The organism is Nocardioides szechwanensis (genome assembly GCF_900103935.1).
Lineage (GTDB): Bacteria > Actinomycetota > Actinomycetes > Propionibacteriales > Nocardioidaceae > Nocardioides > Nocardioides szechwanensis.
This window is the reverse complement of record NZ_FNIC01000006.1, coordinates 55,794-112,166: the sequence shown is the minus strand read 5'-3', so window position 1 is coordinate 112,166 and position 56,373 is coordinate 55,794. Positions and strand designations below refer to the sequence as shown.

General features: G+C 70.2%; 58 protein-coding genes and 4 tRNA genes (2 of these 62 running past the window's edge). 54 read left to right on the top strand and 8 right to left on the bottom strand.

Annotated features, from left to right (window positions below):
- Positions 1-208, top strand: the 3' end of a protein-coding gene (locus tag BLR90_RS14780) for a DNA/RNA helicase domain-containing protein (protein ID WP_091025994.1). Its footprint begins 314 nt before the window's first position; the window shows 208 of its 522 coding nt (coding positions 315-522); its start codon lies off the left edge, out of view; it ends in the stop codon at positions 206-208.
- A 60-nt stretch (positions 209-268) separates the two neighbouring features.
- Here BLR90_RS14780 and BLR90_RS14775 read toward each other — a convergent pair.
- From BLR90_RS14775 to BLR90_RS14755, 4 genes are all read right to left on the bottom strand, one after another.
- Positions 269-1,743, bottom strand: a protein-coding gene (locus tag BLR90_RS14775; RefSeq protein WP_371863156.1) for an IS3 family transposase whose coding sequence is annotated in 2 segments (ribosomal slippage) — positions 269-1,392 and positions 1,392-1,743 — 1,476 coding nt in all. Because the reading frame shifts where the segments join, the coding sequence is not laid out codon by codon here.
- 96 nt (positions 1,744-1,839) lie between these two features.
- Positions 1,840-1,914: transfer RNA gene (locus BLR90_RS14765), tRNA-Val, on the bottom strand.
- Positions 1,915-1,931: 17 nt separating this feature from the next.
- Positions 1,932-2,005, bottom strand: a tRNA-Cys gene (locus tag BLR90_RS14760).
- Positions 2,006-2,036: 31 nt separating this feature from the next.
- Positions 2,037-2,109 (bottom strand) — tRNA-Gly (locus BLR90_RS14755).
- Positions 2,110-2,227: 118 nt separating this feature from the next.
- Here BLR90_RS14755 and BLR90_RS14750 point away from each other — a divergent pair.
- The gene (locus BLR90_RS14750; protein ID WP_091025993.1) at positions 2,228-3,049 is read left to right on the top strand and encodes an aminotransferase class IV; all 822 of its coding nucleotides are present in this window, start codon (positions 2,228-2,230) and stop codon (positions 3,047-3,049) included.
- Here the strand turns inward: BLR90_RS14750 and BLR90_RS14745 are convergent.
- Positions 3,035-3,472: an SsgA family sporulation/cell division regulator gene (locus BLR90_RS14745; RefSeq protein WP_091025992.1), complete on the bottom strand. Its 438-nt coding sequence runs from the start codon at positions 3,470-3,472 to the stop codon at positions 3,035-3,037. The genes BLR90_RS14750 and BLR90_RS14745 overlap by 15 nt on opposite strands.
- A 156-nt stretch (positions 3,473-3,628) precedes the next feature.
- On the opposite strand from BLR90_RS14745, the gene BLR90_RS14740 reads away from it, so the two are divergent.
- The 7 genes from BLR90_RS14740 (at position 3,629) to BLR90_RS14710 (ending at position 9,452) form a co-directional block, all read left to right on the top strand.
- A tRNA-Val gene (locus tag BLR90_RS14740) sits at positions 3,629-3,700 on the top strand.
- Positions 3,701-3,832: 132 nt separating this feature from the next.
- Positions 3,833-4,252 carry a helix-turn-helix domain-containing transcriptional regulator gene (locus BLR90_RS14735; RefSeq protein ID WP_170254291.1) on the top strand — a complete coding sequence of 140 codons (420 nt, stop codon included), beginning with the start codon at positions 3,833-3,835 and terminating at the stop codon, positions 4,250-4,252.
- 375 nt (positions 4,253-4,627) lie between these two features.
- Complete coding sequence (locus BLR90_RS14730; protein ID WP_091025991.1) at positions 4,628-5,323, top strand: carboxypeptidase-like regulatory domain-containing protein; 696 nt, start codon at positions 4,628-4,630, stop codon at positions 5,321-5,323.
- Between the two features lie 109 nt (positions 5,324-5,432).
- The gene (gene thrS / locus BLR90_RS14725) at positions 5,433-7,421 is read left to right on the top strand and encodes a threonine--tRNA ligase (RefSeq protein ID WP_091025990.1); all 1,989 of its coding nucleotides are present in this window, start codon (positions 5,433-5,435) and stop codon (positions 7,419-7,421) included.
- 40 nt (positions 7,422-7,461) lie between these two features.
- On the top strand, positions 7,462-7,926 hold the full coding sequence (locus BLR90_RS14720) for a PPOX class F420-dependent oxidoreductase (RefSeq protein WP_091025989.1): 465 nt from the start codon (positions 7,462-7,464) through the stop codon (positions 7,924-7,926).
- Position 7,927: 1 nt separating this feature from the next.
- Positions 7,928-8,893, top strand: a complete 966-nt coding sequence (locus tag BLR90_RS14715) for a hypothetical protein (protein WP_091025988.1) — start codon at positions 7,928-7,930, stop codon at positions 8,891-8,893.
- A 16-nt stretch (positions 8,894-8,909) separates the two neighbouring features.
- On the top strand, positions 8,910-9,452 hold the full coding sequence (locus BLR90_RS14710; RefSeq protein WP_245715330.1) for an HIT family protein: 543 nt from the start codon (positions 8,910-8,912) through the stop codon (positions 9,450-9,452).
- Here the strand turns inward: BLR90_RS14710 and BLR90_RS14705 are convergent.
- Positions 9,449-10,567 (bottom strand): N(5)-(carboxyethyl)ornithine synthase, encoded by a 1,119-nt coding sequence (locus BLR90_RS14705; protein WP_245715329.1) that lies wholly within the window; start codon positions 10,565-10,567, stop codon positions 9,449-9,451. The genes BLR90_RS14710 and BLR90_RS14705 overlap by 4 nt on opposite strands.
- A gap of 41 nt (positions 10,568-10,608) precedes the next feature.
- Positions 10,609-10,749, bottom strand: a complete 141-nt coding sequence (locus BLR90_RS21510; RefSeq protein WP_091026166.1) for a hypothetical protein — start codon at positions 10,747-10,749, stop codon at positions 10,609-10,611.
- A 62-nt stretch (positions 10,750-10,811) separates the two neighbouring features.
- Between BLR90_RS21510 and pgsA the strand changes: the two genes are divergently transcribed.
- From pgsA to BLR90_RS14605, 19 genes are all read left to right on the top strand, one after another.
- Positions 10,812-11,456, top strand: coding sequence for a phosphatidylinositol phosphate synthase (gene pgsA, locus BLR90_RS14695; RefSeq protein WP_091025987.1), 645 nt, complete (start codon positions 10,812-10,814; stop codon positions 11,454-11,456).
- Between the two features lie 18 nt (positions 11,457-11,474).
- Entirely contained in the window at positions 11,475-12,383 is a 909-nt protein-coding gene (gene pdxS / locus BLR90_RS14690) for a pyridoxal 5'-phosphate synthase lyase subunit PdxS (RefSeq protein ID WP_091025986.1), read from the top strand.
- Positions 12,384-12,573: 190 nt separating this feature from the next.
- The gene (locus BLR90_RS14685) at positions 12,574-13,125 is read left to right on the top strand and encodes an alternate-type signal peptide domain-containing protein (RefSeq protein ID WP_170254290.1); all 552 of its coding nucleotides are present in this window, start codon (positions 12,574-12,576) and stop codon (positions 13,123-13,125) included.
- 31 nt (positions 13,126-13,156) lie between these two features.
- Positions 13,157-13,768, top strand: a complete 612-nt coding sequence (locus BLR90_RS14680) for a signal peptidase I (protein ID WP_091025984.1) — start codon at positions 13,157-13,159, stop codon at positions 13,766-13,768.
- A complete protein-coding gene (locus BLR90_RS14675) occupies positions 13,765-14,268 on the top strand; it encodes a hypothetical protein (protein ID WP_143016227.1) in 504 nt (167 codons plus the stop codon). Before BLR90_RS14680 ends, BLR90_RS14675 begins: the two co-directional genes overlap by 4 nt.
- Positions 14,268-14,900 (top strand): SipW-dependent-type signal peptide-containing protein, encoded by a 633-nt coding sequence (locus BLR90_RS14670; protein WP_091025982.1) that lies wholly within the window; start codon positions 14,268-14,270, stop codon positions 14,898-14,900. The genes BLR90_RS14675 and BLR90_RS14670 overlap by 1 nt, the downstream gene beginning before the upstream one ends.
- Positions 14,897-16,273: a signal peptidase I gene (locus tag BLR90_RS14665; RefSeq protein WP_091025981.1), complete on the top strand. Its 1,377-nt coding sequence runs from the start codon at positions 14,897-14,899 to the stop codon at positions 16,271-16,273. Before BLR90_RS14670 ends, BLR90_RS14665 begins: the two co-directional genes overlap by 4 nt.
- A gap of 18 nt (positions 16,274-16,291) precedes the next feature.
- Positions 16,292-17,752: a carboxylesterase/lipase family protein gene (locus BLR90_RS14660; RefSeq protein ID WP_091025980.1), complete on the top strand. Its 1,461-nt coding sequence runs from the start codon at positions 16,292-16,294 to the stop codon at positions 17,750-17,752.
- Between the two features lie 9 nt (positions 17,753-17,761).
- A complete protein-coding gene (locus BLR90_RS14655; protein WP_143016226.1) occupies positions 17,762-19,285 on the top strand; it encodes a carboxylesterase/lipase family protein in 1,524 nt (507 codons plus the stop codon).
- Between the two features lie 9 nt (positions 19,286-19,294).
- Positions 19,295-19,921, top strand: coding sequence for a pyridoxal 5'-phosphate synthase glutaminase subunit PdxT (gene pdxT / locus BLR90_RS14650; protein ID WP_218029392.1), 627 nt, complete (start codon positions 19,295-19,297; stop codon positions 19,919-19,921).
- Positions 19,922-19,932: 11 nt separating this feature from the next.
- Positions 19,933-20,700: a YebC/PmpR family DNA-binding transcriptional regulator gene (locus BLR90_RS14645; protein ID WP_091025978.1), complete on the top strand. Its 768-nt coding sequence runs from the start codon at positions 19,933-19,935 to the stop codon at positions 20,698-20,700.
- A gap of 142 nt (positions 20,701-20,842) precedes the next feature.
- Entirely contained in the window at positions 20,843-21,364 is a 522-nt protein-coding gene (gene ruvC, locus BLR90_RS14640; protein WP_091025977.1) for a crossover junction endodeoxyribonuclease RuvC, read from the top strand.
- The gene (gene ruvA, locus BLR90_RS14635) at positions 21,361-21,957 is read left to right on the top strand and encodes a Holliday junction branch migration protein RuvA (protein WP_091025976.1); all 597 of its coding nucleotides are present in this window, start codon (positions 21,361-21,363) and stop codon (positions 21,955-21,957) included. The genes ruvC and ruvA overlap by 4 nt, the downstream gene beginning before the upstream one ends.
- 49 nt (positions 21,958-22,006) lie before the next feature.
- The gene (ruvB, locus tag BLR90_RS14630; RefSeq protein WP_245715350.1) at positions 22,007-23,035 is read left to right on the top strand and encodes a Holliday junction branch migration DNA helicase RuvB; all 1,029 of its coding nucleotides are present in this window, start codon (positions 22,007-22,009) and stop codon (positions 23,033-23,035) included.
- 103 nt (positions 23,036-23,138) lie between these two features.
- Positions 23,139-23,435: a preprotein translocase subunit YajC gene (gene yajC, locus BLR90_RS14625; protein WP_091025974.1), complete on the top strand. Its 297-nt coding sequence runs from the start codon at positions 23,139-23,141 to the stop codon at positions 23,433-23,435.
- Entirely contained in the window at positions 23,435-25,267 is a 1,833-nt protein-coding gene (gene secD, locus BLR90_RS14620) for a protein translocase subunit SecD (protein WP_091025973.1), read from the top strand. The genes yajC and secD overlap by 1 nt, the downstream gene beginning before the upstream one ends.
- On the top strand, positions 25,267-26,502 hold the full coding sequence (secF, locus tag BLR90_RS14615) for a protein translocase subunit SecF (protein WP_091025972.1): 1,236 nt from the start codon (positions 25,267-25,269) through the stop codon (positions 26,500-26,502). The genes secD and secF overlap by 1 nt, the downstream gene beginning before the upstream one ends.
- A complete protein-coding gene (locus BLR90_RS14610; protein WP_091025971.1) occupies positions 26,502-27,065 on the top strand; it encodes an adenine phosphoribosyltransferase in 564 nt (187 codons plus the stop codon). The genes secF and BLR90_RS14610 overlap by 1 nt, the downstream gene beginning before the upstream one ends.
- 103 nt (positions 27,066-27,168) lie before the next feature.
- Positions 27,169-29,400: a RelA/SpoT family protein gene (locus tag BLR90_RS14605; RefSeq protein ID WP_091025970.1), complete on the top strand. Its 2,232-nt coding sequence runs from the start codon at positions 27,169-27,171 to the stop codon at positions 29,398-29,400.
- 93 nt (positions 29,401-29,493) lie between these two features.
- On the opposite strand, the gene BLR90_RS14600 is transcribed toward BLR90_RS14605, so the two are convergent.
- On the bottom strand, positions 29,494-30,723 hold the full coding sequence (locus tag BLR90_RS14600; protein WP_091025969.1) for a DUF349 domain-containing protein: 1,230 nt from the start codon (positions 30,721-30,723) through the stop codon (positions 29,494-29,496).
- A 97-nt stretch (positions 30,724-30,820) separates the two neighbouring features.
- Here BLR90_RS14600 and BLR90_RS14595 point away from each other — a divergent pair, with 97 nt between their 5' ends.
- The 26 genes from BLR90_RS14595 to BLR90_RS14470 all read left to right on the top strand — a co-directional run.
- Entirely contained in the window at positions 30,821-31,501 is a 681-nt protein-coding gene (locus BLR90_RS14595; RefSeq protein ID WP_091025968.1) for an MBL fold metallo-hydrolase, read from the top strand.
- The gene (gene hisS, locus BLR90_RS14590; protein ID WP_091025967.1) at positions 31,498-32,841 is read left to right on the top strand and encodes a histidine--tRNA ligase; all 1,344 of its coding nucleotides are present in this window, start codon (positions 31,498-31,500) and stop codon (positions 32,839-32,841) included. Before BLR90_RS14595 ends, hisS begins: the two co-directional genes overlap by 4 nt.
- Positions 32,838-34,619, top strand: a complete 1,782-nt coding sequence (gene aspS / locus BLR90_RS14585) for an aspartate--tRNA ligase (RefSeq protein ID WP_091025966.1) — start codon at positions 32,838-32,840, stop codon at positions 34,617-34,619. The genes hisS and aspS overlap by 4 nt, the downstream gene beginning before the upstream one ends.
- Before the next feature lie 204 nt (positions 34,620-34,823).
- Entirely contained in the window at positions 34,824-35,810 is a 987-nt protein-coding gene (locus tag BLR90_RS14580) for an ABC transporter permease (RefSeq protein WP_170254289.1), read from the top strand.
- Positions 35,811-35,882: 72 nt separating this feature from the next.
- On the top strand, positions 35,883-37,628 hold the full coding sequence (locus BLR90_RS14575) for an ABC transporter substrate-binding protein (protein WP_170254288.1): 1,746 nt from the start codon (positions 35,883-35,885) through the stop codon (positions 37,626-37,628).
- Positions 37,629-37,755: 127 nt separating this feature from the next.
- A complete protein-coding gene (locus BLR90_RS14570) occupies positions 37,756-38,763 on the top strand; it encodes an ABC transporter permease (protein ID WP_091025963.1) in 1,008 nt (335 codons plus the stop codon).
- Entirely contained in the window at positions 38,760-39,818 is a 1,059-nt protein-coding gene (locus tag BLR90_RS14565; protein WP_091025962.1) for an ABC transporter ATP-binding protein, read from the top strand. The genes BLR90_RS14570 and BLR90_RS14565 overlap by 4 nt, the downstream gene beginning before the upstream one ends.
- Positions 39,818-41,101, top strand: a complete 1,284-nt coding sequence (locus BLR90_RS14560) for an ABC transporter ATP-binding protein (RefSeq protein WP_091025961.1) — start codon at positions 39,818-39,820, stop codon at positions 41,099-41,101. The genes BLR90_RS14565 and BLR90_RS14560 overlap by 1 nt, the downstream gene beginning before the upstream one ends.
- Positions 41,076-42,470 carry a replication-associated recombination protein A gene (locus BLR90_RS14555; RefSeq protein WP_091025960.1) on the top strand — a complete coding sequence of 465 codons (1,395 nt, stop codon included), beginning with the start codon at positions 41,076-41,078 and terminating at the stop codon, positions 42,468-42,470. Before BLR90_RS14560 ends, BLR90_RS14555 begins: the two co-directional genes overlap by 26 nt.
- Positions 42,471-42,481: 11 nt before the next feature.
- Positions 42,482-42,994, top strand: coding sequence for a hypothetical protein (locus BLR90_RS14550; RefSeq protein WP_091025959.1), 513 nt, complete (start codon positions 42,482-42,484; stop codon positions 42,992-42,994).
- On the top strand, positions 42,991-43,278 hold the full coding sequence (locus tag BLR90_RS14545; protein ID WP_091025958.1) for a DUF6167 family protein: 288 nt from the start codon (positions 42,991-42,993) through the stop codon (positions 43,276-43,278). Before BLR90_RS14550 ends, BLR90_RS14545 begins: the two co-directional genes overlap by 4 nt.
- The gene (gene alaS, locus BLR90_RS14540) at positions 43,278-45,983 is read left to right on the top strand and encodes an alanine--tRNA ligase (protein WP_091025957.1); all 2,706 of its coding nucleotides are present in this window, start codon (positions 43,278-43,280) and stop codon (positions 45,981-45,983) included. The genes BLR90_RS14545 and alaS overlap by 1 nt, the downstream gene beginning before the upstream one ends.
- Entirely contained in the window at positions 45,983-46,444 is a 462-nt protein-coding gene (gene ruvX, locus BLR90_RS14535; RefSeq protein WP_091025956.1) for a Holliday junction resolvase RuvX, read from the top strand. The genes alaS and ruvX overlap by 1 nt, the downstream gene beginning before the upstream one ends.
- Entirely contained in the window at positions 46,437-47,633 is a 1,197-nt protein-coding gene (gene mltG, locus BLR90_RS14530) for an endolytic transglycosylase MltG (RefSeq protein WP_091025955.1), read from the top strand. Before ruvX ends, mltG begins: the two co-directional genes overlap by 8 nt.
- 4 nt (positions 47,634-47,637) lie before the next feature.
- On the top strand, positions 47,638-48,447 hold the full coding sequence (locus tag BLR90_RS14525) for a shikimate dehydrogenase (protein WP_091025954.1): 810 nt from the start codon (positions 47,638-47,640) through the stop codon (positions 48,445-48,447).
- Positions 48,444-49,172 (top strand): prepilin peptidase, encoded by a 729-nt coding sequence (locus BLR90_RS14520; protein ID WP_091025953.1) that lies wholly within the window; start codon positions 48,444-48,446, stop codon positions 49,170-49,172. Before BLR90_RS14525 ends, BLR90_RS14520 begins: the two co-directional genes overlap by 4 nt.
- Positions 49,173-49,212: 40 nt before the next feature.
- Entirely contained in the window at positions 49,213-50,391 is a 1,179-nt protein-coding gene (gene aroC, locus BLR90_RS14515; RefSeq protein ID WP_091025952.1) for a chorismate synthase, read from the top strand.
- The gene (locus tag BLR90_RS14510) at positions 50,388-50,891 is read left to right on the top strand and encodes a shikimate kinase (RefSeq protein WP_218029391.1); all 504 of its coding nucleotides are present in this window, start codon (positions 50,388-50,390) and stop codon (positions 50,889-50,891) included. The genes aroC and BLR90_RS14510 overlap by 4 nt, the downstream gene beginning before the upstream one ends.
- Positions 50,888-52,006: a 3-dehydroquinate synthase gene (gene aroB, locus BLR90_RS14505; RefSeq protein ID WP_091025951.1), complete on the top strand. Its 1,119-nt coding sequence runs from the start codon at positions 50,888-50,890 to the stop codon at positions 52,004-52,006. Before BLR90_RS14510 ends, aroB begins: the two co-directional genes overlap by 4 nt.
- Positions 52,003-52,431 carry a type II 3-dehydroquinate dehydratase gene (locus BLR90_RS14500; RefSeq protein ID WP_091025950.1) on the top strand — a complete coding sequence of 143 codons (429 nt, stop codon included), beginning with the start codon at positions 52,003-52,005 and terminating at the stop codon, positions 52,429-52,431. The genes aroB and BLR90_RS14500 overlap by 4 nt, the downstream gene beginning before the upstream one ends.
- 35 nt (positions 52,432-52,466) lie before the next feature.
- The gene (locus BLR90_RS14495) at positions 52,467-53,048 is read left to right on the top strand and encodes a hypothetical protein (protein WP_091025949.1); all 582 of its coding nucleotides are present in this window, start codon (positions 52,467-52,469) and stop codon (positions 53,046-53,048) included.
- Between the two features lie 70 nt (positions 53,049-53,118).
- A complete protein-coding gene (locus tag BLR90_RS14490) occupies positions 53,119-53,916 on the top strand; it encodes an SIMPL domain-containing protein (RefSeq protein WP_091025948.1) in 798 nt (265 codons plus the stop codon).
- Positions 53,917-54,036: 120 nt separating this feature from the next.
- Entirely contained in the window at positions 54,037-54,600 is a 564-nt protein-coding gene (efp, locus tag BLR90_RS14485; RefSeq protein WP_091025947.1) for an elongation factor P, read from the top strand.
- Positions 54,600-55,007, top strand: a complete 408-nt coding sequence (gene nusB / locus BLR90_RS14480) for a transcription antitermination factor NusB (protein ID WP_091025946.1) — start codon at positions 54,600-54,602, stop codon at positions 55,005-55,007. The genes efp and nusB overlap by 1 nt, the downstream gene beginning before the upstream one ends.
- 11 nt (positions 55,008-55,018) lie before the next feature.
- Positions 55,019-55,813, top strand: a complete 795-nt coding sequence (locus BLR90_RS14475; protein ID WP_091025945.1) for a DUF1206 domain-containing protein — start codon at positions 55,019-55,021, stop codon at positions 55,811-55,813.
- Positions 55,814-55,841: 28 nt separating this feature from the next.
- A protein-coding gene (locus BLR90_RS14470; protein ID WP_091025944.1) for a dihydrolipoyl dehydrogenase family protein crosses the window boundary here: on the top strand, positions 55,842-56,373 show its 5' portion. The gene runs 842 nt beyond the window's last position; 532 of the gene's 1,374 nt are visible here — the first part of the coding sequence; it begins with the start codon at positions 55,842-55,844; its stop codon lies beyond the right edge, outside the window.

Below are 56,373 nucleotides of genomic sequence, written 5' to 3'. Positions count from 1 at the left end.
CCGTTTCGACCGGGCGAACTACTTCGACCCGACGGCGGCGAACAACATGCCGCGTCGAGGGATCACCTTCACCGAGGACGACATTCTTCGTCTGGTCCAGAACATCTACGTCGTGCTGCTCACTCGCGGGATGCTCGGCACCTACGTCTACGTCTGTGACACGCCGTTGCGCGAGCGCCTCCGAAGGTACTTCCACAAATCGGCCTGAAGTGAAGAACAGGAGCGACCGCGACGGCGGAAGATGTCAAGGCTGGTGAGACAGTCAAGTTCAGGCGGTCTGTATGAGGGCCTCCCTCGAGGGGTCGTTGACCCACGCCGCGGTCGGTAGTTTCGGCGCCTCGGGCCGGCTGCGGGTGAACCTCTCGGGGTTCGCGGCGTAGGCCGCATCGAGGGTCACCTGGCGTTGGGCGCGGACCTGGATCGCGGTGCCGTGGTGGACCGATGCCGGGGTGTGCAGCCCGATCCCGGAATGACGGTGTTCGTGGATGTAGTAGGTGAAGAAGGTCTCGCAGAACGACCTGGCGTCCTGCAGCGACCCGAAGTTGGTCGGGAAGACCGGGGCGTACTTCAGCGTCTTGAACGCGGCCTCGGAGTAGGGGTTGTCGTTCGACACGTGGGGTCGTGAGTGGGACCGATAGACGCCGAGGTCCAGCAGCAGCTGCGCGACGGGTTTGGAGGTCATCGAGGTCCCTCGATCGGCGTGGATCGCATCAGGGATGCCGTGCACCCCCATGGCTTCTTCGAGCATCGTCTTGGCGATCTCGGAGTCCTCACGGGCCGCGACGGTCCAGGCCACGATGTAGCGGGAGTAGATGTCGATCACGACGTAGAGGTCGTAGTAGACCCCCCGCACCGGCGACCTCAGTTTCGTGATGTCCCACGACCAAACCTGCCCTGGTTTCGTGGCGAGGAGTTCGGGCTTCTTCCGGGGTGGGTGCGTCGCCTGGCGGCGTCGTTCGCCGGCGAGGTGGTTGGCGCGCAGAACCCTGTGCATGGTGGACATCGAGCACAGGTAGATCCCCTCGTCGAGCAGGACCGCCCAGGCCTGTGCGACGGCCTTGTCCGCGAACCGCGGCTCGGTCAACACCTCCAGCACCCGCTGGCGTTCAGCGTCGGTGAGCGCGTTCGGCGGCGTCGGCCGCGGTCCACGCACGGGTGCGGGTTCGGGCCCGAACGGCAACCCCGCACGCCGCAGAGCTTCGGCCTCGGCGCGGTAGTGACTGGCCCGCGAGCGACCCAGCAACGCACACGCTGTCGCGATGCTCATCAACGCGGCGAGCTCGGCGACCAGCGGCACGATCACCGCTTCGACCGCCTCTCGTCCACCTTGGCCACCGGGCCGGCCAGGTCCGCACTCTCGGAGAGCGTCTCCAAGAGCGCGTGTGCTTTTCCCATCAGGTCCAGCGCCGCCTTGTGCTTGGCGAGCTCAGCCTCAGCCTTCTCCGCGCGCGCCCGCAGCTGGGCGACCTCCCGGTCGCGTTCACGCTCACGCCGGTCCCGGGCCGCCGGGGCGAGCCCGGCGGCGGCACCCGCCTGGGCGGCCCTGCGCCACTCGATGATGTGCGAGGAGTACAGGCCTTCGCGACGCAGGATGCTCCCGCGCACACCACGATCAGCTGCCTCGTACTCGGCGAGAATCTGCGCCTTGTACTCCGCGGAGAAGCTACGCCGTTTCGGTCGATTAGCCCTGGGTCCCATGACCCCATCATCGCTACTGCTGCCAGCCACATCGGCCGTCGTCATCGTGCTCGTCTCGCTTCTCACCCCGTGCAAGGGAACGAACTCAGCGGAGGTGTCTCACTCAACTCTGACGCACAGGGCGGCCGCTCCTGCTGAATCTGGTGGGCGATACTGGGTTTGAACCAGTGACCTCTTCCGTGTCAGGGAAGCGCGCTACCACTGCGCCAATCGCCCTCTGTGGAGTTGTTGTGTGGAGGTGGGTACGGGATTTGAACCCGTGTACACGGATTTGCAGTCCGTTGCCTCGCCTCTCGGCCAACCCACCGTGACGGCCAGGCCTTCCAACGACCTCTCCGAGCGGACAACGAGACTCGAACTCGCGACCTCAACCTTGGCAAGGTTGCGCTCTACCAACTGAGCTATGTCCGCACACTCATCTGGTCTCGCCGGGGCTCGACCTGATGTGCGTGAGAACCGTACCCGATGGGTTCGGGCGGTCCAAAACCGGCTCGCCGGGAGCCCTGGGGTGCGCCCTAGAGTGGCGGCCATGCGCGCCTGGATCGATGGGGATCTCTTGTCCGACCCGACGGGGGCGGCCATCTCGGTGGTCGACCACGGGTTCACCGTGGGGGACGGGGTGTTCGAGGCGATCAAGGTCGTCGGGGGGCTGCCGTTCGCCCTGGACCGCCACCTGGCACGGCTCGAGCGGTCCGCCGCCGGGCTGGGGCTGCCCGACGTCGACCTGGACGCCGTACGGCGTGGGGTGCGGGCCGTGGTCGAGGGACAGGACCTGCCGCTCGGGCGGGTACGGATCACCTACACGGCCGGGCCGTCGCCGCTGGGGTCCGGGCGGGGCGACCACCCGCCGACGCTGGTGGTGGTCGCAGCGCCGATGGACCCGATGCCGGAGACGACGTCGGTGGCGACGGTGCCGTGGCCGCGCAACGAGCGCGGGGCGACGGCCGGCCTCAAGACCACGTCGTACGCCGAGAACGTGATCGCGCTGGCCGAGGCGAAGAAGCGCGGGGCGAGCGAGGCGGTGTTCGCCAACCTGGCCGGCCACCTGTGCGAGGGCACCGGCTCCAACGCCTTCTACGTCGTCGACGGCGAGCTGCGGACTCCCACGCTGGCGAGTGGCTGCCTGGCCGGGGTGACGCGGGCGCTGATCCTGGAGTGGTACGGCGGCCGGGAGGTCGACGAGCCGATCGAGGTCGTGGCGGGGGCGAGCGAGGTGTTCCTGGCCTCGACGACACGCGACGTGCAGGGCGTGCACGCGTGGGACGCGCTGGAGCTGCCGGCGCCGGGGCCGGTCAGCAAGGACGCCCTGGAGACGTGGCGGAGCCGGGAGCCGGAGCTACTCGGCTTCTGAACCGCCCAGCAAGGCACCCACGAGGGCATCGAGGTCGAGCCGCTCGGACTCGTCACCAGCAGGTACGGCGACCCAGGTGCGCGCGAGGAACGTGTGCAGCTCCGCGGTGCGGGCCTGGGTAGTCAGGCGTCCCGTGGGGGAGTGAAAGTCGAAGATGACGCAGGCGTGACCGTCCTCGTCGATCACCGGCCGCAGCCGGATGTCGCCGTCGCCGGCCGGCTCGGTCAGGCCGCGGAGCAGCAGGGAGCGGGCCACCGCCCAGCTCACGTCGCCGCCGGGGATGTGGAAGGTCAGCCACACGGCGTACGGGTCGCCGGGGTCGTAGCCGAACGAGGCGATGAAGGCGATGTCGATCCCGCGGTCGTCCAGGCACTTCAGGGTGATGTCCTGGCTCACCGCGGGGGAGAGGGGCTGGTGCGTCATGACGGTCCTTGTCCGAGATCCTGCTGTTGACGACGAGACGGGGGTCTCGACAAGGTCTGACGCGGTTGCGGGCAGTTTGGTTGCCTGGCACTTTCACCCGGACCGCGGATGTGGCCGGCCCCGGAGCATGCGTTAGAGTCTGCGACCGCAGTTGAAGGGCGATTGGCGCAGTGGTAGCGCGCTTCGTTCACACCGAAGAGGTCACTGGTTCGAACCCAGTATCGCCCACAGATTTTCCCGGAACCTGCGCTCGATGGGTGGTAGCGCGGCTCTGCCGTTTGCACCGAAGAGGTCAGTGGTTCGAACCCAGTATCGCCCACCCTTTCGTAACATTTATGATACGCTCCTTGCGAGGAGTTGATGACGTTGACAAGGCGTAACGCGTTCTGGGACGACCTTGCTCGCGACCTGGAGGACCCTGAGTTCCTGCGCGAGTACGTCGTCGAGTCGATGCGCATCGCGACGATCGACTCCATCGTCAACGCCCTGGACGAAGCTCGTCAGGCCGCCGCGCTCACGAAGGCCGAGCTTGCGCGGGCGATTCAGGTCGAGCCGGCGACCATCAGGCGACTGTTCGCTTCGGACAAGTCCAACCCGACGCTGGGCACCCTCGCCGAAGTTGCCACGGCGTTGGGACTTCGCATCACGCTCGAGCCGATGGCAGCGGGGGAGCGCGCGCAGGTCACGGCACCGCTCCTGGACGGACGCACGGCAGACCCACAGGGACTCGCACGCCACCTTGACTCACTCCGCACGAGCAAGGCGAAGCAGCCCGTGTAGGTCTCAGGCCAGCGAACGCGGGTTGCCCCCGGCGAAGCGCTTCGGTGGTGCAGCAGCGACCGCGACCAAGACCGCGCGCATCGTTGCGCGGACTTTCGTTGGCCAAGAGTTCAGAACCTCGCGACCTGGCGCGGCGGTGTCATCGTCGTCGTCGCGATGGCTTCGGAAGTAGACGACCTCGTGGGGGTCGTCCGGGGAAGGACCAGTCCGGACCGCAGGCATCTTCGGCGGCGACTTCTTTCGCTTGCGGCGGTCACGCGGATCGGGACTCATCGCATTGTTGCGGATGGGACCGACCATGCTTACGGGCCTTTTTCGTGCCCGATGGGCCTAACCTGAGGCGATCATCCGCATCTCGTCCCCCGGTGGTGTGCCATGCCTCGTGCCCTCGCTCTCCTCGTCACTGCCTGCCTGGCGCTGCTGACCCTCGCGGTGGTCGCCGGCCCGCCGGCCGCGGTCGCCGCCGACCCGATCACCGGGCGGCTCGTCGACGCCACCGGCAGCCATCCCGCCGTACAAGGCGCGACGGTGCGGCTGCGGACCGTGACCGGCTCCGGCCCGGGCACCGTGGTCGACACCGACGTGACCGACAGCGACGGCAAGTTCTCGCTCGACGCGGGGGCGACGCCCGACGACGAGTACTACGTGCAGGTGCTCGCCGGCACCTACCAGGGCGTCTATGTCGGCGGCGGCTACGTCCAGCCGACCCCGGCGTACGCCGTGACCTACGGCCCGCACGCGACGATCGGCAAGATCCTGGCCAACCCCGCGTTCATCCGGGGTGTGCTCGTCAACAGCGAGACCGGTAACCCCGTGCGAGACGTACGGGTCACGGCGCGCAGTGCCAACGACCTCAGCCAGATCGAGGGCAGCGACTTCACCGGCCGCGGCGGCGTGTTCCGGATCAACGGGCTCGAGTGCGAGGACGACTGCTACCTCAAGGTCAACGGTGCGCCCAAGGGCTACGAGGTCGGGTTCCGCGCCTGCAACGCCGGTGTGGTGCCGACCTGGGGCGCCGCCTGCGCCTCGCCGATCGGCCGCATCGGCAAGGTCTTCCTCGACAAGGACTGAGCGGGCGAGCGGATACTCACGCGCGGTGCACCCGGCGTCGTCGTTACGATCGGGTGTCGGCTCGTCCTGAGCCGACGCCACGTCGTCATCAGTCACCGAGGAGCTCCCCGTGCCCGAGATCAAGGTCGTCCGCATCCACGCTGGTCAGCGTGAGGACCGGACCGCCACGACCAGCACCAAGGCGTGGGAGCTGTTCGCCGATGACACCGAGGTGATCGCCGCCCGGGTGGGCGCGGACCTCAAGGACCTGTCCTACGAGCTCCAGGACGGCGACGAGGTCGCCGGTGTGGCCATCGGCAGCCAGGACGGGCTCGACATCCTGCGCCACTCGGCCGCCCACGTGATGGCGCAGGCCGTGCAGGAGCTGTTCCCGGACGCCAAGCTCGGCATCGGCCCGCCGATCGAGAACGGCTTCTACTACGACTTCGACGTCGCGACCCCGTTCAACCCTGCGGACCTCGAGAAGATCGAGACGCGGATGCGCAAGATCATCAAGGAGGGGCAGCGCTTCTCGCGCCGCGTCACCACCGACGCCGACGCGATCGACGAGCTGCAGGACGAGCCCTACAAGATCGAGCTGATCGGCCTGAAGGGCTCCGGCAACTCCGACGATGCCGCTGAGGGCGCGAGCGTCGAGGTCGGCGCCGGCGAGCTCACCATCTACGACAACGTACGACGCAACGGCGACGTCGCCTGGAGCGACCTGTGCCGCGGCCCGCACCTGCCGACCACCAAGCGGATCCCCGCCTTCAAGCTGATGCGGTCGGCGGCGGCGTACTGGCGCGGAGACGAGAAAAACAAGCAGCTCCAGCGCATCTACGGCACCGCGTGGCCGAGCAAGGAGGAGCTCGAGGGCCACCTCCACCGGATCGAGGAGGCCGAGCGCCGCGACCACCGCCGGCTCGGGCGCGAGCTCGACCTGTTCAGCTTCCCCGACGAGATCGGCTCCGGCCTGGCGGTCTTCCACCCCAAGGGCGGTGTCATCAAGCGGGTGCTGGAGGACTACGTCCGCCAGCGCCACATCGAGGAGGGCTTCGAGTACGTCGGCACCCCGCACATCTCGAAGGAGGGGCTGTTCCACCTCTCCGGGCACCTGCCCTACTACGCCGACGGTATGTTCCCGCCGATGGAGTTCGAAGGCGCCAACTACTACCTGAAGGCAATGAACTGCCCCATGCACAACCTGATCTTCAGGTCGCGCGGGCGTTCCTACCGCGAGCTGCCGCTGCGGCTCTTCGAGTTCGGCTCGGTCTACCGCTACGAGAAGTCAGGCGTCGTGCACGGCCTGACCCGCGTGCGCGGCATGACCCAGGACGACTCGCACTCCTACGTCACCCCCGAGCAGGCGCCGGGAGAGATCACCCACCTGCTCGACTTCGTGCTCGGGCTGCTCAAGGACTTCGGGCTCGACGACTACTACCTCGAGCTGTCGACCCGCGACGAATCCAAGCCCGACAAGTTCGTCGGCTCCGACGAGGACTGGGCGATCGCGACCTCGGTGCTCGAGCAGGCCGCCGTCGACAGCGGGCTCGAGCTCGTGCCCGACCCGGGCGGGGCGGCGTACTACGGCCCCAAGATCTCGGTCCAGTGCCGCGACGCGATCGGCCGCACCTGGCAGATGTCGACCATCCAGTACGACTTCAACCAGCCCAAGGGCTTCGACCTCCACTTCACCGCCGCCGACGGCTCGCGCCAGCAGCCGGTGATGATCCACTCCGCGAAGTTCGGCTCCCTGGAGCGCTTCTTCGGCGTGCTCGTCGAGCACTACGCCGGTGCCTTCCCGCCGTGGCTCGCGCCGGTCCAGGTGCAGGGCATCCCGATCGCGGAGCGGCACGCCGACTACCTGTACGACGTGGCGCGGCGGATGAAGGCGGCCGGGCTGCGGGTCGAGGTCGACGACAGCGACGACCGGATGCAGAAGAAGATCCGCAACGCCCAGCTCCAGAAGGTCCCGTTCATGGTGATCGCCGGCGACGACGACCTCGCCGCCGGCGCGGTCTCCTTCCGCTACCGCGACGGCCGCCAGGACAACGGCGTACCCATCGACGAGGCGATCGAGCGCGTCGCCGCCGCCGTCGCCACCCGCGAACAGGTCTGACTTTCCGGCCGCGCCACCACTCGTGTGGTGAGGTGGGGGCATGGCACGGACGATCGCAACCAACACCCAGGTCGAGCTCGAGGGACTGCTGGAGTTCGTGCGGCCGCGGCACAAGATGGTGCTGATCACGACCCGCGAGGACCAGCACCCGCAGTCGTCGCCGGTCACCGGCGGGGTGGACGACGAGGGGCGGATCGTGATCTCGACCTACCCCGAGCGGGCCAAGACGGCCAACGCGCGGCGGCAGGGTGAGGCCACGGTGCTGGTGCTCTCCGACGACTTCAACGGCGCCTGGGTGCAGGTGGAGGGACCCTGCGAGGTGATCGACCCGCCCGACTCCGTCGAGCCGCTGGTCGACTACTACCGCAGCATCGCAGGGGAGCACCCCGACTGGGACGAGTACCGCCAGGCGATGCGCGACCAGGGCAAGTCCCTGCTCCGGATCACGCCCGCGCGCTGGTCGCCGGTCGCGACCGGCGGCTTCCCGCCGAGGCTCGCGGACTGACGTGCGCCGAGCCGTCGCGGCGTACGCGCTCCCGCTGATCCTGCTCGCGGGCTGCGGCGGCGCGTCCGGCACGGACTCACCCGACGCGACGCCGCCGGAGCCCTCCTCCCAGGGAGCCGCCCCGACCCAGCCGGCCGACACCGCCCTCCCGTCCCCGACCGCGCGCGACGAGCTCGCGGACCTGGCCGAGCGGGCCGCCTCCCAGGTGCCCGACCAGCCGGAGGACGCCATCCCGCGCGCAGCGGCGCCGGTGCTGGGCGCCGACATCAGCTGGCCGCAGTGCCCGCGCGGCCTGGGCATCCCGGAGAAGCGCACGCTGGGTGCGCCGATGCCCATCCCCGAGGCGCGGTTCGTGGTGATCGGTCTGACCAACGGCCCCGGCTTCTACCCCAATCCCTGCCTGGCCGAGCAGACCGCGTGGGTCCGCGAACGGCGCCTGATGGCGGCGGCGTACGCCGTGGCGAGCTACCCCGACGACACGACCGTCGCGCAGCACGGCGCCACCGGCCCGTACGACGGCAGCAGTCGCCTGGGCGCACTGCAGAACACCGGCTACCAGCAGGCGCTCTTCAACGTCGCCTCGATGCGCAACGCCGGGTTGGCGACCCCGATCGTGTGGATCGACGTCGAGCCGGTGCCCGACTTCGAGTGGAGCGCCGACCCGGTGGCCAACTCGGCGGTCGTCGACGGGCTGGCCCGCGGCTACGTCGACGCGGGCTACGCGATCGGCGTCTACTCCACGCCCGCGCTGTGGGACGGCGTCGTCGGTGGCTTCGAGCTGGGCGTGCCCGAGTGGCGCGCCGCCGGGCAGACCTCGCGTGCCGAGGCCGAGTCGCGCTGCGGCGCCGACTGGGTGATCCAGGGCGGGGCCGGCGTGCTCGGCCAGTGGGTGGAGGCCGGGCGCGACCAGAACATCACCTGCGCCGACGTCCACCTCGACCTCGGCTCGTGGTTCCACCAGTACTGACCACTACTCTTCACCCGTGGACGAGGAGCTCCGTCAGGACGGCATCGGCGAGGCCGATCAGCTCGACCGGCTGTGGACCCCGCACCGGATGGCCTACATCCGCGGCGAGAACAAGCCCGCCGACGCCACCAGCGGCGAGTGCCCCTTCTGCCGCGTCCCGCACCTCGCCGACGCCGACGGTCTCGTCGTACGCCGTGGCGCCCTGGCCTACGTCGTGCTCAACCTCTACCCCTACGCGCCCGGGCACCTCATGGTCTGCCCCTACCGCCACGTCGCCGACTACTCCGACACCACCGACGAGGAGGTCGTCGAGATCGCCGCGCTCACCCGCCAGGCGATGCGGGTGATCCGCTCCGTGTCGGGCGCCGGCGGCTTCAACATCGGCATGAACCAGGGCGCGATCGCGGGTGCCGGGATCGCTGCTCACCTGCACCAGCACGTCGTACCCCGCTGGGCCGGCGACCAAAACTTCATGCCGATCATCGGGCGCACCAAGGTGTTGCCCGAGCTGCTCACCGACACGCGCACCCTGCTGGCCGAGGCCTGGGACCGCGTCTAGGTCACCGGGTGCGGGTAGTCCGCGTCGCGCCCCTGGAAGGCCAGGATCGCCGGGTTGACGACGACACCCTCACGGATCTCGATCGCCCGCCGGATCGTCTCGTCGGCGTCCCACGAGCCGCCGCCCTCGAGCATCGTCCGCAGGAACGGGATGGTGGCCGAGCTGTTGTCCCAGGTCGCGGAGCCCCAGAGGTAGGACGGGCTGTGGTCGACGGCGTAGTAGAGGACGTGGTCGCCGACCTCGAACGCCGGGTCGTCGAAACCGGTCGGCCGTGCCCACTCGAAGCCCATGCCCTCGTCGCACGAGACGTCGACGATCAGGCTGCCCCTGCGGAAGCCGCCGAGGTCGTCGTTGCGCAGGTAGGTCACCGGCGCCGCGGTGTCCTGGAGCGTGCAGTTGACGACGATGTCGTTCTCCGCGAGGTACGCCGGCAGCGGCTCGCGCCCCCGCTCGGTGATGACGCTCAGCGCACCCGACGAGTCGGCGTCCGGGTCGAGGTGCCGGATCAGCGCCGAGTGGATCGGGGAGGCGACGGCAGTGACGCCCCGGCCGGTGAGCACCGCGATGTCGTGGACGCCGTGGGCGTTGAGCGCGGTGACCGCGCCGCGGGCCGTGGCGCCGAAGCCGATCACGATCGCGCTGAGACGCCTGCCGTAGTCGCCGGTGATCCCGGCGAGCTGCATCGCATGGATCACCGAGCAGTAGCCGGCCAGCTCGTTGTTCTTGTGGAACACGTGGAGCCCGACGGAGTCGTCGCTGGTCCAGTGGTTCATCGTCTCGAACGCGATCAGCGTCAGCCGACGGTCGATCGCGGCCTGCGTGAGCGGGGTGTCCTGGACGCAGTGCGGCCAGCCCCACAGCGTCTGGCCAGGTGAGAGCGCCTCGACGTCGGCGAGCTGCGGCTTGGGCAGCAGCACGACGTCGGAGCTCGCGATCAGCTCGGCCCGGGGCAGCAGCCCTGCGACGACAGGCTCGAGGTCGGCGTCGGAGTAGCCGAACCGCTCGCCGTACCCCTGCTCGAGGCTGATCCGCGCGCGCAGGTCGGCGTCGAGGCCGGCCAGGTGCTCGGGGTGGAGGGGGAGCCGGTGCTCGTTCTCCTTGGCGGAGGTGGCCACCACTCCCAGGCTGAGGAGCGCGGAGGAGGGCGAGTCGGTGCTCAGCGCTTCTTCTTCTCGGTGAGGCTCTCCATCGAACCAGAGCCGGAGGCGCCGGACTTGTCGCGCTTCTCGGCGCGCTTCTCCTTGATGGACTTCCCGGTCTTCTTGGTCATGCCCTGTCGCGGCGACTTGTCGCTCATGCGGGTATCTCTCGATGGTGGGTTGCCTGAGTGGCCCCTGCTCGTGACTGTAGCCTCCCCCCATGCTGGACAGGTTCAAGGCGTTCTGGGGTGGCGTGGTGCTCGCGCCGTTCGTCAACCTCTTCATCAGGCTCGGGATCAGCCCCGACACCGTGACGCTGGTCGGCACGCTCGGAGTGGCCGCCGGCGCGCTGGTCTTCTTACCGCAGGGCGAGCTGCTCATCGGCGTGCTCGTGATCACGGCGTTCGTGTTCAGCGACCTGATCGACGGCCAGATGGCGCGCAAGACCGGACGGACGTCCAAGTTCGGCGCGTTCTGGGACTCCACGCTCGACCGCCTCGGTGACGGCGCGGTCTTCGGCGGCCTGGTGCTCTACTTCGCCGGCCCCGGCGACTACTACCTCTACGTCTGCGTGACGCTCTACTGCCTGGTCCTGGGCTCGGTGACGTCGTATGCCCGGGCCCGCGCGGAGTCGCTCGGCATGGACGCCAAGGGGGGCATCGCCGAGCGCGCCGACCGTCTCGTCGCGATCCTGGTGATGACCGGGCTCAGCGCGATCTTCGACCTGCCGGTGCTCATGTACGTCACCCTGTGGGCGCTCGCCGCCGCCAACACCTACACGGTGGTCTTCCGGATCCTGAAGGTACGGCGCCAGGCCTTGGCCGAGGACGCGATGGCCCATCCCGAGGCACCTCCCGCGACCTGACCGCCGTACGATGGGGGGATGGTTGACAGCACCCCCGAAAGCGGCTCCGGCACCGGTACGACGCGCGTCAAGCGCGGCATGGCAGAGATGCTCAAGGGCGGCGTGATCATGGACGTCGTCACTGCCGAGCAGGCCAAGATCGCCGAGGACGCCGGAGCCGTCGCGGTAATGGCGCTCGAGCGGGTGCCCGCCGACATCCGGGCGCAGGGCGGCGTCAGCCGGATGAGCGACCCCGACATGATCGACTCGATCATCGCGTCGGTCTCGATCCCCGTGATGGCCAAGGCCCGGATCGGTCACTTCGCCGAGGCGCAGATCCTCCAGAGCCTGGGCGTCGACTACATCGACGAGTCCGAGGTGCTGACCCCGGCCGACTACGCCCACCACATCGACAAGTGGAAGTTCACCGTGCCGTTCGTGTGCGGTGCCACCAACCTCGGCGAGGCGCTGCGCCGGATCACCGAGGGCGCGGCGATGATCCGCTCCAAGGGCGAGGCCGGCACTGGCGACGTCTCCAACGCGGTCATGCACATGCGCACCATCGGTGGTGAGCTGCGCCGGCTGTCCTCGATGGCCGACGACGAGCTCTACGTCGCCGCCAAGGAGCTCCAGGCGCCCTACGACCTGGTCAAGGAGGTCGCCGGGGCAGGCAAGCTGCCCGTGGTGATGTTCACCGCCGGCGGCATCGCCACCCCCGCCGACGCCGCGATGATGATGCAGCTCGGCGCCGAGGGCGTCTTCGTCGGCTCCGGCATCTTCAAGTCCGGCAACCCCGCCGAGCGCGCCGAGGCGATCGTCAAGGCCACCACCTTCTACGACGACCCCGACGTCGTCGCCAAGGTCTCGCGTGGCCTGGGCGAGGCCATGGTCGGCATCAACGTCGAGGACATCCCACAGCCGCACCGGCTCGCCGAGCGCGGCTGGTGACTGGTCTAGACATTCTGCTCTGTTGGTCCACAATCGAGTAAAGGACTCAACTCTTCTCGGACACAAGTGATTCGCGCTGAGGCAACTTGGAGTAACAGTTGCTGTGGGTCACGCGTGTGGGGTGATTTCTCTGTCAGCGTTCGTGTCTAGCAGGCCTGTCTGGATGGCCTCTCCCCACGCAGGAGCTGACATGAACAAAGCAACCAAGGGCGCACTCGCAGCGGTCGCTGGAGGCTCGCTGCTGCTCGGCGGCGCCGGCACCCTGGCGTACTGGACCGGGACGGCGGACGTCGACGGCGGCTCGATCAACTCCGGCAAGCTCACCCTCAGTGCACCTGTGTGCAACGTCGTCACCGATGCCGAAACGCACAACTGGCAGTACGACGGCGGCTCCGCGTTCACGATCGGCACCTCCAAGGTGGTCCCCGGCGACACGATCAACAAGGTCTGCAAGATGACGCTTGTCATCGAGGGCGACCACGTCGGCGCGACGCTCGGGCTCGAGACGCCGACCATCACCACCGACGCGGGCCACACGTTGGACACCGAGCTCACGAAGACCGCGACCTTCACGGTCGCGGGCGCCGCCTACGCACCGATCACCGCTCCGGGCACCTATGACGTCCTGGCGACCGTCAGCGTTTCGCTGCCGAGCAGCGTCACGTCGACGACCACGCAAGACGTTGCCGCGGTCCTCGAGGCGATGACTCTCACCGCGACGCAGACGCACGACGCGGCCTGACGCTGCCGACCTAGTCCTAGGAGGTGTGTCGATGTCCGCGACCTCGAAAATGACTCTGCCGGCACCTCTGCGGTGGGCGGGGCTCGTGCTCGCCTGGGTGGTGATGATCTCGATGGTCGTCATCCTCCTCGCGGCCCTCATCATTCCGCGCGTCGCCGGCGCGACCCCGTACGTCATCGAGACCGGGTCGATGAAGCCGGGCATGCCTCCGGGCACGCTCATCGTCGTTCGGCCGGTCGACCCTGAGGCCATCGCTGCGGGTGACGTGATCACCTACCAGATCAAGTCCGGGGATCCCACGGTCGTCACCCACCGCGTGGTCGCGGTGGGGTTCGACGGCACAGGCGAGGTTCGCTGGCAGACCCAGGGAGACGCCAACGAAGCGGTTGACCAGAACTGGGTGCTGCCGGTCCAGGTCCAGGGCGAGCAGTGGTACACCATCCCGTACGTCGGCTACCTGACGTCGTTCGTCACCGGCCAGCAGCGCGAGGCGCTCACGCTCCTCGTCGGGGTGTCCCTGCTCGGCTACGCGCTGGCGATGTTCCGCGGGGCGCGGCGCGACCGGCGGGCCCGGCCCGAGGCCGAGCCCCAGCCCCAGTCCCAGCCCGAATCCGTACCCGCCTCGGTGGACGTGATGTCATGACCAGGTGGCCGGCGAGCATCCTTGCCGGGTTGCTCTGCGCCCTCACGGTCCTCACGGCAGCGCCCGCCTCCGCCGCCAAGAGCTGGCCCCCGCTGGTGGTCAGCCGCAGCGGCGAGGTCTGGACGCCGAACCTGACCCGTCCGTTGTTCCGCGAGAGCGTGCGGTGGGTCCCGGGCGACAGCTCGAGCCGGACCTTCTATGCCCGCAACCAGAGCGGCCAGAAGGCCCGGCTCGGCATCGTGGTCGACGTGACCGACGGGTCCCGCTGGCTGTGCTGCGGCCACCTGCGCCTGGCCATCGCGATCGACGGGCGTTGGAGGCCGATCGCCTTCGCCCAGTCCACAGGCGTCGGCCGGCTGGTGCTGAACCCCGGTGACGTCGTACCGGTCACGGTCCAGTTCCGCCTGCTGGGGCCGGCCGCCGCTGCCGCGATGGCCCGGTCGCTCACGTTCTCGTTGAACCTGCGCCTCACCGAGCTGCCCGCCCCGAGGGCCGCCTGATGGCCAGCGGGAGCCACCGGGCCGAGGAGGCCACCCGGCGGATCGGGACGTTGCGGCGAGTCGCGTCGTCGGTGCGACTGCGCGCAGCCCTGTCCCTGGGTGTGTTCGTGCTGCCCCTCGGCATGGGCACCATGGCCTTCTGGACCGACAGCGTCACCGTCACCGGCGCCAGCTTCACCGGCGGGACCCTCGACCTGTCGGTCACCGGGGGTGACCCCTACGCGTCGACCACCCTCGCGATGGCCACGGCCGTCCCGGGCGCCACCTCGGCGGAGGTCCTGACGGTCCAGAACGTCGGCGACGTACCGCTGAAGTACTCCCTCACCGGGGGAGTCGCCGGCGGCGACGCCGCCGCCATGGCGCCCCACCTCACCCTGACCATCCGCGCCGGGGGCACCAAGTCCGGAACCACCTGCATCAACGGCTCCGTGATCTTCAACGCGCCCTTGACCACCACCACGACAACCAGCCTGTTCACATCAGGACCGTCCCCACGCGGGCCGGTGGCCGCGACGGTGGGCACCGACGCGCTGTGTTTCCAGGTCACGTTCTCGGCGGGCGCGCCCACCGGGCTCCAGGGCCTGACGACCACCGCCGTCATTACCTTCCTCGCGACCTCTGACCTGACATGAGCGAGGGATCGACCGGGGCCCACCGGACGCGCGAGGTGCTCCTCAACGTCGGGGCGATGGTCGGCGTGATGAGCATGCTGATGGCTGCGACTGCGCTGGTCTTCGGGATCACGCCGCTGATCTTCCGCTCCGGCTCGATGGCCCCCGCGGTGCACACCGGCGACCTGGGCATCGCCCAGACGGTGCCCGCCGCGGACCTGCGAGCCGGTGACATCGTGACGGTGTTCACCAGCGGCGGAGTGCGCGTCACGCACCGCATCGTCGAGCTCGACCAGACCGACTCCGGCGTCCTGCTCGTGCTCAAGGGCGACGCCAACGACGACCCCGATCCCGAGCAGTACGCCGTGACCGAGGCCGAGCGCCTGCTCTTCGCGGTCCCGCGCGCCGGGTACGTCGCCTCCTGGCTCTCCGGTCCCGGGGGAGTCTTCCTGGGTGGCCTGCTCGTCGGGTTGGTGCTCCTGGCGATCTTCCGCCGGCCGTCGGCCACGCCGCCCTCGGGCCGCCGCCGTGCCGACACGGCGGCGCGCACCGGGACGCTCACCCTCGGTGCCGTGCTGGTGGCGTTGCCGCTGGTCGCGCACCCACCCCAGGCGGTGGGCACCCTCGCTGCCTGGAACGACTCGGTCGACGTCACCGGCGCCACCACGACCGGCTACACGGTCCCGGCGCCGGCGTACAACCAGACATGCACGCTCGGCGGCAGCGGCTCCAGCCGGACCGTTCGATACTCCTGGCCGGCGAACGTCGCGCCACTGCCGCTGCTCTCCTACGACATCGTCGCGTCCGGCATCACCTCCACCTCGTCTGTCAGCACCGGGGGCAGCACCACCAGCGTCACGATCAGCTACACCACTGGCGGCGCCAACAACAATCAGATCGTGACACTGACAGCAGTGGGTTGGCCCACAGGCGCATCCGCGTGGAAGTCGGCGGCCACGACAAAATGGAAGTTCCGGACCAACGGAAACAACGCCGCCGCTACATGCGGGGAGATCGACCCGCCGGACGTGACGTTCACGCAACCTGTGGATGGGAGCACGTCCCCTCGGAATGCGCAGATCTCGGGTCTCGTCACCCCGTGCGCCTCCACGCCGGCTTGCGGAACCATTTCCGACAGCTCGACGGTCACGCCGAGGGAGTACCGATTCGAGCGCACCATCGCTGGGACGGTCACCTGCTGGAACGGCAGCGGCTGGTCGACCCAGAACTGCACCACGACATGGCGCGCCGTGACAGGGACCGCCCCCGCGTGGCGCGTCGGCGGCACGGCCGCCCTTGCCTACACCTCTGCCGGCGTCTACTCGTTGACCATCCGGGCAACCGATGCATACCTGAATGTCGGCACCGAAACCATCACCTTTACGCTCACGTGATCGAGTAACCTCCGCAGCGTGCAGCGACGAGGGGTGGGGGCGCTGGCGCTGCTGTTGCTGCTGCCGCTCGCGGCGGCCTGTACCGATGACCCGGAGCCCGGCGCGACCCCGGTCGTCGAGACGTCCGCAGGCACTCTGCGCGGCCTCGCCCACGACGGCATCCGCTCCTTCCGGGGCATCCCGTACGCCGCCGCGCCGGTCGGCGACCTGCGGTGGGCCGAGCCGCAGCCGGCCGAGCCGTGGGACGGCGAGCGCGACGCCACGGCGTACGGCAGCGCCTGTCTCCAGAGCACCTACTCAGCCCTCGGACCGGTGCCGACGACGGTGAAGGACGCCAGCGAGGACTGCCTGTTCCTCAACGTCAACCGGCCCCAGGACGACTCCGAGGACCTGCCGGTGATGGTCTACCTGCACGGCGGCGGGTTCATGATCGGCACCGGCGGCGACGACCTCTCCAACGCGCCGCCGCTGGTCCGCCGCGGCGTGGTGCTGGTGACCCTCAACTACCGGCTCGGTCGGCTCGGCTTCTTCGCGCACCCCGCGCTGAGGGGGGACGTGGCCAACTTCGGGCTGCTCGACCAGGTCGCGGCGCTGGAGTGGGTGCGCGACAACATCGCGGAGTTCGGGGGAGACCCCGACAACGTCACGCTCTTCGGGAGCTCGGCCGGCGGGATGTCGGTCAACGCGCTGATGGCGTCGCCGCGCGCGGAGGGGCTCTTCCATCGGGCGATCTCCCAGTCCGGGCTCGGTCGTGAGCCGTCGCAGACCCTGGCCGCGGCGCGCAGGGCCTCCGGGCTTCGCGGCGCGACCCTTGCCGACCTGCGCGGCCTCGACGCCGAGACCGTGATGGAGGCCCCGCTCAACGTCTTCACCGGAGACGTCCCGCTGGTCGACGGCGGGGTGCTCCCGGCCTCGGTTGCCGCCGTCTTCGCCGCCGGCGACGAGGCCGAGGTGCCCTACCTGGTCGGCACCACAGACCTCGAGTTCCCTGACTCCGTCCTCGAGGGTCGCGGCTCCGAACCCGCACAGCTGCGGGCGGACCTCGCCGGCGCGGCCGAGCGGGCGCTGGTGGCGGCCTACGGCAGCGCCGAGGCCTACGAGAAGCACTTCTTCTCCGACGCGGTCTTCACCGAGCCCGCACGTTTCCTGGCCGCCGCTCACGCCGAGCGGGCACCGACCTACCTCTACCGCTTCTCGATCGCCTCGCCGGCGACCCTCGAGTCCGTGGGCGGCGCCGTGCACTCCAGCGACATCGCCTACGCGTTCGGCACGACCTCCGACGCGCGGGCCGAGACGATCGGCGACTACCTGGTGGCCTTCGCGACCACCGGCGACCCCAACCACGACGGTGCTCCTGAGTGGCCGACGCCCGACGGGGGAGCACTGCTCGGCCTCACCGTCGACGGTCCGGTCGCCGTGGCCGTCGACCCGTGGCGGCGGCGACTGGACGCCGTACAACGCCTGAGCGAGGCGCGCTAGCCTCCCTGCGTGCGCTGCCGACGACCCCACCTCCTCGTTGGGGCGTTGCTGCTCGCACTGGGAGCCACCGCGTGCACCGAGGACGAGCCGGTCCGGGAGTCCAGCCCGATGGTCGTCGAGATCGCAGACGGGGTCCTGCACGGCACCACCCACGACGGGATCTTGTCCTGGGGCGGCATCCCGTACGCCGCCCCGCCCGTCGGCGACCTGCGGTGGGCCGAGCCGCAGCCGCCCGAGCCCTGGGAGGGCGAGCGCGACGCGACCCGCTTCGGCGACGCGTGCCTGCAGGGGCCAGAGTCCGCGCTCGGGGAGTCGCTGATCAAGATCACCGAGGACACCGACGAGGACTGCCTGTTCCTCAACGTGCACCGGCCGCTCGGTGACGTCGAGGACCTCCCGGTCATGGTGTGGATCCACGGCGGCTCGTTCCTGCACGGCGCCGGCAGCCAGCCGACCTACAACTCACCGGACCTCGTCCAGCGCGGCGTCGTCCTGGTGACGATCAACTACCGGCTCGGGCGGCTGGGCTTCTTCGCCCACCCCGCGCTCGAGGGCGACGTCGCCAACTTCGGGCTGCTCGACCAGGTCGCCGCGCTGGAGTGGGTGCGCGACAACGTCGCCGACTTCGGGGGAGACCCCGACAACGTGACGATCTTCGGGGAGTCCGCCGGCGGCGCGTCGGTCAACGCCCTGATGGCGTCGCCGCGAACCGATGGCCTCTACGCCCGAGCCATCTCGCAGTCGGGCCTCGGGCGCGAGCGCTCGCAGTCGCTCGACGACGCGCGCGCAACCGGCGAGAAGGTCGCGGCCGGGTGGGGGGCCAAGAACGCCGACGCCGCCGACCTGCGCGCCCTCGACGCCGCCGAGGTCATGGACACCGGGCTCAACCTGCTGCGGGGCGAGGTCCCGATCGTCGACGGCGGGGTCCTCCCGGCCCCGGTCTCCGAGGTGTTCGCCGCCGGCGACGAGGCCGACGTGCCCTACCTCGTGGGGACGACCGACCTCGAGATCCCCGACACCGCGCTGGTCACCTCCGGCCAGGACCCCGACGCGCTGCGGCGCGAGATCGCCGCCGACGGCTACGACGAGGCGGTCGCGGCCTACGGGGGCGAGGAGGAGTTCGGCCTGCACTTCTTCTCCGACGTGATCTTCACCGAGCCCGCCCGCTTCCTGGCCACCGCCCACGCCGAGCGGGCGCCGACGTACCTCTATCGCTTCTCGATCGCCGCGCCCGCGATCGTGGACGCCCTGGGCGGCGCGTTCCACGCCTCCGAGATCCCGTACGTCTTCGACGCGACCGAGGGCCAGCGGTTCTCGTTCGACGAGAGCCCGGCGCTGGCCGACACGATCAGTGACTACTGGGTGTCGTTCGCGACCGGGAGCGACCCGAGCCACGACGGGGCGCCCGCGTGGCCCACCGCCGCCGACGGCACGTTCCTCGAGCTCACCGTCGACGGGCCGGTCGCGGTCACCGACGACCCGTGGCGCGCGCGCCTGGATGCCGTGCAGAAGGGCTACGAGTCGCGCTCCTAGACTGCCGGGGTGAAGCCACCGACGATCGGCGTGTTCGCCCTCCAGGGCGACGTGCGTGAGCACCTGCGCGTGCTGGCGTCGCTCGGCGTCGACACCATCGCCGTACGCCGTCCCTCGGAGCTCGACGCCTGCGACGGGCTGGTGATCCCCGGTGGCGAGTCGACCACGATGGCCAAGCTGGCCCGCACGTTCGAGCTCTTCGAGCCGCTGCGCGACCGGATCAAGCGCGGCATGCCGACGTTCGGCACCTGCGCCGGGATGATCATGCTGGCCGACCGGATCGAGGGCGGCACCTCTGACCAGGAGACGCTCGGCGGCCTCGACATCACCGTGCGCCGCAACGTCTTCGGTCGCCAGGTCGACTCCTTCGAGGACGACCTGACCATCGACGGGATCGACGGGCCGGTGCACGCGATCTTCATCCGGGCGCCCTGGGTCGAGCAGGTCGGGCCCGGCGTCGAGGTGCTCGGCCGGGTCGAGGTCCCGGGTGCCGTGGGTAGGATCGTCGCGGTCCGGCAGGGCCCGCTGATGGCGACGTCGTTCCACCCGGAGGTGGGCGGCGACTCACGGTTCCACCAGTTGTTCGTCGATCTCGTGCGCAGCGTGACGACCACCGACCCAGTGACACAGAAGTAGAAGAGGGACGCATGTCTGGCCACTCCAAATGGGCGACCACCAAGCACAAGAAGGCGGTCGTCGACGCCAAGCGCAGCAAGATGAACACCAAGCTGATCAAGAACATCGAGGTCGCGGCCCGGATGGGCGGCGGTGACCCCACCGGCAACCCGACGCTCTTCGACGCCATCCAGAAGGCCAAGAAGTCCTCGGTCACCAAGGACAACATCGAGCGGGCCGTGCAGCGCGGCTCCGGTGCCGAGACCGGCGGCGCCGACTACCAGACGATTATGTACGAGGGCTACGGCCCCGGCGGCGTCGCGATCCTCATCGAGTGCCTCACCGACAACAAGAACCGCGCCGCCATGGAGGTCCGCACCGCCATGACCCGCAACGGCGGGTCCCTGGCCGACCCGGGTTCGGTGTCGTTCCTGTTCAACCGCAAGGGCGTCGTGATCGTCCCCGCGGACCAGGAGGGCAAGACGGTCAGCGAGGACGACGTCCTCGAGGCCACGCTCGAGGCCGGTGCCGACGACGTCAACGACCTCGGCGACGCGTTCGAGGTCGTCTCCGAGTCGACCGACCTGGTCGCGGTCCGCACCGCCCTGCAAGCGGCCGGCATCGACTACGACTCGGCCGAGGCGTCCTTCGTCCCCGACAACAAGATCGAGCTCGACGCCGACTCCGCGCCCAAGGTGTTCCGGCTCATCGACGTGCTCGAGGACCTCGACGACGTACAGAACGTCTACGCCAACCTCGACGTCTCCGACGAGGTCATGGCCGAGCTCGAGGACGACTGACCGGACCTTCACGCGGACCCGTCGCAAACTTTGCGACGGTCGGCGGTCCGAGCGCGTGTCGCGACCCGGCTGTGGGGGAGTGGCGGGCTAGCGTAGGTCTCCGAACAGGTGTTCGGACGAGAGGCGCGACATGACCAGGCCGATGCGAGTGCTCGGGATCGACCCCGGGTTGACCCGCATGGGCATGGGCGTGGTCGAGGGCAGCGTCGGCCGCCCGCTCACGCTGGTCGACGTCAACGTCCTACGCACCTCCAGCCAGCTCCCGGTCGCCGAGCGGCTGGTCAGCATCGAGATCGGCATCGACGCCTGGCTCGACGAGCACCGGCCAGACGCCGTCGCGGTGGAGCGGGTCTTCGCGCGCTCCGACAGCAGCACGATCATGGGCACCGCCCAGGCCAGTGCGATCGCGCTCGTGTGCGCCGCCCGGCGCGGGCTCCCGGTCGCGCTCCACACACCCAGCGAGGTCAAGGCCGCCGTGTCCGGCAATGGCCGGGCCGACAAGGCCCAGGTGGGCGCGATGGTCACCCGGATCCTGCGCCTCGATGCGCCGCCCAAGCCCGCCGACGCCGCCGACGCCCTGGCGCTGGCCATCACCCACATCTGGCGCGGCGGCGCCCAGTCGCGCCTCGACGCCGCCGTGGCCGCAGCGAGGAGCAGAGCATGATCGCGTTCGTCCGCGGCCAGGTGGCCGCCCTGACCCTGTCCAGCGCCGTGATCGAGGTCGGCGGGGTCGGCCTCGAGCTGATGTGTACGCCGGGCACGCTCGCCACCCTGCGTCCCGGGCACCTGGCCACGCTGCCCACCAGCATGGTCGTCCGCGAAGACTCGCTCACGCTCTTCGGGTTCGTCGACGACGACGAGAAGTCGACGTTCGAGCTCGTGCAGACCGCCTCCGGGGTCGGGCCCAAGCTCGCCCAGGCGATGGTTGCTGTGCTCTCGCCCGACGACCTCCGCCGCGCGATCGCCAGCGACGACGTCAAGACCCTGACCCGGGTGCCCGGCGTGGGCCAGAAGGGCGCGCAGAGGATCATCCTCGAGCTCAAGGACCGGATCGGCAGCCCCACCTCAGGGCGCTCCTCGAGCCCCGCCTCCGCGGTGCCGCAGTGGCGCGACCAGGTCGAGCAGGGCCTGGTCGGGCTCGGCTGGTCCACCAAGGACGCCGAGGCCGCGGTCGAGAGCGTGGCCCCCGAGGCCGGCGACACCCCCGACATCGGCGCGCTGCTGCGCTCCGCGCTCCGCTCCCTGAGCAAGGCCTGACGTGCACGAGGACGAGCTTGACGTCGTCGAGGAGCAGCACCTCCGGTCGCTGACCGCCGCGGAGGCCGAGGGCGACGAGCGCGCGATCGAGGCGGCGCTGCGGCCCAAGTCGCTCGACGAGGTCGTCGGCCAGCACCGCGTGCGTGAGCAGCTAGGGCTGGTGCTCGAGGCGGCTCGTCGCCGCGAGCGCGCCCCCGACCACGTGCTGCTGTCCGGGCCTCCAGGGCTCGGGAAGACCACGCTGGCGATGATCATCGCCCACGAGATGTCCACGCCGCTGCGCCTCACCAGCGGTCCGGCGATCACCCACGCCGGAGACCTCGCCGCGATCCTCTCCGGCATGAACGACGGCGACGTGCTCTTCGTCGACGAGATCCACCGGATGTCGCGGCCCGCCGAGGAGATGCTCTACATGGCGATGGAGGACTTCCGGGTCGACGTCGTCATCGGCAAGGGCCCCGGCGCCACCGCGATCCCGCTCGAAATCCCACCCTTCACCCTCGTCGGCGCCACCACCCGCGCCGGGCTGCTGCCCGGCCCGCTGCGCGACCGGTTCGGATTCACCGCCCACCTCGAGTACTACGAGGCCTCCGAGCTCGACCTGATCGTCCATCGCTCCGCCGGCCTGCTCGGCGTCGAGCTCACCGAGGAGGGCTCCGCCGAGATCGCCTCGCGCTCGCGAGGCACGCCGCGCATCGCCAACCGCCTGCTGCGTCGTGTCCGCGACTACGCCCAGGTCCGCGCCGACGGCGTCGTCACCCTCGACATCGCCCACGCGGCGCTGGCGCTCTACGAGGTCGACGAGCTCGGCCTCGACCGGCTCGACCGCGCGGTCCTCGACGTACTCTGCCGGCGCTTCGGCGGCGGACCGGTCGGCATCTCCACCCTCGCGGTCGCAGTCGGGGAGGAGCGCGAGACGGTCGAGGAGGTCGCCGAGCCGTTCCTCGTGCGCAACGGCTTCCTGGCCCGTACGCCGCGCGGCCGGGTCGCCACCGCGGGCGCCTGGCGCCACCTCGGGCTAGCCGTCCCCACGTCGGCTGCGATGCTGGACGCCGAGGTAGCCCTCTTCGAGGACTGATTCGTCACCGGGAGGGGCCTCACGGTTAGACTCTCCCGTCGGTCGGTCTGCCCCTCTCGGCGCGCAGGCCGCGCACCCCCCATCGGTATTGGAAGGTCTTGTCGTGCCAGAGCTAGTCCAGCTCTTGCCCCTCGTGGGCATCGCTCTCCTCTTCTGGCTCCTGGTCATCAGGCCGGCCTCTCGTCGCCAGCGGGAACTCACGCGTATGCAGTCCGCGTTGTCCGTAGGGGACGAGGTGATGCTCACCTCCGGTGTGTTCGGCACGCTGGTCGAGCTGGCCGAGGACCGAGTGGGCGTCGAGATCGCCCCCGGCGTGGTCATCCACGTCGCCCGCGGCGCCGTCGGCACCGTCGTACAACGCGAAGAAGTGCTCGGCGAGCCCGAGCCTGAGGAGAACTGATGGCCCGCAAGACCGCTCGCCCCGGGCGCACCCTCCTGGTGTTCCTCCTGGGCGTGGCCATCTCCTACGGCCTGGTGGCACTGGCCGGCACGTGGAAGCCCGAGCTCGGCCTCGACCTGCAGGGCGGCACCCGCATCACGATGACCGCGGAGGGCGACCCCAGCTCCGAGAGCTTCGACGAGGCGCGCAAGATCATCGACCAGCGCGTCAATAGCACCGGTGTGCGCGAGGCCGAGGTCACTACGCAGGACAACCGGTTCATCGTGGTCGAGATCCCCGGCCGCAACGCGCGCGACCTGGTCGACACCGTCAAGCGACAGGCCCAGCTGCGCTTCCGCCTGGTCGCCTGCGCGGCCGACTCCGCGACCGCGTGCACCGCGGCGCCCCAGGTCGACCCCACCGTGCCCGAACCCGGCACCGAGCCCAGCAACACGCCCAGCAACACGCCCAGTGGCACTCCCAGCGACTCCGTGACCCAGTCCGGCAACCCGTCAGACGGAGCCACGAGCGGCAGCGCCAACCGTGCCACGCCCGGCTTCCTCCACAAGCGTGGCCAGGGCAACGGCCCGGCCGAGGCGCTGGCCAGCAACACCGCCAGCCCGACCGCCTCTCCGAGCGACGCCCCGTCCGAGAGCCCGTCCGACACGGCGTCGAGCGACCCGTCGAGCTCCCCGAGCCCGACCGAGTCCGTCGCCATCCCTCAGGGCGACCCGGAGAAGGAGGCGGCCCGTGTCGCCGAGGAGCTCGCCTGGAGCACCAGCCCCGACGCCGCCTGGGTCAAGCGCTACAACGAGTTCCAGTGCCCGACCGACGGCAACCCGCCGCAGGTCGTGGACAACCCCGACCTGCCGCTGATCACCTGCGAGCCAGGCGACGACGGCGGCCCGGCGGTCAAGTACCTGCTGTCCAAGGCCGTGATCGAGGGCACCGACCTCGAGTCCGCCAGCGCCGGCATCCCGCAGGGCCAGGTCGGCTGGGTGGTCAACCTCGAGATCGGCGGCGTCGGCCAGGACGCCTTCTCCGAGGTCTCGACCGCGCTCGTCACCAACGGCGGTCGGTTCGCGATCGTCCTGGACGGCCAGGTCATCTCCGCCCCGACCATGAACGGCCGGATCACCAACGGCCAGGCCGAGATCAGCGGCAACTTCACCGAGGCTTCTGCCGGCAGCCTGGCGACCAGCCTCAAGTTCGGCGCGCTGCCGATCTCGTTCCAGGACGACGTGTCCTCCGAGACCATCGGGCCCTCCCTGGCCGGTGACCAGCTCTCCGCGGGCCTCTGGGCCGGCGGCTTCGGCCTCGGCCTCGTGATGCTCTACTGCCTGCTCTACTACCGCGGCCTCGGCCTCGTGGTGCTGGGCTCGCTCGCGGTCGCGGCGCTGATCACCTACTCCATGGTGCTGCTGCTCGGGGTGTCGGCCGGCTTCACCCTGACCCTGCCGGGCATCGCGGGCCTGATCATCGCGGTCGGCATCACCGCCGACTCCTTCATCATCTTCTTCGAGCGCATCCGTGACGAGATGCGCGAGGGCAAGACGATGCGGGTCGCGGTCGAGAGCGGCTGGAAGCGCGCCAAGGTCACCCGGCTCGCGGCCAACGTGGTCTCGCTGCTGTCCGCCTCGGTGCTCTACTTCTTCGCCACCGGCGCGGTGAAGGGCTTCGGCTTCGCGCTGGGCCTGTCCACGCTGATCGACCTCGCGGTCCTGTTCTGGTTCACCAAGCCGCTGGTGTCCTACCTCGGTCGCTACCGCTTCTTCAACGGCGGGGGCCGGTTCTCCGGTCTCAGCAAGGAGACGCTCGGCATGGATATCGCACGCGCGGAGGGGAGGGCCTGATGGGCAAGTTCTCGAGGATCGGCAACGACCTCTACGGAGGCCGCCGCTCGATCGACTTCGTCGGGCGCAAGGCGCTCTGGTACGCCGTGTCCGGCACCCTCGTCGCCGGGGCCATCGCGATCATCGTGCTCAAGGGCCTCAACTTCGGCATCGAGTTCACCGGCGGCACGCAGTACCGCGTCCCGGTCAGCTCGTCGCAGGCCTCGCAGGCCACGGCTGACGACCTCCGTGAGGTGGTCGCCAACGCCGGCATCGACGGTGCCGCCAACCCCACGGCCACCACGGCCGGTGGCAACGCCATCCTGGTGCAGGTCGAGGAGCTCACCCAGGACGAGAGCGACGAGGTCGTCGCGGCGATCCAGACGGTCGTCGACGTCGAGACCGCCGACATCTCCCAGAACGAGATCGGCGCCAGCTGGGGCCAGGAGGTCGCGCAGCGCGCCATCATCGGCGTGATCGTCTTCCTGATCCTGGTCATGCTCTTCATCTGGGCCTACTTCCGCGAGTGGAAGATGTCGATCGCCGCGCTCGTCGCGCTGGCCCACGACATCATGATCACGATCGGGATCTACGCGCTGTCGGGCTTCCAGGTCACGCCGTCCGCGGTGACCGGTCTGCTCGCGATCCTCGGGTTCTCCCTCTACGACACCGTCGTCGTCTTCGACAAGGTCCGGGAGAACACCCACGAGCGGCTCAAGCCGGGGCAGAGCTACAGCGACGCCGCCAACCTGGCCGTCAACCAGACCCTGGTGCGCTCGGTCAACACCGGCATCGTGGCCCTGATCCCGATCGGCGCGATCCTCTACGTCAGTGCGGTGCAGCTGGGTGCCAGCTCGCTGCAGGACCTCGCGCTCGCGCAGTTCGTCGGTATGGCGGTCGGCGTCTACTCGTCGGTCTTCCTGGCGCCGCGCGTGCTGGTCCACCTCAAGTCCACCGAGAGCGCGATCGTGCTGCAGGAGCGCCGGGCCAAGGCCCGTGCGCGAGCGCAGGCCGACCGCTACGCCTCGGTCCCGGCGTTCGTCGAGGACATGCCCGTCGTCGACGAGCCCGAGGACGACGCCGACCTCGACGACGAGGGACAGCCCGAGAGCCGCCCGACCGCACCGCCGCGTGGCGTCGAGGCGAGCGGCCGAGGGCGCGTCGTACCTCCTTCCCGTGGGCCGGTGAAGCAGAGCAACTCCGCTGGTCGCGTCCAGCCCGTACGGCAGACGAAGTCGAAGCGCGGCAAGAAGTAGTGACCACCCCGGGTGGGTCGGTCGGCGCCGCGGCACGCGAGGCGCTCGCGCGCCTGGTCCTCGACGTCCCCGACTTCCCCGAGCCGGGCATCCTCTTCAAGGACATCACGCCGCTCCTGGGCGACCCCGCCGGCTTCGCGGCCGTGATCGCCGCGCTCGCCGACGTCGGCCGTGACGGCGACGGCACCGTCGTGGTCGACAAGGTGGTCGGCATGGAGGCGCGCGGGTTCATCCTCGCCGCGCCCGTGGCCCTGGCCCTCGGCGTGGGCTTCGTGCCCGTGCGCAAGGTCGGTCGCCTCCCTCGCGCCACGCACGCGGTCTCCTACGCGCTCGAGTACGCCGTGGCGACGCTCGAGGTGCACCAGGACGGCATCGCTCCCGGTGAGCGGGTGCTGCTGGTCGACGACGTGCTCGCCACCGGTGGCACGCTGCAGGCCACCGTCGACCTCGTCGAGGCGTGCGGTGGCACGGCCACGGCCGCGGCGATGCTCATGGAACTGTCGTTCCTGCCCGGCCGTCAGGCGATCGGGGACCTTCCCCTGACCGCCCTGATGACTGTCTGACACGCCGTAGACTCGCAGGGTGACCGAGGAACGCACCGCCCCGCCCGCGCGGGACCGTGCGCCGGAAACCCCCTCGGACGCCGCCCCGCCGTCGGCGCGCAGCATGCGCGCGCGGCTGGCCCGGATGGGCACCCGCACCCAGACCGGCAACCCCGTGCTCGAGCCGCTGTTCCGCGCCGTACGCGCCAACCACCCGAAGGCCGACCTGGCGCTGATCGAGCGCGCCTACGTCACGGCCGAGAAGATGCACGGCACCCAGATGCGCAAGAGCGGTGACCCCTACATCACCCATCCGCTCGCCGTCACCACGATCCTCGCCGACATCGGCATGACCGAGTCGACCCTGGTCGCGGCGCTGCTGCACGACACGGTCGAGGACACGCCCTACACCCTCGACCAGTGTCGCGAGGACTTCGGTGACGAGGTCGCCCGCCTCGTCGACGGCGTGACCAAGCTCGACAAGGTCCAGTACGGCGACTCGGCGCAGGCCGAGACCATCCGCAAGATGATCGTCGCGATGTCGCGCGACATCCGCGTCCTGGTCATCAAGCTCGCCGACCGTCTCCACAACATGCGCACGCTGCGCTACGTGCCGCAAAAGAGCCAGGAGCGCACGGCCCGCGAGACGCTCGACATCTACGCGCCGCTGGCCCACCGGCTCGGCATGAACACCATCAAGTGGGAACTCGAGGACCTCGCGTTCGCGACCCTGCACCCCAAGATCTACGACGAGATCGTGCGGATGGTCGCCGAGCGGGCGCCGTCGCGCGACTCGTTCCTGGCCGAGGTGATCAGCCAGGTCGAGCAGGACCTGCGCGACGCCAAGGTCAAGGCCACCGTGACCGGCCGGCCCAAGCACTACTACTCGATCTACCAGAAGATGATCGTCGGCGGCCGCGACTTCTCCGACATCTACGACCTGGTCGGCATCCGGATCCTGGTCGACGACGACCGCGACTGCTACTCGGTCCTCGGCGTCCTGCACTCGCGCTGGAACCCCGTGCTCGGGCGGTTCAAGGACTACGTCGCGATGCCGAAGTTCAACATGTACCAGTCGCTCCACACCACGGTGATCGGGCCGCAGGGCAAGCCCGTGGAGATGCAGGTCCGGACCTTCGCCCAGCACCGTCGCGCCGAGTACGGCGTCGCCGCGCACTGGAAGTACAAGGAGGACGGCCGCACCGGCGCCGACACCGAGCGCCGCGGCGACATGGACGACATGTCGTGGGTCCGCCAGCTGCTCGACTGGCAGAGCGAGGTCGAGGACCCGGGCGAGTTCCTGGAGTCGCTGCGCTTCGAGATCAACCGCGCCGAGACCTACGTCTTCACGCCCCGGGGCGACGTCATCGCCCTGCCCGCCGGCGCGACCCCCGTCGACTTCGCCTACGCCGTCCACACCGAGGTCGGGCACCACACCATCGGCGCCCGGGTCAACGGCCGGCTGGTCCCGCTCGAGTCGACGCTCGAGAACGGCGACGTCATCGAGGTGTTCACCTCGAAGGCCGCCACGGCCGCGCCCTCCCAGGACTGGCTGACCTTCGTCAAGTCGCCCCGCGCCCGCGCCAAGATCCGCCAGTGGTTCACCAAGGAGCGGCGCGAGGAGGCGATCGAGCGGGGCAAGGACGAGATCGCCAAGCTCATGCGCAAGGAGGGCCTGCCGCTCAAGCGCCTCCTCTCCCACGAGTCGCTGACGCTGGCGGCCGCCCACTACAAAATCGCCGACGTCTCCGCGCTCTACGCGGCGGTGGGCGAGGGCAACCTCAGCGCCCAGGCCGTCGTACGCCGGGTGATCGAGCTGCACGGCGGCAACGAGGGCGCGCAGGAGGACCTCGCCGAGGCGGTGACGATCACCGGTCGCCGCGGCCGCTCCAAGGTCTCCACCGGCAGCGACGCCGGCGTGATCGTCAAGGGCTCACCCGACGTATGGGTCAAGCTGGCCAAGTGCTGCACCCCGGTGCCGCCCGACGACATCCTCGGCTTCGTGACCAAGGGCGGCGGAGTCTCGGTCCACCGCCGCGACTGCACCAACGCCGCCTCGCTGCTCAAGCAGCCCGAGAAGGTGCTCGAGGTCGAGTGGGCCCCGACCGGCAACTCGACGTTCCTGGTCAACATCCAGGTCGAGGCGATCGACCGGGCCCGGCTGCTCTCCGACATCACGATGGTGCTCTCCGACGCCCACGTGAACATCCTCAGCGCCAACCTCTCCACCACCCGCGACCGCGTCGCCAAGAGCCGCTTCACCTTCGAGATGGCCGAGGCCAAGCACCTCGACACCGTCCTCAAGGCCGTCCGCGGCGTCCCCGGTGTCTTCGACGCCTACCGCATCACCCAGTAGCCGGTTGACCCGTCAGAAACTGACACAAAATCACGTTGACCCGCCCGAAAGTTTCGGGCGGGTCAACGTGTATCTCGGTGAGCTTGTGACGGGTCAGCCGGAAAACTCCTGCGAGGCGCGCTTGGCCATCTCGAGGAAGGCCTGACGGGACTCGAGGTTATCCGTGAGCTCCTTGACCTTCTTCTCGTTGCCGGCGGCGCGGGCCTTCTCGAGGTCGGCCTCGACCCCGGCGATGGCGGCCTGGAGCTTGGCGACCATGTCGTCGGCACGCGCGGACTTCTCGGGGTCGGACTTGCGCCACTGCTCGTCCTCGAGCCCGCGGATGGTCTGCTCGACCTTGCGGATGCGCGCCTCGAGGTCCTTGATCTTCTCGCGTGGCACCTTGCCGGCGGCGTCCCACTTCTCGGCGATGTCGCGGAACGCGCGCTTGGCGGCCTCGACGTCGGTCACGGGGAGCAGCGCCTCGGCCTCGACCAGGAGCTTCTCCTTGACCTCGGCGTTGACGGCGAACTCGGCGTCGAGCGCCGCGTTGGCGGCGTCACGGGCACCGAAGAACGTATCCTGGGCGCCGCGGAAGCGGGTCCACAGGGCGTCGTCGACGTCCTTGGGCGCCGGGCCGGCGGCCTTCCAGTCGCGCATCAGGTCGCGGTAGCGGCCCGCGGTCGGGCCCCACTCGGTCGACGACGCGAGCTCCTCGGCCTGCTTGGCCAGCCGCTCCTTGACCACCTGGGCGGACGCGCGCTTCTCGTCCTGCTCGGCGAAGTGCGACTTGCGCCGCCTCGTGTACGACGTCCGCGCACCCGAGAAGCGCTTCCACAGCGCGTCGTCGGAGGCCCGGTCGATGCGGGGGAGCGCCTTCCACTCGTCGAGCAGCTCGCGGAGCTTGTTGGCGCCGTGACGCCAGTCGTTGCCCTCCGCGATCTTCTCCGCGGCGGCGACGATCTTCTCCTTCTGCTCCTTCGACTCGGCGGCCTTCTGGGCCTTCTCCGCCTTGCGCGCGGCGCGCTGCTGGGCGATGACCGGGCCGAGCGAGTCGAGCCGGGCCGCCAGAGCAGCCAGGTCGCCCACGGCGTTGGCCTCGACCACCTGGGCCCGCACGAGCTTGATCGTCTCAGCCGCCTCCTCGGGTGCGAGGACCCCGGAGCGCACCCGCTGGTCGAGCAGGGAGACCTCGGTCTCGAGCGCGAGATAGCGGTCGGTGTAGAACTTCAGCGCCTCTTCCGGCGTCCCGACGGGGTACTGACCGACGGCTCGTTCGCCGTCGGAGGTCCTCACGTAGACGGTGCCGTCGTTGCCGACGCGACCCCATTCGGTGCTCGTCACTGCAGTCCCTCGCTTGTTGCCCGGCAGAAGCAGTGGCCCACACTAGTGTGCAGATACCGGGGGGACGACCGATGGCTCGTCTCGATAGTGTTGCGGAGTGTTGATCGCCGGTTTCCCTGCAGGACCCTGGGGCACGAACTGCTACGTCGCCGCCACCGGCCCGGGCAGCGAGTGCGTCGTCGTCGACCCCGGGAAGGACGCCGCCGACGGCGTGGCCGAGGTGGTGCGCGAGCACCGGCTCAAGCCCGTCGCCGTCCTGGTCACTCACGGCCACGTCGACCACATGTGGTGCGTGGCGCCCGTGGCCGGCACCTACGACGCCACCGCGTGGATCCACCCCAGCGACCGGCACCTGCTCTCCGACCCGATGGCGGGCATGTCCCCCGAGAGCTCCGCGATGCTGCTCGGCGGCAACTACACCTGGGCCGAGCCCGACGACGTACAGGAGCTGGGCGACCTCCAGGAGCTCGAGCTGGCCGGCCTGCGGTTCGTGGTCGACCACACGCCCGGCCACACCGAGGGCTCGGTGACCTTCCGTACGCCGTACGACGCCCAGGACATCTCCGAGGTGATGTTCTCCGGAGACCTGCTGTTCGCCGGCTCGATCGGGCGCACCGACCTCCCGGGCGGCGACCACCCCACGATGCTGCGCAGCCTGGCCACCAAGGTGCTGCCACTCGCCGACGACATCGTGGTGCTGCCCGGCCACGGCGAGCAGACCTCCATCGGCCGCGAGCGCGCGACCAACCCGTTCCTCCAGGACCTCGTGACCCGATGACCGCCAAGCCCACACCCCTCAGCGGGTTCCCCGAGCTGCTGCCCGCGCAGCGCGCCGTCGAGCGCGACGTGATCGGGTCGCTGTCGCGCAGCTTCGAGCTGCACGGCTTCGCCAACATCGAGACCCGCGTCGTCGAGCCCCTCGACCGCCTGGCCAAGGGGGGCGAGGTCGACAAGGAGATCTACGTCCTGCGCCGCCTGCAGGCCGAGGACACCGCCGACGACACCGGTCTGGGCCTCCACTTCGACCTCACCGTGCCGTTCGCCCGCTACGTCCTGGAGCACGCCGGTCACCTCGAGTTCCCGTTCCGCCGCTACCAGGTGCAGCCCGCCTGGCGCGGCGAGCGCCCCCAGGAGGGGCGCTACCGCCAGTTCACGCAGGCCGACGTCGACATCGTCGGCAAGGACGAGCTGCCGTTCCACCACGACATCGAGGTGATGCGGGTGATGGTGGAGGCGCTGGACGCGCTGCCCCTGCCGCCGCTGAGCTTCCAGTTCAACAACCGCAAGCTGATCCAGGGCTTCTACCGCGGCCTCGGCCTGGCCGACGTCACCGCGGCCATCCGCACCATCGACAAGCTCGACAAGCTCCCCGCCGAGCAGGTCGCGGCGCTGCTGGTCAGCGACGCCGGCGCGACGCCGGAGCAGGCGCAGCGCTGCCTCGAGCTCGCGACCATCCGGGTGCCCGACACGTCCTTCGTCGAGCGCGTGCGCGCGCTCGGGGTCGAGGACCCGCTGCTCGAGGAGGGCCTCGCCGAGCTCGCGGCCGTGGTGGCCGGGTGCGGCGCCGGGGAGCGACGCCGCGTGACGGTCGAGGCCAACCTGCGCATCGCGCGCGGCCTCGACTACTACACCGGCACCGTCGTCGAGATCTTCATGGAGGGCTACGAGCGCCTCAAGTCCGTCGGCGGCGGCGGTCGTTACGACGCCCTGGCCACTGACGGCCGTACGACGTACCCCGGCGTGGGCGTCTCCTTCGGCGTCTCCCGCACCCTCATCCCGTTGCTGGCCGACGGCGTGCTCGCCGGCAGCCGCGCCGTGCCGAGCGCCGTGCTCGTGGCCGTCACCGATGAGGACACCCGGGCCGAGAGCGAGGCCGTCGCCGCGCAGCTGCGTGCGCGTGGCGTCAACACCGAGGTCTCCGCGTCCGCCCAGAAGTTCGGCAAGCAGATCCGCTACGCCGACCGCCGCGGCATCCCCTTCGTCTGGTTCCGTCAGGACGACGGCAGCCACGAGGTCAAGGACATCCGTACCGGCGACCAGGTCACCGCCGACCCGGCGACCTGGACACCACCCACCGACGACCTGCGACCGCAGGTCCTCTTGAAGGAGCAGCAGTGATCCGCACCCATGACGCCGGCGCCCTCCGCGCCGAGCACGTCGGCCAGACCGTCACCCTCGCCGGGTGGGTGGCCAAGCGGCGCGATCACGGCGGGGTCGCCTTCCTCGACCTGCGCGAGGCCAGTGGCGTCGTCCAGGTCGTCGTGCGCGACGAGGCCGTCGCCCACTCCCTGCGCAGCGAGTTCTGCATCTCGGTCACCGGCCAGGTCAGCGCCCGCCCCGAGGGCAACGCCAACCCCAACCTGCCGTCGGGCGAGATCGAGGTCATCGCCGACCACCTTGAGGTGCTCAGCGCCGCGGCACCGCTGCCGTTCCCCATCGACGACCACGTCGACGTGGGGGAGGAGGCCCGGCTCAAGCACCGCTACCTCGACCTGCGCCGCAGCGGCCCCAACGCCGCCCTGCGCCTGCGCAGCAAGGTCAACAAGGCGGCGCGCGACGTCCTCGACGCCCACGAGTTCGTGGAGATCGAGACGCCCACGCTGACCCGCTCCACCCCCGAGGGCGCCCGCGACTTCCTGGTCCCGGCCCGGCTCCAGCCCGGCAGCTGGTACGCCCTGCCCCAGAGCCCGCAGCTGTTCAAGCAGCTGCTGATGGTCGCGGGTATGGAGCGCTACTTCCAGATCGCGCGCTGCTACCGCGACGAGGACTTCCGCGCCGACCGGCAGCCGGAGTTCACCCAGCTCGACATCGAGATGAGCTTCGTCGAGCAGGACGACGTCCTCGCCCTCGCCGAGGAGATCCTGGTCGCGCTCTGGAAGCTGATCGGGCACGACGTCCCCACGCCGCTGCCGCGGATGACCTACGCCGAGTCGATGGCCCGCTTCGGCACCGACAAGCCCGACCTGCGCATGGGCCTCGAGCTGGTCGACTGCACCGACTACTTCCGCGACACCCCGTTCCGCGTCTTCTCCCCGGAGAACGCCGAGTACGTCGGTGCCGTGGTCATGCCCGGCGGGGCCGGCCAGCCGCGCAAGAAGCTCGACGCCTGGCAGGAGTGGGCCAAGCAGCGTGGCGCCAGGGGACTGGCCTACGTGCTGGTCCAGGAGGGAGGCGAGCTCGGGGGACCGGTCGCCAAGAACCTCTCCGAGGAGGAGCGCTCCGGCCTGGCCGCGCACGTCGGCGCCGAGCCCGGTGACTGCATCTTCTTCGCCGCCGGCGCCATCAAGTCCAGCCGTGCCCTGCTGGGCGCCGCGCGGCTCGAGATCGGCCGCCGCGGCGAGCTGATCGACGAGAGCGCCTGGAGCTTCCTCTGGGTCCTCGACGCGCCTCTCTTCGAGCCCACCGCCGACGCGAAGGCCTCCGGCGACGTCGCCCTGGGCTACAGCGCCTGGACGGCCGTCCACCACGCCTTCACGTCCCCGCAGGACCTCGAGAGCTTCGACTCCGACCCGGGCAACGCCCTGGCCTGGGCCTACGACATCGTCTGCAACGGCAACGAGATCGGCGGCGGCTCGATCCGTATCCACCGCGAGGACATCCAGAAGCGGGTCTTCGCGATCATGGGGATCGACGAGGCGGAGTCGCAGGAGAAGTTCGGCTTCCTCCTCGACGCCTTCAAGTACGGCGCGCCCCCGCACGGTGGCATCGCGTTCGGCTGGGACCGCATCGTGGCGCTGCTCGCCGGCACCGACTCGATCCGCGACGTGATCGCGTTCCCGAAGTCGGGAGGCGGGTTCGACCCGCTCACCGCTGCCCCGGCACCGATCACGCCCGAGCAGCGCAAGGAAGCCGGGGTTGACGCGGTTCCCGAGAAGGTTGAAGGCCAGGAGGCCTGACCGCAGGATAAACACTGGACAAATCTGCCGAGACCAGATCGTTACGCGGGGGAGACCCGGAGTGCGCGCTGTGTCACATAGAGTCGCCCGCGGCGCAAAGGGCGCAGCTGGGACGATCTTCCGGTCCGCCGACCAAGTGGCAGTCACTGCCTGGACGAGGTGAGCATGTCGACACCCACGATGGGGTCCGAAACTCTCGGACACTTGAGTGAAGAGGCACTTCCCGGCGACGAAGCACCCGCCACGAAGCGCCAGGTGTCGGGCAAGTCCCCGCTCCGGATCGCGGCCGGGCGGCTCCGTCAGGACAAGGTCGCGATGGTGTGCCTGACGATCGTCGTGATCTTCGGCCTCATCGCCATCTTCGCCGGCACCATCGCGGGTTGGTTCAACGTGACCACCACGCCGGGCAACCCTGCCGAGGACCTCAACTACCTCAACGGCGGCATGCCCTACAAGGGCCCGCCCAACGGCAGCTTCGACCCCGACCACCCGTTCGGCATCGCGCCGAAGACGGCGACGGACAACCTCGCCACCTGGCTCTACGGCTGCCGCACCTCGATGATGATCGCCACGTCGGCGACCATCCTCGCCTCGCTGCTCGGGATCGTGCTCGGCCTGGTCGCGGGCTTCGTGGGTGGCATCGTCGACAAGATCATCTCCTTCGTCACCGACCTGTTCCTCACGCTGCCGTTCCTGCTGATGGCGCTGGTGATCGCCCCCATCCTCAGCGAGCGGTTCGCCCTCAAGCCCGACACCTACAAGCAGATGCAGCTGTTGTCGCTGATCGTGATCCTGGCCGGGTTCGGCTGGATGGGTGTCGCGCGGCTCGTGCGCGGCGAGGTGCTGTCGCTGCGTGAGCGTGAGTTCATCCTGTCCTCCCAGGTGATCGGGATGTCGACCCCTCGGATCATGTTCAAGGAGCTGCTGCCCAACCTGGTCGCCCCGATCGTCGTCGCCATCTCGCTGATGCTGCCGGCGTTCATCGCCGCCGAGGCCGGCCTGGCCTACCTCGGGGTCGGCATCACCCAGGGCTCCTCGTGGGGCCAGACGATCCTTCAAGCGAGCAGCTACTTCGAGCACTATCCGCTCTACCTGTGGGAGCCCCTGCTCGGCATCGTCGTGCTGGTGCTCGCACTCAACCTCCTCGGCGACGCGATCCGCGATGCCGTCGATCCCAAGACCCGGCGCTAGCGCGCCGGTACCCCCAGATGTTGTCGCGGGCTGGGGCTCGTGGCACGGATGAAAAATAGAGAGGCTGGACAAATGAAGCGCACCAAGTCGCTTGCTGTCGTCGCTGCCTTCGCCATGGTCACGCTTGCGGCCTGTGGTGGAGACGGTGGAGACGGCAACACCGAACCGAGTGGCACCGAAACGTTCATCGACCCCGAGGCTGGCTTCGGTAAGATCGCCGACGCCGAAGGGCCCGCACCGGAGCCCGAGGGCGCCACCGCCGGTGGCACCATCACGGTGTTGATCCCGAGCGACCCCGGTCCCGAGGACCTCGACCCGACCAACGGGTGGTCCGTGCTCGGCAACTCCATCCAGCAGGCGCTCACCAACCGCTCGCTGACCCAGTTCCGTCGCAACGCGGAGGGCTCCATGGAGCTCGTCCCCGACCTCGCGACCGACCTCGGCCGTCCCAACGAGGACTTCACCGAGTGGACGTTCACGATCAAGGACAACGTGCGCTGGGAGAACGGCGACCCGGTCACCCCCGAGGAGATCAAGTACGGCGTCGAGCGCTCGTTCGACTCCGAGACCTTCACCTCCGGCCCCGGCCAGGTCTACTCCGTGTCGAACTTCGACTGCGGCGAGGGCTACACCGGTCCGCAGGACGGTGACTGCCCCGGCATCACCATCGACGGCCAGGACATCACCTTCAAGATGCAGCAGGCCTTCCCGGACATGGACTTCTGGTCCACGTTCATGGCGATCGGTCCGATCCCGCTCGAGAACTCCGACTTCCCCGAGTACGGCCGCGACCCGCTCGCGACCGGCCCGTACATGATCGAGGAGTTCCGCGTCAACGAGTCGCTGACGCTGGTCAAGAACCCCGAGTGGGACCCGGCCAGCGACCCGGCGCGTCACCAGTACGCCGACAAGTGGATCTTCAAGTTCGACCAGGACCAGGAGAAGACCGACCAGATCCTGCTCAGCGACACTCCTGAGTCGCAGACGACCGTCTCCAACGGTCTCGGCGCCACGAACGTGCAGGACCTGCAGGCCGCTCTGGGTGACAACTACATCCAGCAGACCGGTCAGTGCGTCAGCTACCGCACGCCTGACTACACGAAGATCACCGACATCAACATCCGCAAGGCGATCGCCTGGGGTTACGACTTCAAGAACATCCAGCTCGCCGGCGGCAACATCCCCGGCCTGACCCGGATCCCGGCCAGCGCGATCATGCCTCCGGGCATGTCCGGCCGGAAGGCGTACTTCCCCGACGGGGAGCAGTTCGAGTACAACCCCGAGAAGGCCAAGCAGTACCTGGCCGACGCCGGCGAGGAGGGGTACAAGCTGACGTTCATCTACGACGACTCTGACCCCGAGACGAAGGCTGCCGCCGAGCAGGAGAAGAAGGGCTACGAGCAGGCCGGCTTCACGGTCGAGATGATCCCGTACCAGGACGACGCTTACGCGCTCTGGGACGACAAGGACAGCCCGATCAACAAGAAGCTCAACCTGCGCGCGGTCAACTGGTGCTCCGACTGGCCGTCGGCCTCCACGATGATCCCGCCGCTGATCGAGACCGGTCAGCCCTACAACACCTCCTACTTCTCGGAGCAGGAAGTTGACGACCGCATCAAGGAGATCGCCACCCTCCCGCTGGAGGACCAGGCTGCTGCCTGGGGTGACCTGGACGAGCTCATCGGTACCAAGTACCTCCCGATGATCCCGACCGCCTACCGCAACGACCTGTTCGGTGCGGGCTCCAAGATCGGTGGCTTCAGCGGTGACGCGGCCATGAGCGCGATCTACTACAAGGACCTGTTCGTCAAGCCCTGACGTAACAAGTTCTCTAGCTGATCTAGCTGGTTAGGACGGACGGGGGTCGGGTGAAAGCCCGGCCCCCCTCCGCTCCGGCCCGTCTTCCGACGTACTACCGTCGGTCCCCTGTGAGAGGTATCGAGCGATGTTTGCCTACATCATCAAGCGGCTGCTGTCCGGAGTCATCGTCGTCATCTTGGTGTCGATGGCCGTCTTCGCGCTCTTCTGGTACGGCCCTTCGAGTCCCGCTCGACCCATCTGTCTCGCCGAGACCGGCAACCGCTGCACCCCGGACCGCCTCGAGAACTACGAGGAGCAGCTGGGCTACAACAACAACATCGTCGATGAGTACGGCAACTACGCGAAGGGCATCTTCACCGGCCGCGAGATGCCGATCGGCAACGTCGTCATCGACTGCGACCGGCCCTGCCTCGGGTTCTCGCACCGCTCCCGTGCGCTCGTCTGGGACGAGCTGGTCGAGCGGCTCCCGGCCACCATCTCGGTGGCCGTCGGTGGCGCCTTCCTCTACCTCGCCCTAGGCATCCCCATCGGCGTCGCGGCCGCACGACGGCGCGGCACGCTCGGGGACAAGCTGCTGGTGAGCAGCTTCCTCTTCCTGAGCTCGGTGCCCTACTACCTCTTCGCGCTGCTCGCGTGGCTCTACTTCACGCTGATCTGGCAGGTGCCGATCCTCGGCAGCAGCGGCTACACCCCGATCACGGACAACCCGGCCGAGTGGTTCAAGGGGATGCTCCTGCCGTGGCTGTGCCTCGGCATCTTCGGCTGCACCCAGTACACCCGGTACACGCGCGGCGCGATGGTCGAGACCCTGAGCGAGGACTACATCCGCACCGCCAAGGCCAAGGGCCTGCCACCCAGCACGGTCGTCTACCGGCACGGGCTGCGCAGCGCGCTGGTCCCGGTAGTCACCGTCTTCGGTATCGACCTCGGGGTGCTGCTGGCCGGCACGATCTTCACCGAGCGGATCTTCGAGATCCAGGGCATCGGCCGTTGGGGCCTGAGCGCCGTCCAGGCTTTCGACCTGCCCGTGGTGTCGGCCACCGCCCTGTTCGGTGCCATCCTGATCGTCATCAGCAACCTGATCGTCGACGTCATCTACAGCGTCCTCGACCCCCGAGTGAGGCTTTCGTGAACGACCCAGACGCGTTCCTCGTCGTCGAGGACCTCTCCGTCGAGTTCCCGACCCCCGACGGGCCCGTACGCGCCGTCAACAACCTGAGCTACACCCTCGGCCTGGGCCAGACCCTCGGCATCGTGGGGGAGTCGGGCTCGGGCAAGTCGGTCTCGAGCATGGCGGTGCTGGGCCTGCACGACGCCGACCGTACCAAGATCACCGGCTCGATCCGCGTCGGCGGCACCGAGGTCGTCGGGCTCAACGAGCCCGGCCTGCGCAAGCTGCGCGGCAACTCCGTGGCGATGATCTTCCAGGACGCGCTGGCCGCGCTCCACCCGTTCTACCGGGTGGGCTCGCAGCTGGCCGAGGCCTACCAGGTCCACCACCCGTCGGCGTCCAGGCGCGACGCCCGCCGCAAGGCGATCGAGATGCTCGACAGAGTCGGCATCCCGCAGCCGGACAGCCGCGTCGACGACTTCCCGCACCAGTTCTCCGGGGGCATGCGGCAGCGCGCGATGATCGCGATGGGCCTGATCAACGACCCGTCGCTGCTGATCGCCGACGAGCCGACCACGGCCCTCGACGTGACGGTGCAGGCCCAGATCCTCGACCTACTGCAGGACCTCCAGCGCGAGTTCAACTCGGCGGTCGTCATCATCACCCACGACCTCGGCGTCATCGCGGAGATGGCCGACGAGGTCTTGGTCATGTACGCCGGCCGCTGTGTCGAGTACGGCCCGACCAAGGAGATCCTGGTCTCGCCGGAGATGCCCTACACGTGGGGCCTGCTCTCGAGCATCCCCGACGTGTCGGCCGACATCGACGCGCGGCTGATCCCGATCCCGGGCAACCCGCCGAGCCTGCTGTCGCCGCCCAGCGGCTGCTCCTTCCACCCGAGGTGCGCCCACGTCGACAAGGTGCCCGGCGACCTGTGCGCCACCCAGCTGCCCGAGCTGCTGGAGGGATCCAACGGTCCCGGCCACGTGAAGCGCTGTCACCTGGCCAACCCGCAGGAGGTCTTCCGGCGCGAGGTCCTCGCCGAGATCGCCCCTGACCTGGTGGAGGAGAGCTGATGTCCGAGCGGGACACCACAGCCGATGAGCTGGTGCCGGAGCAGCAGGCCGAGATCGAGCCTGCGCCGGCGCTGACCCCTGAGGTCCCCAAGTTCGAGGAGCTGGCCCAGCAGGCACACACCGCTGCTGCGCTGGACCTCTCGCGCGGCACCGTGCTCGAGGTCGACAACCTCAAGATGTACTTCCCCGTGAAGTCCGGCGGGCTGATCCGACGCAAGGTCGGCGACGTCCAGGCGGTCGACGGCGTCTCGTTCGAGGTGCCCCGTGGCGGCTCGCTCGGCCTGGTCGGTGAGTCCGGCTGCGGCAAGTCCACCACCGGTCGGCTGATCACCCGGCTCTACACCCCGACCGGCGGCCGGATCCTCTTCGAGGACCGCGACATGGCCAAGCTGAGCAAGCGTGAGCTCAAGCCGCTGCGCCGCGAGATCCAGATGATCTTCCAGGACCCCTACACCTCGCTCAACCCGCGCCACACGGTCGGCGCGATCATCGGGGCGCCGCTCGAGGTGCACAAGGTGGTGCCGAAGAAGCAGATCCTCCCGCGCGTGCAGGAGCTGCTCGAGGTGGTCGGTCTCAACCCCGAGCACTACAACCGCTACCCCAACGAGTTCTCCGGCGGCCAGCGCCAGCGCATCGGCATCGCCCGCGCGCTGACGCTCAACCCGAAGCTGCTCGTCGCCGACGAACCCGTCTCGGCCCTCGACGTGTCCATCCAGGCGCAGGTGATCAACCTCCTCCAGGACATCCAGAAGGAGTTCGACGTCGCGTTCCTGTTCATCGCCCACGACCTCGCCGTCGTGCGTCACTTCTGCCCCGAGGTGGCGGTGATGTACCTCGGCAAGATCGTCGAGATCGGCGACCGCGACAGCATCTACGCGCACGCGCACCACCCCTACACCCAGGCGCTGCTCTCGGCCGTCCCCGACATCAAGCAGGCCGCGATCGGCGGCCGGCGCGAGCGGATCCGCCTCGAGGGCGACGTACCGAGCCCGATCAACCCGCCCTCCGGCTGCCGGTTCCGCACGCGGTGCCCGATCGCCCAGGACATCTGCGCCCGGCACGAGCCGCCGCTGCTCCAGATCGGCAAGCGGCACAAGGTCGCCTGCCACTTCCCGGGACCGATCGGTGCCCACCCGGACGCGCCGATCACGGCCCGTCTGCTCGGCACCGACGAGGTGGGCAACCCCGACCCGGGTGCCACGCCGAGCCCGCAGATCACCAACAAGCCGGGCTTCGACGACACCTGGTTCGACCTGGATGCGAAGACGTTTGGACGAGCCTGAGGGTCTGTTCGACACGGCAACGCCTACGCCCAGGCGCACCGGCGGTGGCTCCCTGGCAGGCAACACGCACGCCTCGGCGCCGCTGGCGGTACGGATGCGCCCGCGCACCCTCGACGAGCTCGTGGGGCAGGGCCAGCTCCGGGCACCGGGGTCGCCGCTGCGCCAGCTGATCGAGGGCGACCGGTCGATGTCGCTGCTGCTGTGGGGACCTCCCGGCACCGGCAAGACCACGATCGCGGCGATCCTCAGCCAGCAGACCGACCGTCGCTTCGTCGAGGTCTCGGCCGTGTCGGCCGGCGTCAAGGAAGTGCGGGCGGCCATCGACGCCGCCCGTTCCGAGCTGGTCAACGCGGGGCGCGAGACGGTGCTGTTCGTCGACGAGGTCCACCGCTTCAGCAAGGCCCAGCAGGACGCGCTGCTGCCCGGCGTCGAGAACCGTTGGGTGACGCTGGTCGCGGCCACCACGGAGAACCCCTTCTTCTCGGTGATCTCGCCTCTGCTCTCCCGCAGCCTGCTGCTGCGCCTGGAGTCGCTGACCGACGACGACGTACGCCGGGTGGTCGACCAGGCGCTCACCGACGAGCGTGGGTTCGGTGGCCGGCTCACCGTCGAGCCCGAGGCGCTCGAGCACCTCGTGCGCCTCGCGGGCGGCGACGCCCGGCGCTCGCTGACCTACCTCGAGGCCTCGGCCGGAGCGGCGCAGGCGCGGGGGAGCGACGTGGTCGACCTCGAGATGGCCGAGACGGCCGTCGACCAGGCGGCGGTGCGCTACGACCGGCAGGGCGACCAGCACTACGACGTGACGAGCGCCTTCATCAAGTCGATCCGCGGCTCCGACGCCGACGCCGCGCTGCACTACCTGGCACGGATGATGGAGGCCGGCGAGGACCCGCGCTTCATCGCGCGCCGGCTGGTGATCCTGGCCAGCGAGGACATCGGCCTGGCCGACCCCACCGCCCTGACCACGGCGGTGGCGGCCGCGCAGGCGGTGCAGCTGATCGGCATGCCCGAGGCGAGGCTCAACCTCGCGCAGGCCACGATCGCGCTCGCGGTCGCCCCCAAGTCCAACGCCGTGATCGTCGGCATCGACGCTGCCTCCGCCGACGTCCGCGCGGGCAAGATCGGGCCGGTGCCGCCCCACCTGCGCGACGCCCACTACTCGGGAGCCAAGAAGATCGGCCACGGCGAGACCTACAAGTACAGCCACGACGAGCCCTACGGCGTGGCCGAGCAGCAGTACGCCCCGGACGTCGTGCTCGACGCGGAGTACTACCGCCCCAGCGGCCTCGGCGCGGAGGCCGCGCTCAAGGAACGCTGGGACCGCATCCGGCGCCTGATCCGTGGTCAGGGGCCACCGGACGCGCGATAGGGTCGACCACTGTGACCGACGACTGGACCGTGCCGGCGTGGACCGTCATGTCCGCGCTCGTCGTGCTGCTCCTGCTCGGCGTCGGCGTCCTCGTGTCCCTGGCCCGCACCCGCTCGCGCACGACGGCCGCTCTCGCGGCGGCCCACGCGGAGGCCGCGGCGCTCCAGGCCCAGGTCCAGGCGATCGAGCGGCGCCTCGCCGAGCCGCCGCCGGCGCCGCCCCGGGCCGAGCCGGACTACGTGATCACCCACCTCGGCGACGAGGAGCTCTCCGGCACCCCGTCGGACACCGTGCCGGCGGTCCCCGCGCCGCTGTTCGCCGACCTGGTGCTGCGCGAGAGCGTCGTGCAGGCGGCGTCGCTGGCGGCGGGCCTGCGCCGCGCGCTCGCGCCGGAGATGCGCCACAAGATCCGCTTCGAGATGCGCCGCGAGGTCAAGCGGGCCCGCAAGCAGCGCCGCGCCGACCTGCGTGACGCCCGCCGGGCGTGGGAGGCCCAGCAACGCGCCGGGGCCGACGCGGCATGAACCGGGGCCTCTGGTTCGTCGCCGGGGCCGGGGCCGGGATCTACACCATGATCCGGGCTCGGCGCGCCGCCGAAGCACTCACCGTCGACGGTCTCAAGGACCGGTTCGGCGCCGCCGCGGTCGGCGCGCGGATGTTCCGCGACGAGGTCGCGCAGGGCAAGGCCGAGGCCGAAACCGAGTTGCGCGACCGCCTGGGTCTCGTGCCTCATGGCATCCCCGAGCTCACCCGCGTGCCGTCACCGACCGACGTACCCGCATCACCAGAAGAGGAAGGCACCAGCTGATGGACACCGCGGAGATCCGCCGACGGTTCGTCGCTCACTTCGAGCGCAACGAGACCGTGGGGGCACACCAGGCGGTGGCTTCGGCGTCCCTGCTGCTCGACGACCCGAACCTGCTGTTCGTCAACGCCGGGATGGTGCCGTTCAAGCCCTACTTCCTCGGTCAGGAGACGCCGCCCTACGACCGGGCCGTGAGCGTGCAGAAGTGCGTGCGCACCCCCGACATCGAGGACGTCGGCAAGACCACGCGGCACGGCACGTTCTTCGAGATGTGCGGCAACTTCTCCTTCGGCGACTACTTCAAGGAAGGCGCGATCGAGCTCGCCTGGGACCTGTGCACCAAGTCCCAGGCCGACGGCGGCTTCGGTCTCGAGGAGAGCCGGCTGTGGCCGAGCGTCTACGTCGACGACCCCGAGGCGGTGCAGCTGTGGATGAAGGCCACCGGCCTGCCCGAGGAGCGGATCGTCAAGCTCGGCAAGCGCGAGAACTACTGGTCGATGGGCGTGCCCGGCCCCGGCGGCCCGTGCTCGGAGATCCTCTACGACCGTGGCCTGGAGTACGGCCCGGACGGTGAGTTCGCGACCACGTCCCGGCTGGTCATGCCCACCGAGCTGGAGGACCGCTACCTCGAGATCTGGAACCTCGTCTTCATGCAGGACGAGCTCAGCGCGGTGCGCAGCAAGGAGGACTTCGACATCCTCGGCTCGCTGCCCAAGCGCAACATCGACACCGGCATGGGCCTCGAGCGGGTCGCGTTCCTGCTCCAGGAGAAGCAGAACATGTACGAGATCGACGTCATGTTCCCCGTCATCCAGCGCGCCGAGGAGCTCACCGGGCGCCGCTACGGCGCCGACCACGGCGACGACGTGCGGTTCCGGGTGGTCGCCGACCACATCCGCAGCTCGATGATGCTGATCGGTGACGGTGTCACGCCCGGCAACGAGGCGCGTGGCTACGTGCTCCGGCGCCTGCTGCGCCGCGCCGTACGGTCCATGCGCCTGCTCGGCTACGAGGACCCGGCGCTGCCCGAGCTGATGCCCGTCAGCCGGGACAAGATGGGCGAGACCTACACCGAGCTGCACCAGGACTGGGACCGGATCGCGCGGGTCGCCTACGGCGAGGAGGACGCGTTCCGCAAGACCCTCCAGGCCGGCACCCAGATCTTCGACCTCGCGGCCGGCGAGGTCCGCGCCAGCGGGTCGACCACGCTGTCCGGCGACCGCGCCTTCGCGCTGCACGACACCTACGGCTTCCCGATCGACCTGACCCTCGAGATGGCCTCCGAGGCCGGGCTCAAGGTCGACGAGGAGGGCTTCCGTAACCTGATGGCCGAGCAGCGCGAGCGGGCCAAGGCCGACGCGCGCGCCAAGAAGGGCCAGCACGCCGACACCTCCGTCTACCGCTCGATCCTCGACGAGCACGGCCCCACCGAGTGGCTGGCCTACGAGACGCTGCAGACCGAGTCGACTCCGCTGCGCCTGCTCAAGGGCGGCAGCGCCGGCCAGGTGCTCGAGCCCGGTGACGTCGGCGAGCTCGTGCTCGACCGGACACCGTTCTACGCCGAGTCCGGTGGCCAGGCGGCTGACGCGGGCACCATCGAGTTCGACGGCGGGCGCCTGGAGGTGCTCGACGTGCAGCGGCCGGTCCGCGGCCTGGTCGTGCACCAGGTGCGCTGTGTCGACGGTCAGTTCGTGCCCGGCACCAACGTGCTCGCCTCGGTCGACCCGGAGTGGCGCACAGGTGCCCGGCAGGCCCACTCCGGCACGCACGTCGTGCATGCCGCGCTGCGCGAGGTGCTCGGCCCCAGCGCGCTGCAGTCAGGCTCCTACAACCGTCCCGGCTACCTGCGGCTCGACTTCGGCTGGACGGCCGGTCTGACGCCCGCCCAGGTGCGCGACATCGAGCAGGTCTCCAACGAGGCCCTGCGCGCCGACCTGCCGGTCGGTTGGCAGTACATGACCCTCTCCGAGGCCAAGGAGTGGGGCGCGATCGCGCTGTTCGGCGAGACCTACGACGACCAGAAGGTGCGCGTCGTCGAGATCGGCGGCCCCTGGTCGCGCGAGCTCTGCGGTGGCACCCACGTCGCCCACTCGTCGCAGATCGGGACCGTGGTCGTGACCAGCGAGGCGTCGATCGGCTCGGGCAACCGCCGGATCGAGGCGTTCACCGGCGTCGAGGGCTTCGCCTACCTCGCGCGCGAGCGCGACGTAGTCTCCCAGCTCACGGGCCTGCTCAAGACCCAGCCCGACGACCTCGTGGGCCGCGTCGGCGACCTGGTCGAGCGGCTCCGCCAGGCCGAGAAGGAACTCGAGAAGGGCCGCGTCGCCCAGCTGCTCGCCGGTGCCGGCCAGCTCGCCGCGTCGGCGACCAAGGTCGGCGACGTCAACGTGGTCGCGCAGCGCGCCGACGGCGCCAGCGCCGGCGACGTACGCGCACTCGCCCTCGACGTACGCAGCCGGATGAGCGCGTCCGAGCCCGGCGTGGTCGTCATCATCGGTGGCCCCGAGAGCAAGGTTGCGGTCGTCGCGGCGGTCAACGACGAGGCTCGCTCGCGCGGGCTGTCGGCCAACGCGCTGGTGCGCGCGGTGGGCCCGCTGCTCGGCGGCAAGGGCGGCGGCAAGGACGACGTGGCCCAGGGCGGCGGCACCGACGCCTCCCGGATCGACGAGGCGCTCGCCCTGGTGCCGGCCGAGGTGGCCCGCTCCTGATGCGCCACGGCGTACGGCTCGGCATCGACCCGGGGGACGCCCGGATCGGGGTCGCGCGGAGCGACCCGTCCGGCTTCCTGGCGACGCCGGTCGAGACCGTACGCCGGGGCAAGGGCGACCTGCGCCGGATCGCGGCCATCCTCGCGGAGGAGGAGGCCGTCGAGGTGGTGGTCGGGCTGCCCCGTTCCCTGTCCGGACGCGAGGGACCGGCCGCGGACAAGGTGCGCGAGTTCGCCGCCAAGCTGGCCGAGAAGGTGGCACCCGTGCCGGTGCGGCTGTGCGACGAGAGGCTGACCACCGTGTCGGCGGAGGCTATGCTGCGCGACCGTGGCCAGAAGGGCCGCAAACGGCGGGCGGTGGTCGACCAGGCCGCCGCCGTCCTGATCCTGCAGCACGCGCTCGACACCGAACGCGCCACGGGCAACGCACCGGGTGAGATCGTGGAGGAGACCCATGAGTGACCCAGCGAACCAGCCAGCACACGACCCCGTGACCGGCGAGCACGACGAGGGCTTGCTGGACGACGACCTCTACCAGGCCTCGGCCGGTGGACGGCGCCGCAAGGGGCGCGGCATCTCCGGGTGCCTGCCGGTGCTGGTGGCGCTCGCGATCGTCGCCGGGCTGCTCTACTTCGGGGTCACCCGGGGCATCGACTTCCTGCAGGACCAGTTCAGCGACGCCGAGGACTACCCCGGCCCCGGCAGCGGCCAGGTGACCTTCGAGGTCGTCAGCGGCGACAGCATCTCCGACATGGGCCGCAACCTGAAGGCCGCGGGCGTGGTGGCCTCGGTCGAGGCGTTCACCGCGGCCGCCGGGCAGAACCCCGAGGCGACCTCGATCCAGGCCGGCTACTACTCGCTTCAGAAGAAGATGAAGGCCGAGGACGTCGTCGCGATCCTGGTCGACCCCGGCAACGTCAACAAGGGGATCGAGAAGGTGACCTTCCCCGAGGGGCTCACGGTGGACCAGATGGTCGACATCCTGGTGGAGAAGACCGACTTCAAGAAGAAGGCCGTCACCCGCGCCCTGGACGACGCCGAGGCGCTCGGGCTGCCCGACTACGCCGAGGGCAACCCGGAGGGCTACCTGTTCCCCGCGACGTACCTCGTCAACCCGGGCGCGACGCCCGAGTCGTTCCTGCGGAGCATGGTCGCGCGCTGGGAGCAGGCCGCCGACGACGCCGGGCTCGAGGACGCCGCCGAGGAGCTCGGTCTCACGCCGCACGAGCTGATGACGGTCGCCAGCCTGGTCGAGGCCGAGGGCCGCGGGGGAGTGACCGACAAGATCGCCCGCGTGATCTACAACCGGCTCGAGACCACGGGCTACCCGACGTTCGGCAAGCTCCAGATCGACGCCACCGTCAACTACGCGCTGGGTCGCTCGCTGGTCGCGATCCCGACGACAGAGGACCTCGAGGTCGACTCGCCCTACAACACCTACGCCAACGCCGGCCTGCCGCCCGGTCCGATCGAGGCGCCGGGTGACGCAGCCATCCAGGCGGCGAGCAACCCGGCCGAGGGCGACTGGCTGTTCTACGTGACGGTCAACCTGGAGACGGGCAAGACCAAGTTCACCGACGACTACGACGAGTTCCTCCAGTTCAAGGCGGAGTTGCAGGACTACTGCGCCACCCAGTCCGACCGCTGCTGACGCCGTGCGGTGTGCCGTCCTGGGTGACCCGATCGCCCACTCGCTCAGCCCGGTGCTGCACCGGGCCGGCTACGCCGCGCTCGGGCTCGACTGGACCTACGACGCGGTCCGGGTGCCTAGCGGCGGGCTCGAGGCGTTCCTCGCGACCACCGACGCCGGCTGGCGTGGGCTGTCGCTGACGATGCCGCTCAAGCGGGAGGCGATGGCGCTCGCCGACGAGGTCTCGCCGCGCGCGGCGCTGGTGGGCGCCGCCAACACGCTGGTGCTCGTCGACGGGCGCGTACACGCCGACAACACCGACCTACCGGGCGCGGTGGCCGCCGTCCGGGAGAGGTACGACGGTCCGGTGCGGTCGGCGACCGTGCTGGGCGCGGGCGCGACGGCCGCCTCCACGGGGCTGGCGCTGTGCGACCTGGGCGCGACCCGCATCACCCTGCTGGCGCGGTCGCCCGAGCGGGCCCGCGAGACGGTGGCGGCGATCGCGCGCCACCCCTCCGCCCCGGACGTGCAGGTCGGCTCACTGGACGACGTACCCACCGGCGAGGTGCTGGTCTCGACTGTGCCCGCCGACGCGCAGACGCCCGACCTGGTGGCGCGCTGCGGCCGGGTGCCGGTGGTGTTCGAGGTGCTCTACGACCCGTGGCCGACCCCGTTGGCCGACAGCACCGGTGACCGGACGCTGGTCGGCGGCCTGGACCTGCTCGTGCACCAGGCGGCGCTCCAGCTCGAGATCTTCACCGGCCTGCCGGCGCCGCTGGCGCGGATGCGGGAGGCCGGCGAGGCCGCGCTCGCGGAGCGCCGGTCGGCGCCGTGACCGAGGTCCCGACCGCGCTCTTCCTGTCCCTGGGCGTCTGCTGCGCGCTCGGCCTGCTGGTTCCGGAGCTGATCCGCCGGATCCCCGAGCCCGTCCCGGTCGCCCCCGCCCCGGGTGAGGAGACGCCCGAGGAACCGCCGAAGGAGCGCTACGCCGCCATCGCCGAGCTCCCCGGGCTGGCGACGAAGGCGTCCCTCGCCTCCGCGGCGGCGGGTGCGCTCGTGGGAGCCGAGGTCGGCTGGGACTGGCCGCTGCTGTTCCTGGTGCCGCTGGTGCCGATCTGCGTGGCCCTGGCCGTGGTCGACTGGCGGACCCGGCTGCTGCCGACCAAGGTGATCGCCCCGACCTACCTGCTCACCGTGGTGCTGGTCCTGGTCTGCTTCGCCGCGACCCGCGACACCGACGACCTCGTCAGGGCCGGCCTGGGCTGGCTGGTGTGCGGCGGGTCCTTCTTCGTCCTGTGGTTCGTGCACCCGCGCGGCCTCGGCTACGGCGACGTGCGGCTGGCCGGCGTGCTGGGCATCGCGCTCGGCTACCTGGGCTGGGGCGAGCTGCTCGTCGGTCTCTACGCCGGCTTCCTCCTGGGCGGCGTCGGCGGCGGTCTGCTGTCGCTGCTGCGCGTCGTCGAGCGGCGGGCGTTCCCGTTCGGCCCGTTCATGCTGGTGGGCGCGCTGGTCGGCATCGCGGTGGGCGACCCGGTGCTCCGGAGTCTCGTCGGCGGGTGACCGGCGACGCCGCGGCCCCGGGCAATGAAAGACTGACCCCATGCTGCGTTGGCTCACCGCGGGCGAGTCCCACGGCCCGTCCCTGGTCGCGATCCTCGAGGGGCTCCCCGCCCATGTGCGGGTGACCTCCGACGACATCGGCGACTCCCTGGCCCGGCGGCGCCTCGGCTACGGCCGCGGCGCCCGGATGAAGTTCGAGCAGGACGAGGTCACGATCACCGGCGGCGTGCGCCACGGGCTCACCCAGGGCGGCCCGGTCGCCATCCAGGTCGGCAACACCGAGTGGCCCAAGTGGGAGAAGGTCATGTCGGCCGACCCCGTCGACCCCGTGGAGCTCGAGGCGCTGGCCCGCAACGCCCCGCTCACCCGGCCCCGGCCCGGCCACGCCGACCTCGCCGGCATGCAGAAGTACGACTTCCAGGACTCCCGGCCGATCCTCGAGCGCGCCTCCGCCCGCGAGACCGCGGCGCGCGTGGCGCTCGGGCGGGTCGCCAGCAACTTCGTCGAGCAGGCCACCGGCGCCCGGATCGTGTCCCACGTGATCGAGCTCGGCGGAGTGCGCGGTCCCGACGGACTGTGGCCGACCGCTGACGACGTACAGCGTCTGGACGAGGACCCGGTGCGGTGCCTCGACCCCGAGACCTCCGCGGCGATGGTCGCGGCCATCGACCAGGCCCACAAGGACGGCGACACGCTCGGCGGCGTCGTCGAGGTCGTGGTCCACGGGCTGCCGCCCGGCCTCGGTTCGCACGTCCACTGGGACCGCCGCCTCGACTCGCGGCTGGCCGGTGCGCTCATGGGCATCCAGGCGATCAAGGGCGTCGAGGTCGGTGACGGGTTCGCCCTCGCGGCCACCCCCGGCTCGCTCGCACACGACGAGATCGTGCCCACCGACGCCGGGATCCGTCGTACGACGGACCGCTCCGGCGGCACCGAGGGCGGCATGACCACCGGTGAGGTGCTGCGGGTGCGGGCGGCGATGAAGCCGATCGCGACCGTGCCGCGGGCGCTGCGCACCGTCGACGTCAGCACCGGCGAGGAGACCGTCGCCCACCACCAGCGCTCCGACGTCTGCGCGGTCCCGGCCGCCGGCATCGTCGCCGAGGCGATGGTCGCGCTGGTGCTCGCCGACGCGGTCGTGGAGAAGTTCGGCGGCGACTCGGTGCAGGAGACGCGACGCAACGTCCAGAGCTACCTGGACACCCTGAGGTTCCGATGACCCACCCACTGGCTGTGCTGGTCGGGCCCATGGGCTCCGGCAAGTCCACGGTCGGTGCGCTGCTCGCCGAGGCCCTCGGGGTCACCGCCCGCGACACCGACGCCGACGTGGAGCGGCTCGCGGGCCGGGAGGTCTCCGACATCTTCGTCGAGTCCGGCGAGGAGCACTTCCGGGCGCTGGAGAAGCAAGCGGTCGCCGAGGCGCTGGCCACCCACGACGGCGTGCTGTCGTTGGGCGGGGGAGCGGTGCTCGACCCCGACACCCGCGCGCTGCTGGCCGACCACCGGGTGGTGTTCCTCCGAGTGGGCCTCAGCGAGGCGGTCAAGCGGGTCGGTCTCGGCACCGGCCGCCCCCTGCTGCTCGGCAACGTCCGATCCCGGATCAAGGCGCTGCTCGACGAGCGCGCGCCGATCTACGCGTCCGTCGCGGACGTCACGGTCGACACCGACCAGCGCACCCCGGAGGACATCGTCGACGAGATCCGCAAGGCGCTGACGTGAGCGCCCTCGAGGCCCCCGACGCCACGGTGCTCCACATCGGCGGCGCGTCGCCGTACGACGTCGTGGTCGGGCACGGCCTGGCCGACCGGTTGGCCGAGCTCCTCGGGCCGCAGGTCGAGCGGGTCGCGTTCCTCTTCGCTGGCCAGCTCGGCGAGCTCGCGCAGCCGGTCTTCGACGCGCTGACGCTGCGCTACGACGTGCTCGCGCTCGGGCTGCCCGACGGCGAGGAGACCAAGACCGCCTCGGTCGCCCACGACTGCTGGGAGGCGCTCGGCGCGGCCGGCTTCACCCGCTCCGACGCCGTGGTCACCTTCGGCGGCGGCGCGACCACCGACCTCGGCGGCTTCGTCGCGGCGACCTGGCTGCGCGGCGTACGCGTGGTGCACGTGCCCACGACCCTGCTGGCCATGGTCGACGCGGCGGTGGGCGGCAAGACCGGCATCAACACCGCCGCCGGCAAGAACCTCGTCGGCTCCTTCCACGAGCCCGCCGGGGTGCTGTGCGACCTCACGCTGCTCGAGACGCTGCCGCGCGACGAGCTGGTCGCGGGGCTCGGGGAGGTCGTCAAGTGCGGCTTCATCGCCGACCCCGAGATCCTGCGCCTCATCGAGGAGACCGACCCGGCCGCCCTGACCGCGGGGTCGCCGGTCCTGCGGGAGCTGGTCGAGCGCGCCATCGGTGTCAAGATCGACGTCGTGGTGGCCGACCTCAAGGAGACCGGTGGCGTCGACGGCCACCCGGGACGCGAGGCGCTCAACTACGGGCACACCCTGGCCCACGCCATCGAGCGCGCCGAGGACTACGCGATCCGGCACGGGGAGGCCGTGGCCATCGGCTGCGTCTTCGTCGCCGAGCTCGCGCGGCTCACCGGGCGGCTCGCGCCGGAGGTCGCCGACCGCCACCACACCGTCTTCGCCCGGGTCGGCCTGCCGACCACCTACAGCGGCGCCGACTTCGACGAGCTCCACGCCGCCATGCGCGTGGACAAGAAGGCGCGCGGCTCCCAGCTGCGGTTCGTCGTGCTCGACGACCTCGCCCGGCCCACCGTGCTCGCGGGCCCGTCCGAGGACGACCTGCGCGCTGCCTTCGACGTGATCACGGGAGGACACTCATGAAGGTACTGGTCCTCAACGGCCCCAACCTGGGCCGACTCGGCCGGCGCGAGCCGGAGATCTATGGCACCACCACCCATGCCGAGCTCGCCGACCTGTGTGTCGGCTGGGGTCGCGACCTCGGGCTCGAGGTGGAGGTCCGCCAGACCAACCACGAGGGCGAGCTGCTCGACTGGCTCAACGACGCCGCCGACGACGCGACCCCGGTCGTGCTCAACGCCGCCGCCTGGAGCCACTACTCGTACGCCGTCTACGACGCCTGCGCGCAGCTCACCGCGCCCCTCGTCGAGGTCCACATCTCCAACCCCGGGCAGCGTCCCGAGGTCTTCCGGCACACCTCCGTGGTCACCCCGCACGCCGAGGAGGTCGTCGTCGGTCACGGGATCGAGGGCTACCGGCTCGCACTGGAGCGGATCGCGCGCGACTGAGAGCCGGGCCGGACCTCGCTGTGCCACACTCGGCCATGACCTCTGGGCTGCCGTGGCGGCTGGCCGCAGTCCCCGTCGTGGGGCTGGTGCTGGGCGCGCTCGTCGGCGGGATCCTCGGCCGACTGGTGATGTACGTGTTGGTACGGATCAGCCCGGAGGCCGTCGGGCGCGTCAGCGACGACGGCTTCGAGATGGGCCGCTTCACGGTGTCCGGGTCTTTCAACCTGCTGCTGGTCGGCGGATTCCTCGGCTTGATGGGCGGCGTCATCTACGCGCTCGTCCGGTTGCTGCTCCTCGGCCCTGCCTGGTTCCGGCTCACGTGTGTGGCGGCGGGAGCAGGGGTCCCCGTCGGCAACCAGATCGTGCACGTGGACGGCGTGGACTTCACGCTGCTCCAACCGGCCTGGCTGTCCGCCGCGTGCTTCGTCACCATTCCCGCGCTCTACGCCGTGGCGCTGCACCTGGTCGTGGAGCGTCGGCTCCTCAGGTCGTGGCCGGTCCCTCCGACGGGCCCTCTGCCACTCGTCGCGGCCCTGTGGATCGCGCGCGCGGGTGCGCTCACGATCGGGCTGCTCTCCTTGGTCGACCTCCTGGACAAGGTCGCCGCCCTCGGCTGAACGTTGAACCAGACCGGAACCCCTCACGCTCCGACCTCGTCGTACACACAACTCGACACTCGGAGGAACTGTGGACAAGAACGTGACGGTCAGCGTGAAGGGCCTGCTGGTGGCGGGGTTGGTGCTGTTGGCACTGGCGGTCGCCTACCTGCTGGGAGGCAACGGCAGCACGCCCGCGGCGCAGGCAGCGGCACCGGAGGAAGGCGCAGTGGCGGCAGCGCGGACGGTGACGATGACCGGCTCGGGCGAGGCGACGGCCGTACCCGACCAGGTGGTCTTCGACGTCTCGGTGCGGATGATGCGGCCCGAGCTCGAGGACGCGCTCGACGAGTCCAACCGCACCATGGAGAAGGTGCTCGACGCGCTGGAGGCGCAGGGCGTGGCGCGCAAGGACATCCAGACGACGGGTCTCGAGATGAACCCCGTCTACGACTACCCGCGCTACTCGGCGCCGGTGCTCAAGGGCTACCGCGTCACCCAGCGGGCCGCGGTGCTGGTCACCGAGCTCAAGTCGGCGGGCAAGGCGGTCACCGCGGCCGTGAACAGCGGCGGCAACGCGGTCCGCGTCGGCGACATCAGGCTCAAGATCGGCGACCCCGAGGCCGCGCTGGCCAAGGCCCGCACGCAGGCCGTGGAGGAGGCCACCCGCAAGGCACAGGAGTACGCCGACGCGACCGGCCAGGAGCTCGGCGCCGTGATGACGCTGCGTGAGGTCGAGGAGACCTCGCAGAGCGCGATCGACCAGCAGGGCCTGATGTACGGCGAGGTGGCGGCGTACGCGGCCAGGGACATGGCGTCGCTGCCGATCCAGGCCGGCCGGGCTGACCTCGGGGTCGACGTCCAGGTGGTGTGGGAGCTCGCCGACTGAGGAGAAGCGGCGGGGTCCGGGCTAGACTGGTCGGCTGTTGCCGGGGGAGCCAATCCCGTCGGCCACCCAGTCCAGTTCCCGGACCCCGGTCCACCCAGTGAAGGCAAGGTTCCCGCGCGCATGGCATCGACCAACGACCTCAAGAACGGCATGGTGCTCAACATCGACGGTCAGCTGTGGGCTGTCGTCGACTTCCAGCACGTCAAGCCGGGCAAGGGCCCCGCCTTCGTGCGGACCAAGCTCCGCAACGTCGAGTCGGGCAAGAACGTCGACAAGACGTTCAACGCCGGGACCAAGGTCGAGACCGCCACGGTCGACCGCCGCACGATGCAGTACCTCTACAACGACGGCACGTCCTTCGTCTTCATGGACACCGGCACCTACGAGCAGACCGAGGTCTCGCCGGAGGTCCTCGGCGACGGCGCCAACTTCCTCCTGGAGAACCAGGACGCGATCGTGGCCACCAACGAGGGCCGCGTGCTCTTCGTCGAGCTCCCCGCGTCGGTCGAGCTCGTGATCACGTTCACCGAGCCCGGCCTCGCCGGCGACAGCGCCACCGGCCGCACCAAGCCGGCCACCCTGGAGACCGGCCACGAGATCCAGGTCCCGCTCTTCATCAACCAGGGCGAGAAGGTCAAGGTCGACACGCGCGACTCGTCCTACCTGGGCCGCGTCAAGTCCTGATGGGTGCTCGCTCCAAGGCCCGCAAGCGTGCGCTCGACGTGCTCTATGCCTCCGAGATGCGCGGGGAGCCGGCGACCGAGGCGCTGGACCGAGCCATTGCCGAGGGTGAGGGGCCGACCAACGACTACACCGTGACGCTGGTCCGCGGCGTGGTCGAGCACCAGGCCGAGATCGACGAGCTGCTGTCGTCGTACTCCGAGGGCTGGACCCTCGACCGGATGCCCGCCGTCGACCGCAACGTGCTGCGGCTCGGGGTGTGGGAGATGCTCTACGCCGACGACGTCCCGGACACCGTCGCGGTCACCGAGGCGATGGCGCTGGTCCGCGACCTGTCGACCGACGAGTCGCCTCCCTTCGTCAACGGGGTACTGGGCAACATCCAGCGTCACAAGCCGACGCCGGCCTGACAGGAGTCCCCATGAACGGCACCGACGGCCAGGACGCGCTCGATACCGCGGGACGCGTCGGACTGGTCGCCTACGGGCTCGTCCACCTCGTGGTTGCGTGGCTGGCGCTGCAGCTCGCGTTCGGTGACCGCGAGGGCTCGGCGTCGAGCACCGGCGCCATCCAGCAGCTCGCGGAGCAGCCCCAGGGCGCCTTCCTGGTGTGGGCGGTGGCCGTCGGGATGTTCCTGCTCGCGCTCTGGCGGGTGCTCGATGCGCTGCTGGGCCACGGCGGCGACGACGACTCCGACCGGGCGGTGGGGGCCGCGCTCGGCATCGGCAAGGCGCTCCTCTACGTCGCGGTCGGCGTGAGCGCGGTCAAGGTCGCGGTCGGGGCCGGCTCCTCCAAGGGCAGCAGCTCCGACTCGATGACGGCCACCGTCATGGAGTGGCCGGGAGGCCAGCCGCTCGTGGGCGCCGCGGGCCTGGCGGTCATCGGCTACGGCAGCTGGCTGGTCTACGTCGCCTGGTCGGAACGGTTCCTGAAGAAGATCGACGGCAAGGACCAGTCCGGCAGCACCGGCACGGCGTTCAAGTGGTTCGGCAAGGCCGGCTACGCCGCCAAGGGCGTCGCGATCGCCGTCATCGGCGGCCTGTTCGTCTACGCCGCGGCCACCCACGAGGCCAAGAAGTCCGGTGGCCTCGACCAGGCGCTGCGCAAGATCCTGGACCAGCCCTTCGGGCCGGTACTGCTCACCCTGGTCGCCGTCGGCATCGCCGCCTACGGCCTGTTCGCGTTCGCCCGCGCCAAGCAGGACTCACCCAGCTGACGTTGACCCGCGTGCGAGGCTGGTGCCCATGAGTGCCAGGGACGTCGACGTCGTCGTGATCGGTTTGGGACCAGGCGGCGAGTACGCCGCGCAGAAGCTCGCCGAGGCCGGCCTCACGGTCGTCGGGGTCGACAAGGGTCTGGTCGGGGGCGAGTGCCCGTTCTACGGGTGCATCCCGTCCAAGATCATGATCCGGGCCGCCAACGCGCTCGCCGAGGCCCGTCGCGCGCAGACGCTCGCCGGCCAGGTCGACGTACGCCCCGACTGGAGCCTGGTCGCGGAGCGCATCGACCGGCAGGCCACCAACCACTGGGACGACTCGTCGCACGTCGAGCGCCTGACCGCGGCCGGCGTGGAGATCCTGCGCGGCGTGGGCCGTCTCGACGGCCCGGGCCGGGTGATCGTCGACGGCACCGACGGCAGCCGCCACGAGCTGGTCGCCAGCCGTGGCGTCGTGCTCAACGCCGGCACGATGCCCGCCACGCTGCCGATCGAGGGCCTCGCGGACACGCCGTACTGGACCAACCGGGAGGTGGTGCGGGTCTCGGAGCTGCCCGCCT

Bases quoted from the DNA above. Each gene is read 5' to 3' on its own strand.
- BLR90_RS14750 (WP_091025993.1), top strand. From the start codon at position 2,228: ATGCGCGCCTGGATCGATGGGGATCTCTTGTCCGACCCGACGGGGGCG.
- BLR90_RS14745 (WP_091025992.1), bottom strand. From the start codon at position 3,472: ATGACGCACCAGCCCCTCTCCCCCGCGGTGAGCCAGGACATCACCCTG.
- BLR90_RS14735 (WP_170254291.1), top strand. From the start codon at position 3,833: ATGACGTTGACAAGGCGTAACGCGTTCTGGGACGACCTTGCTCGCGAC.
- BLR90_RS14730 (WP_091025991.1), top strand. From the start codon at position 4,628: ATGCCTCGTGCCCTCGCTCTCCTCGTCACTGCCTGCCTGGCGCTGCTG.
- BLR90_RS14720 (WP_091025989.1), top strand. From the start codon at position 7,462: ATGGCACGGACGATCGCAACCAACACCCAGGTCGAGCTCGAGGGACTG.
- BLR90_RS21510 (WP_091026166.1), bottom strand. From the start codon at position 10,749: ATGAGCGACAAGTCGCCGCGACAGGGCATGACCAAGAAGACCGGGAAG.
- pgsA (WP_091025987.1), top strand. From the start codon at position 10,812: ATGCTGGACAGGTTCAAGGCGTTCTGGGGTGGCGTGGTGCTCGCGCCG.
- pdxS (WP_091025986.1), top strand. From the start codon at position 11,475: ATGGTTGACAGCACCCCCGAAAGCGGCTCCGGCACCGGTACGACGCGC.
- BLR90_RS14685 (WP_170254290.1), top strand. From the start codon at position 12,574: ATGAACAAAGCAACCAAGGGCGCACTCGCAGCGGTCGCTGGAGGCTCG.
- BLR90_RS14680 (WP_091025984.1), top strand. From the start codon at position 13,157: ATGTCCGCGACCTCGAAAATGACTCTGCCGGCACCTCTGCGGTGGGCG.
- BLR90_RS14675 (WP_143016227.1), top strand. From the start codon at position 13,765: ATGACCAGGTGGCCGGCGAGCATCCTTGCCGGGTTGCTCTGCGCCCTC.
- BLR90_RS14670 (WP_091025982.1), top strand. From the start codon at position 14,268: ATGGCCAGCGGGAGCCACCGGGCCGAGGAGGCCACCCGGCGGATCGGG.
- BLR90_RS14665 (WP_091025981.1), top strand. From the start codon at position 14,897: ATGAGCGAGGGATCGACCGGGGCCCACCGGACGCGCGAGGTGCTCCTC.
- BLR90_RS14645 (WP_091025978.1), top strand. From the start codon at position 19,933: ATGTCTGGCCACTCCAAATGGGCGACCACCAAGCACAAGAAGGCGGTC.
- ruvC (WP_091025977.1), top strand. From the start codon at position 20,843: ATGCGAGTGCTCGGGATCGACCCCGGGTTGACCCGCATGGGCATGGGC.
- ruvA (WP_091025976.1), top strand. From the start codon at position 21,361: ATGATCGCGTTCGTCCGCGGCCAGGTGGCCGCCCTGACCCTGTCCAGC.
- secD (WP_091025973.1), top strand. From the start codon at position 23,435: ATGGCCCGCAAGACCGCTCGCCCCGGGCGCACCCTCCTGGTGTTCCTC.
- secF (WP_091025972.1), top strand. From the start codon at position 25,267: ATGGGCAAGTTCTCGAGGATCGGCAACGACCTCTACGGAGGCCGCCGC.
- BLR90_RS14605 (WP_091025970.1), top strand. From the start codon at position 27,169: ATGCGCGCGCGGCTGGCCCGGATGGGCACCCGCACCCAGACCGGCAAC.
- hisS (WP_091025967.1), top strand. From the start codon at position 31,498: ATGACCGCCAAGCCCACACCCCTCAGCGGGTTCCCCGAGCTGCTGCCC.
- BLR90_RS14575 (WP_170254288.1), top strand. From the start codon at position 35,883: ATGAAGCGCACCAAGTCGCTTGCTGTCGTCGCTGCCTTCGCCATGGTC.
- BLR90_RS14570 (WP_091025963.1), top strand. From the start codon at position 37,756: ATGTTTGCCTACATCATCAAGCGGCTGCTGTCCGGAGTCATCGTCGTC.
- BLR90_RS14560 (WP_091025961.1), top strand. From the start codon at position 39,818: ATGTCCGAGCGGGACACCACAGCCGATGAGCTGGTGCCGGAGCAGCAG.
- BLR90_RS14555 (WP_091025960.1), top strand. From the start codon at position 41,076: ATGCGAAGACGTTTGGACGAGCCTGAGGGTCTGTTCGACACGGCAACG.
- BLR90_RS14545 (WP_091025958.1), top strand. From the start codon at position 42,991: ATGAACCGGGGCCTCTGGTTCGTCGCCGGGGCCGGGGCCGGGATCTAC.
- alaS (WP_091025957.1), top strand. From the start codon at position 43,278: ATGGACACCGCGGAGATCCGCCGACGGTTCGTCGCTCACTTCGAGCGC.
- ruvX (WP_091025956.1), top strand. From the start codon at position 45,983: ATGCGCCACGGCGTACGGCTCGGCATCGACCCGGGGGACGCCCGGATC.
- mltG (WP_091025955.1), top strand. From the start codon at position 46,437: ATGAGTGACCCAGCGAACCAGCCAGCACACGACCCCGTGACCGGCGAG.
- aroC (WP_091025952.1), top strand. From the start codon at position 49,213: ATGCTGCGTTGGCTCACCGCGGGCGAGTCCCACGGCCCGTCCCTGGTC.
- BLR90_RS14510 (WP_218029391.1), top strand. From the start codon at position 50,388: ATGACCCACCCACTGGCTGTGCTGGTCGGGCCCATGGGCTCCGGCAAG.
- BLR90_RS14500 (WP_091025950.1), top strand. From the start codon at position 52,003: ATGAAGGTACTGGTCCTCAACGGCCCCAACCTGGGCCGACTCGGCCGG.
- BLR90_RS14495 (WP_091025949.1), top strand. From the start codon at position 52,467: ATGACCTCTGGGCTGCCGTGGCGGCTGGCCGCAGTCCCCGTCGTGGGG.
- efp (WP_091025947.1), top strand. From the start codon at position 54,037: ATGGCATCGACCAACGACCTCAAGAACGGCATGGTGCTCAACATCGAC.
- nusB (WP_091025946.1), top strand. From the start codon at position 54,600: ATGGGTGCTCGCTCCAAGGCCCGCAAGCGTGCGCTCGACGTGCTCTAT.
- BLR90_RS14475 (WP_091025945.1), top strand. From the start codon at position 55,019: ATGAACGGCACCGACGGCCAGGACGCGCTCGATACCGCGGGACGCGTC.